This is a genomic window from Burkholderia sp. BE17 (genome assembly GCF_009362305.1).
Lineage (GTDB): Bacteria > Pseudomonadota > Gammaproteobacteria > Burkholderiales > Burkholderiaceae > Burkholderia > Burkholderia pyrrocinia_C.
Genome location: NZ_WHNU01000055.1, coordinates 1 through 56,326, shown reverse-complemented (window position 1 = coordinate 56,326; position 56,326 = coordinate 1). Strand labels below are relative to the sequence as shown.

Below are 56,326 nucleotides of genomic sequence, written 5' to 3'. Positions count from 1 at the left end.
TCGGTGGATCGGTGGATCGGTGGATCGGTGGATCGGCGGATCGGCGGATCGGCGGATCGGCGGATCGGCGGATCGGCGGATCGGCGGATCGGCGGATCGGCGGATCGGCGGATCGGCGGACGGCGGATTGATGAAGCGGGTGACGCCGCAAATCCGGAACGCGGCACCCACGGCTGCCGGGCGATGCACGCCGTCAGGCCGTTTGCGCCGCCCCGTCTTCGCCGCGACCACCAGCGCCGCCATTCCCCGCGCGATGCCACGCGCGCCGCACGATCTCCGCGAACGCGCCCGCAAGCAGCAGCACGGCGCCCCACAGCGCGTCGTCCGGCGCGAGCCGCGTCACGAGGCCGCCGGCCACCGCGCCGGCCAGGAAGCAGAAGCTGATCGTCGCGAGCAGCGCCGAGTCGTGCAGCGCCCCCGCGTCGTAGCGCGGGATCAACCCGACGAACAGCTTCTGCGCGGCGCGCCGCAGGTTGCCGGTCGTCATCACCGACGTGTACGACAGTTCCTCGAGATGGGTGAACGACAGCGTCTGCAGCGTCGCGACGAACGAGATGCCCGGAATCAGCCACGCGCTCGACGCGCCGACGAGGCCGCTCGCGGCGACGCCGAGAAACGCGATCTCGACGATCAGGCTCGCGAACGCGGTATGCCGCATCCAGCCGCGCTGCGCGACGAGACCGAGCAGGTGCGCGACGAATACCGCGATCACGAAGCCGACGAGCGGCGGCACGTGATGCAGCGCGGCGGCCCATTCGCCGGCCGACAGGTTGATACCTAACAGCGCGACGTTGCCGGTCATCGTGTTCGCGAACACGTGGCCGTGGCCGACGTACGTGTACGCGTCGAGGTAGCCGCCGGACAGCGTCAGCAACGCGGCGACAGTGAGATTGCGGCTGGCGCCGTCGAGATCCATCGATCCTCCCGTGAATATTCGCGCCAGTATGCGCGACGGGAGATGGCTTGTCCTTCGCTCACTGCCCGATACCCGTGAGCCCGATCAGCGCGCCGCCCGCGAGCAGCCACAGCGGATGGATGCGCGTGCGCCACGCGAGCAGCGCGCATGCGGCCGTGATGCCCCACTGGATCGCCGTGCGGTTCGACGCGTCGGAGATCAGCACCGCGCTCGCCGCGACGAGCCCGGCCGTGACGGGCATCATCCCCTGCTGCACGTAGCGGCGCCACGGCCGGTCGCGAAAGCGCTCCCATGCATGCAGCGCAAGCACCGTGACGATCGACGACGGCCCGAACTTCGCGAGCGACGCGACGAGCAGCCCGGCCCATCCGGCCACGTGCCAGCCGACCAGCGACACGATCATCATGTTCGGCCCGGGCGCCGCCTGGGCCAGCGCGAACAGCGCGGTGAACTCATGCGCGCTCATCCAGTGATGCACGTCGACGACCTGCCGCTGCATCTCCGGCAGGATCGTGTTGCCGCCGCCAAACGCGAGCAGCGACAGCTGGCTGAAGATCGTCGCGATCGCGACCAGCGTGTCGTTCATGGCCGGCCTCCGGGCTGCGCGTCGCGCGCGGCCGCCTGCGCCGGCTGCGGCGTGCCCGCGTCGCGGCGCCGCGACGCGAGCCAGACGCTGACGGGCGTCAGCACGAGCATCGTGGTCGGCAGCGGAATGCGCAGCACCGCGATCGCGACGAACGCGAGCGCCGCGATGCCGGCCGCCGCGCGTGCGTGCCGCAGCGGCTTCGCGACCTTCACGGCCATCGCGACGAGCAACCCGGCGGCCGCGGCGGCGAGCCCCGCGAACAGGTGCTGCACGTGCGGATCGCTCTGCGTCTTCGCGTACAGCACGCCGAGCGCGACGACGACGAGCGTCGGGCCCGCGATCAGCCCGAGAATGCCCGCGAACGCGCCGGCGATGCCGCGAAAGCGCATGCCGACGGCGACCGACAGGTTGATCACGTTGCCGCCCGGCAGGAACTGGCACAGGCCGAGCAGATCGGTGAATTCGTCGGCGGAGAGCCACTTGCGCTCGTCGACGATCGTGCGCCGCGCGAACGGCAGCGCGCCGCCGAACGACATGAGGCCGAGCGACAGGAAGCCGGTGAACAGCTCGGCGAGACCGACGCTGCGAGGTGACGCGGGCTGCGGGGAAACGGATTGCATGGGGCTCCTCATCAAACGGTCAGGCGAGGTTACCGCCGTTCCCGATCCCGGCAAAACGATTTTATCGGCGCTTCCTTGTGATCTAGAATCACAAGCATGGCACGCGATCTCCCGCCCTTTTCCGCGCTTCGGGCCTTTGAAGCCGCGGCACGACATGAAAGCTTCAGCGCCGCCGGCGACGAGCTGCATGTGACTCACGGTGCCATCAGCCGGCAGATCGCCTCATTCGAGGCGTGGCTCGGCAAGCCGGTGTTCCACCGCTACGGCAAGCGCGTGAAGCTCACCGACGAAGGCCGTCGTTACCTGGACACCGTGCGCGCGGCGTTCGACAGCATCGCGCACGCGACCGAGCAGTTGCGCAACACGGGGGCGGCGCGCGTGCTGCGCATCAATGCGCTGCCGACCTTCGCGATGAAATGGCTGCTGCCGCGCCTGTCGCGGTTCCAGCGCGACGTGCCGAACGTCGAACTGAAACTGTCGACGTCGAACGCGCCGCTCGACGCGCTCGACGGCTTCGATGTCGCGATCCGCCGCGGCCCCGGCCACTGGCCGAACTGGACGAGCGGCCACTTCCTCGACGAAAGCGTGATTCCGGTCTGCAGCCCGGCGCTGCTCAAACGCGCGCCGATCGCGCGCGCGGACGACCTCGCACGGCACGTGCTGCTGCATTCGGATACGCGGCCGGAAGGCTGGCGCGACTGGTTCGCGGCGGCCGGCGTCACGATGAAGGGGCGCAAGCGGCAGTCGTTCGACCACTTCTACCTGGCGCTGCAGGCGGCCGTCGACGGGCTCGGCGTCGCGCTCGGCCCGCTGCCGCTGATCGACGACGAGCTCGCGAGCGGCCGGCTCGTGATGCCGCTGCCCGGGCCGCGCATCGCGACGCGCAGCTACTGGTGGATCACGCCGCGCGCGCCGGCCGGCGATCCGCTCGTCGCGCAGTTCTGCGCGTGGCTGGAAGCGCAGTCGAATGTGAACGCATGACGCGCCGCGCACCCGACGCCTGATCGAAACGGCAGCGATGCGCCGCCGCCCCTCCCCGCACGTGTTGCAAGACTGAAACCGTTCGGCACGCGGCGCGCCGTTTCTCCTGCGGAATCGCCGCCGCGCCGCACATGCGATTCCCCGTCGGTCCAGCCGTTCCGCACCAGGCGCGGCGCTCCGCCGCCGCAGGTTTCACGCCTGAAACATCTCCGCTTCCGACACGTTGCACGGCTGCAAGCGGCGACCGCTCAGCCCCTGTCCGCGCGGCAATCCGCACGCTGGCCCGCTGCTTGCTCATGCAGCCGTGCAGACAAAAGCGACTGCACGGCCGAGCGGCTCGATGCAGTCGACAGACAATCATCAAGCAGGTCGGGGAAATCATGTCGAAAATCATATCGGCCGTCACACGGCTGCTGTCTCGCATCACTGCTCCTTTCACTGCTCCTGTCACGCATCCGCTGATGCCGACGGCGCGACTTCGCACCGTCGAGATCCGATGCGACGACACGGTCCGCACCGTCACCCGACGTCACGACGCCTCGATTCGATAGGCGAACCCCGGGAAGCCCCTGCCGGGCGCATGCGCGCCACGACGACGCTCCGCGCCGTTCGCGCGGGCCTTGCCGCCGGCGGCCGCCCCGCGCGCTGACATGCGCGGGCGGCGACGGCTGCGCGATGTCGTACGCCCCGCGGCGCCGAGGCCCGGCCTCCCGAGCCCCAGGCGCCGCGCCGGTCCAGGCGTATGCGCGGATCAAGGCGACCAGTCCGACCCAGCTCGTGGTCGTGAACAAGGACACGAGCATCGGCAACCTGAGCGTGCCCAACGCCAACAACCCCGCCGGGACGACGCTTGCGGTCCAGACCAACGACCGGGCCGGGTACACGGTGCTGGTGCAGGTTGCCGCCGCCAGCCAGTCGCAGTTCAGCTCGATCGAGATCAGCGGCATCGGCAGCAAGGTCGCGCTGCCGGCGACGGGCGGCAAGATCGCCGTGCCGTATACGGCGCTGAACACGACCTTCACGGTGACTTATCGCTTCGTGTTCGCGCCGAAGGCAAAGGACGGGACCTTCGCATGGCCGATTACGTTTTCGGTGCAGCCCAACCCGTGACGTCCGACGCTCGCCGGGGCGCGCGGCCATGATCCGCGCGGCGGCTCACAGCACCGGGCCCGGCTCCTTTTCCCTGCGCAGGATCGCGTACAGGATGATCGCGCCGAACGTCGCGGTGCCGATCCCGCCGAGCCCGAAACCGCCGATCTTCAGCGAGAAGTCGCCGGCGCCGAGCACGAGCGTGACGGCCGCGACGATCAGGTTGCGGTTATCGGAGAAGTCGACCTTGTTGACGACCCAGATCCGCGCGCCCGTCACCGCGATCAGCCCGAACACGACGATCGACACGCCGCCGAGCACGGGGCCCGGGATCGTCTGGATCACCGCGCCGAATTTCGGCGAGAAGCCGAGCCCGATCGCGATCAGCGCGGCGACCGCGAACACCAGCGTCGAGTAGATCCGCGTGACGGCCATCACGCCGATGTTCTCCGCGTAGGTGGTCACGCCCGTGCCGCCGACGCTGCCCGACACGATCGTCGCGAGCCCGTCGCCGATGAACGCACGGCCGACGTAGCGGTCGAGGTTTTGCCCCGTCATCGCGCTGACGGCCTTGATGTGGCCGAGGTTCTCCGCGACGAGGATCACTGCGACCGGCGCGAGCATCAGCATCGCGTGCGGGTCGAACACCGGCGTGCGGAAGGCCGGCACGCCGAACCACGCGGCATGCCCGACGATCGCGAAGTCGATCGGCTTGCCGAGGCCCATCCCGTTGGTCGCGATCGCATAGATCGCGTACGCGATCGCGAGCCCGACGAGAATCAGCAGGCGCTGCATCATCCCGCGCGCGAACACCGCGACGCCGCCGACGCACAGCACCGTGACAAGCGCCATCACCGAGTCGAAGGTCGACGCCGACACGCCCTTGACCGCGATCGGCGCGAGGTTCAGCCCGATCACCGCGACGACCGCGCCGGTCACGACGGGCGGCATCAGCGCCTCGATCCAGCGCGTGCCGATCGCCTGCACCAGCGCGCCGAGCGCGACATACACGACGCCGCACGCGACGATCCCGCCGAGCGCGACCGGGATGTTCGGGTTCGGGCCGCTGCCGCCGTAGCCCGTCACCGCGATCACGAGGCCGATGAACGCGAAGCTCGAGCCGAGATAGCTCGGCACGCGCCCGCCGACCAGCACGAAGAACAGCAGCGTGCCGATGCCGGACATGAAGATGCACAGGTTCGGGTCGAAGCCCATCAGCAGCGGCGCGAGCACGGTCGAACCGAACATCGCGACGACGTGCTGCACGCCCATCGCGACCATCTGCGGCCACGCGAGGCGCTCGTCGGGGCCGACCACGCGCGAGGCCGCGCCGGTCGGTTGGACCCGCCAGCGCGGGAAGTAGGAATCGGACATGGGGAAAGCGCTCCTGTCGGTCTGTCGCCGGCTGCGGAGGGCGCGCCGGTCTGGAATCTGGCGCGAGTTTACGGAGCGGGAATAAGGCTGGCAAGCGCGGCAAGCGCGAACGGGCCGCCGGCAAGCGCGGGCGCGGCTTGCCGCATGCGCGAACCGGTGCACGGCCGCGCGGCCCGGTGAAGCCGCGGCCCGTGCGTTGCGCGCGGGCCGCGGCGGATGGCGCCGGCGACGATGCAAGCGTGCGCTCGCATCGTCGCCGGTGCACCTTGCATCACGGATTGATGTACTGGAACAGCGACAGGTTCTGCAGCTGCGCGTAAGCCTTCTGCGAGCCCGTCAGCGCGTTCTGCATCTGCAGGAACTGGCTGATCGTCGACACCATGTTGGTGCTCGTCAGGTCGGCCAGGTTGCTGGTGACCTGCAGCGTGTTGGTCTGGTTCACCGTCTGCATCGCCTTGATTTCCTGCTCGCGGCCGCCGACCGACGCCTGCACGGTGAGGACGTTCGTCATCATGTTGTTCAGCTTCGTCGTGCCGGTGGTCATCGCGTTCGCGAGCGCGGCAGCGACAGTCGTGTTGCTGCTGATCGGCACCTTCAGCGCGGCGATCATCGTGTCGAGCGCCGCGAACACGTCGGTGCCGGCCTGCGGCGCGGGCGTGACCGTGAACGTGTCGCCGGGCGCAGGCGTTCCCGACACCGGCACCGACAGGCCGCTGCCGAGCGCGATCCCCGCGCCGGCTGAATACGGTTGCGCGGCGGTCGTGGTCGGCGGGACAACGGAATTGTCGGTGACCGTATAGGTCGGCGCGGCCGCCGTGCCGCCGAACGTGATCGCGAACTGATGTGCGTTGGTCGCGGCCGACGGGCTCGTGATCGACACCGCGCCGATCGTGCCCGTACCCGTGTTGGTCGCGCCGGCGAGCGGCACCGGCTGGCTGCCGAGCATCGGCACCGACAGGAACACGTTCGAGCCGTTGTCGCCCTGCGAGATCGCGCGCGTGTCGGCGATCTGCACCTGCCGCGTGCCCATGTCGCCGCTGTAGGTCACGCCGCCGCCCGACGCGTTCGAGAACGGTGCCGTGGTCGACTGGAAGCCCGAGAACAGGTAGTTGCCCGAGCCGTCCGTCGAGTTCGCGAGCGTCAGCAGCTGGTCGCGATAGCCCTGCAGCTGCGTCGACAGCGCCGAGCGGTCGCTGTCGGACAGCGAGCCGTCGCCTGCCTGGATCACCACCGTATGAATGCTGTTCAGCAGGTTGTTGACGCTGATCAGCGTCTGGTCTTCCTTCTGCAGCGACGACAGCGCGGCGTTCTGGTTCGACGCGTACTGCGACAGCGTCGCCGACGTCATCGACAACTGCACGGCCTGCGCCGCGCCGAGCGGGTTGTCGGCCGGCGTCGCGAGGCTCACGCCGCTCGAGATCTGCTGGTACAGCTGCGAGAGCTGCGCCTGCTGGTCGCTCATCTGAGCGACGTTCTGCTGGTAGAACTGGGTGGTGGAAATCCGCATCGCTTCGATCCCTAGGGTCTGTTCGCGTATGAAACGCGCATGCGTTGCCACGAGAAGGGCCGCTCGCGAGGCGCGCGACGCCGCGAATACTGGACGTATTCGCAAGGAGCGCAACGCGGCGAGCGGCCCTTCTCGTGGCAACCCCAAATTAAAAGATTCATTCCACGGGAATGCCCGAAATCGCCCGCATGGCGGCGTCGCTCGTCGCTTGTTTGGCTCGGCCAAACGGCGCTCCTCACTTCTTGCCCTGCGAGCGATTTCGGGCATTCGCATGTGCGTTTCATACGCGAACAGACCCTAATCAGTTGAACAGGCCGAGCACGGTCTGGAACAGCGTCGACGCCGTCTGGATCACCTTCGCGTTCGCCTGGTAGAGCTGCTGGTACTGCATCAGGTTGGCCGCTTCCTCGTTCTGGTTCACGCCCGACACCGACTGCTGCGCGGACGTGATCTGGCCGACCAGCGCGGTCTGCGCGGCGCTCGACGACTTCAGCTGGCTCGTCGTGTTGCCGATGCCGTTCACATAGTTCGCGTACGCGCCCGTCAGCGTGGTCGAGCCGTTGCCGAACGATTTCGAGTTGACGAGCTTCGACAGCGCGAGCGCGTTGCTGCCGTCGTTCGTGCCGCCCGTGTTCGGCGCAACCTTGAACGTGTCGCCAACCGCCGGCGTGCCCGACACCGTCACCGTGACGCCCGCCGTCAGCGTGATCGGCGTGCCGGACTGGTACGGCTGCGCGGCGGTGGTCGTCGGCGGCACGGCCGTGTTGTCGGTGACCGTATAGGTCGGGCTGGCAGTGGTGCCGCCCATCGTGATCGTGTACTTGTGCGCGGTGGCCGCGGCCGCCGCGCTCGTGACCGACAACCCGCCGATCGTCCCGGTGCCCGTGTTCGTCGTGGTGGCCGACGGCACGTACGGCGCCGCCGCCGCGATCGCCGAGCCGTTCGACGTCGCGAGGCCGAAGCCGTTCAGCGCGCCGCGCGTCGGCTGCACGGTGAACTTGTCGCCGGCGCTCATCGAGCCCGACGTGAACGAGAAGTTCAGCCCGCCGATCGAGGCCGGCATCGACGCCGACGAGCCGACCACCGTGCCGCTCGCGCGGTCGGTCAGCGTGTAGTTCGTGCCATCGTACGACAGCGTGTAGTCGCCCGTGGTCGGCTGCGATGCGTTCGCGAACGACACGGACAGCGCCGCGTTGCCGGTGTTGCCCTGGTTCGCGTAGGTGATCGGCGAGCCGGTCGTAAACAGGTTGCCGCCGACGTTGCCCGACAGGTCGATGCCGAGCGCGTTCTGCGCGTTGACCTGCGCGGCGAAGCTGGTCGCGATCGCGCCGAGCTGGGCTTCGGCCGGGTCGAGCGTCTGGCTGCGGAACGCGAGCAGGCCGCCGAGCGTGCCGCCCGACAGCGACGCGTCGGACAGGAACTGGTTCGGCCCCTGCGGGGTCGCGCCGGCGATCCCCTGCGACACGACGGTCAGCTCGCTCGGATCGGACGGCGACGTGACGGTCGCGAGCTGGTAGCTCTTGTCCGCGACGACGAGCGGCGTACCTCCCGCGAGAAACACGCTGTAGCCGTCGCTGTTGCGCACGACCTGCACGCCCGCGAGGTTCGACAGGTTCGACACCGCGAGGTCGCGCTGGTCCATCAGCTGGTTCGGCGGCTGGCCCTGGCTGCTCGCGGACGCGATCTGCTGGTTCAGCTGCGCGATCTGCGTGGTGTACGCGTTGATCTGCGTGACGGTGCTCGTGAGCTGCGTGTTCACGCTCTGGCGCAGCGCGTCGTACTGCTGGCCGGCCGCCGTGATCTGGTTCGCGAGCGTCTGCGCGTTGCTCATCGCGGTCTGCCGCACCGACGAGTCGGACGCGCTGTTCGCGACGTTCTGCAGCCCCGTGAAGTAACTCGTGATCGCGGTCGAGATGCCGGCCGTCGGGCTGCCGACGTAGTTGTTCAACTGCGTGACCAGCGAATACCACGTCGACAGCGCGCCGCCCTGCGTCTGCGCGCCGTTCAGCTGGTCGCTCAGGTACTGGCTGTACTGCCGCTGCACGGTGACGGTGTTCACGCCCTGCGGCATGTAGCCGCTGCTGGTGTACTGGCCGCTCGCCTCGGCATAGACGGGTCGTTCGACCGAATAGCCCGGCGTCGCGGCGTTGCTGATGTTCTGGCCGGTCGTCGTGAGGCCCCAGAGCGCGGCATTCAGGCCGCTGACGCCGAGGTTCATGAGTGAGTTGGACATGCGCGATCCTGATGAGCCGGCCGCGCTGCGGCCGCCGGGTTGCGTAACTCCCGGTATAACGGCCGCGAATCGAAAAAATTGAGGAAAAAATGCACGCGCGACACGCGCGGCGCTGGTCGAAGCGTGCGGCGGGCGGCCCGTGCGGGCCGGCGGCCGCGTGCGCGTCAGGCCCGCACGAGCGAGCGGCGCTTCATCTCGAGCTGCGTGATCAGCCGCTGCAGCGTGTTCTCGGCGCTGCCCGGCAGCGACATGTAGCGGAAGCCGAGCTGGTAGCGCCGCGACCCGTTCGGCATCTGCGTCGAGCGCTGCGACACGAGCTGCAGGTCGAGCGACAGCTTGCCGTGGCCGGTCAGCTCGAGCTCGACATCGGGCAGCAGCGTGCCGACCTCGAGCGCCTCGACGCGTTCGTCGGCCGTGCGCAGCCCCACGCCGCCGAGCGACAGGTTGTGCACCTCGAACAGGAAGCTCTCGCCGTCCGGCAGCTTGCCGCGGCACAGGAACGGATCGACGATCGGCGCATCCACGCGGAAATATTCGCGGCGCTGGATGCACATCAGGACTTCGGGGAAATCGGCGACGAACGCGGGCAGCCCCTCGTAGCGCGTCTCGCGCGGCGTGCTCGTGGTGAATTCGACGCGCACGCCCTCCGGCGAGGCGGCGAACGTGCAGTGCGACGCGCCGAGGATGCCGGCGTTCTGCTCGGACAGCGCGCCCCAGTCGAACGTGAACGTCCGCGCGCCGACGTCGACCTCGAGCAGGCGCGTGACGAGCTGGCCGCCCGGATACTGGACGGTCAGGAAATCGCCGCGGTTCACGAGGTTGCGCAACTGCACGCCGATTTCCAGCGGATTGCGGCGGGCATAGTCGGGCCCGGAGTGGCCTGCGTCCAGGCTGGGGTCCGTCGACGTTTCGATATTCATGGCTAGCCGGTCTTTCTTGTCATGGGCGCCCGGACAACCGGTGCGCAATAAAACCGGGTCAGAACAAGGCCCGGTCGCAGGTCTCTCACACTTAGCGGCAGTGCTGACCGAAAGTTTAGATCGATTTCCCGATTTTTTTCGCGCAAACGTTGAAACCGCGCGCGGCGGTATGCCGGGCGCGGTCCTGAGAGGGTAATCGACGGTGGGCCGGAGCCTGTTATCGGCGGGCGCAGGCCCTGGCCCGTCAGCCGATCTGCTGCATGATCGAGATCAGCTTCTTCGCGTAGTTCGGGTCGGTCGCGTAACCGGCCTTCTGCATCCCGTGCGCGAAGCCTTCGACGCTGCGGCTCGCGCTCAGCACGCCCGAATAGCGCGGATTGTTCTTCAGCAGGTTCGCGTAATCGGTCATCGCGTGCTCGTAAGAGTCGTACGCGCGGAATTTCGCGACCACGCGGCGCGGCGAACCGTTCACGTACTCGGTCGTCAGCGCCGACACCGTGCGGCCCGTCCAGCCCTTGTTCGCCTTGATGCCGAACACGTTGTAGCTGGTCGAGCCGTCGGCCGCGCGGATCTCGCGCTTGCCCCAGCCCGATTCGAGCGCGGCCTGGCCGACGATGAAGCGCGCCGGGATGCCGGTCGACGCACTGGCCGCCTGCGCGGGAGCCGCGAGCCGGTCGACGAACGCGTCGGCGTCCGGCGCGCCGCTCGCGCCCTTCAGCGGCGGCGTCAGCGCGCTGCCGGCCGAGTAGCCGCGCGCGCCGGCGAGCCCGCCGTTGTTGCCGGCCGCGTTCGCGTACGCGCGCGCCATCGCGTTCATCGCGGCGAGGCTGCCTTCGTTGCCGGCCGTGCCGAGGCCACCCGCGCCCAAGCCGGCCGTACCGACGTCGGCCGCCGTGTCGCTGCCCGCGCCCTGCCCGGCATTGCGCAGCAGTTGCTTCATCAGCGCGTCGGCGACGCCGATCCCGCGCGTCGACATCTGCTGCGCGAGCTGCTGGTCGAGCATCGACGTGTACATCTTCGACGTATGCGAATCGAACAGCCCGCCGTCGGGCGACGCGTCGCGCATGCTCTTGAGCATCATCTGCGTGAACATCGCGTCGAACTGGCCCGCGACGGCCTTCGCGCCGGCCTGCGGCGACTGTTTCGCCTGCGCGCGCAGCGCGTCGAAACCCTGCACGTCGAGCGCGAAGCGCTGCGTGAGGTCGTTCGCGTTAGGAAGATTCGCTGCCATTCAGATGACCTCCAGGTCGGCGCGCAACGCGCCGGCCGCCTTCATCGCCTGCAGGATCGACATCAGGTCCGCCGGCGTCGCGCCGAGCGTGTTCAGCGCCTTCACGACGTCGGCGAGGTTCGCGCCGGCCGTCACCATCTTCAGCGCGCCGTTGTCCTGCTTGAGCTGGATCTGCGACTGCTGCGCCACCACCGTCTGCCCGTTCGAGAACGGCCCCGGCTGCGACACGACCGGCTGCGTGTTGACGACGACCGACAGGTTGCCGTGTGCGACCGCGCAGCTCTGCAGCGTGACCATCTGGTTCATCACGATCGAGCCCGTGCGCGCGTTCAGGATCACCTTCGCGGCGGCCTTGTCCGGGCTCACGTCGAGGTTCTGCAGCCGCGCCATGAACGCGACCTGCTGCGCCGAGTCGGCCGGCGCGGCGAGCTGGATCGTGCGGCCGTCGAGCGCCGTCGCGGTGCCCGGGCCGAAGCTCGAGTTGACCGCGGACACGATCCGCTGCGCGGTACCGTAGTCCATGTCGTTCAGCTGCAGTTGCAGCACGCCGTTCATCTGCGCGATCGCGTTCGGCACCGAACGCTCGACGATCGCGCCGCCGACGATCCGGCCGGCCGCGAGCTGGTTCACCTGCACGCGGCTGCCGTTCGCGCTGGCGCCCGCGCCGCCGACCGCCATGTTGCCCTGCGCGAGCGCGTACACCTGCCCGTCCGCGCCCTTCAGCGGCGTGAGCAGCAGCGTGCCGCCGCGCAGGCTTTTCGCGTTGCCGAGCGACGACACGGTCACGTCGAGCGCCTCGCCGGGCCGCGCGAACGGCGGCAGCGTGGCGGTCACCATCACGGCCGCGACGTTCTTCAGCTGCATGTTGTTCAGCGACGACGAACCGCCGTTGGCCGAGCCGTTGTTGATCGAGATGCCGAGGTTCGCGAGCATGTTCGCGAGCGTCTGCGTCGTGAACGGCGTCTGCATCGTCTGGTCGCCCGTGCCGTCGAGACCGACGACGAGGCCATAGCCGATCAGCGGGTTGTCGCGCACGCCCTGGATCTGCGCGAGATCCTTCAGCCGTTCCGCGTGCGCGGGCGCCGTGCCGAACACGCAGGCCGCGGCCGCGAACGCGACGGCGAGCCGCGCGAACGCTCGTGCGCGGGACGACAGGCGGTTGAACAGGGGCTTCTGCATCGTCATCACCACGGCGCGATGTTGAGGAAGAAGCGCTGCAGCCAGCCCATCGTCTCGGCTTCGTTGATGTAGCCCTTCGCCGAGTATTCGATCCGCGCGTCGGCGACCTGCGTCGAGTAGACGGAGTTCGCGCCCGAGATCGTGTTCGGGTTGACGATGCCCGAGAAGCGCACGAATTCGTTGCCCTGGTTGATCAGCATCTGCTTCTCGCCGCTGACGACGAGGTTGCCGTTCGGCAGCACGTTGGTGACGGTCACCGTGATCGTGCCGTTGAACGTGTTCGCCGCGCTCGCGCCGCCCGTCGCCGCGAACTTGTTGTTGCCGGCCGCCGACAGGTTCGCCTTCGCGAACAGCCCGCCGAGGAAGCCGGCCGTCGGTACGTCGAAGCCGGTGTTGCCCTGCCGGTTCGTGTTGGCGCCGGACGATTTCGTCGCGTTGATGTTTTCCGCGATCACGATCGTCAGGATGTCGCCGGTGTTGCGCGGCCGCTGATCCTCGAAAAGCGGCCGCCCCGCGTAGCCGGGGTTGTAGATCGAGCCGGGCGCCTGCATCGACATCGGCGCTGGCGGCTGCGCCGTCATCGGCTGCTGGATGATCGGATCGCGCGGGATCTGCGCGCAACCGGCGAGCGCCGCCACCGCGACCGCGCACGCGGCGCGGACGGTGGCTGACGGGAGGAGGCGAACCTGCTTCATGGCGACGACGGGTGTTCCGGTTAGGTCTTCATCTGCGTGACGGTCTGCAGCATCTGGTCGGACGTCGTCACGGCCTTGCTGTTGATCTCGTAGGCACGCTGCGTCTGGATCATGTTGACGAGCTCCTGCACGACGTTCACGTTCGACGCCTCGACATAACCCTGGTTGAGCACGCCCGCGCCGTTCAGCCCCGGCTGCGACACGTTGGGCGCGCCCGACGATGTCGTTTCCGCGAACAGGTTCTCGCCCTTCGCCTCGAGGCCGGTCGGGTTGATGAAGGTCGCGATCTGCAGCGAGCCGATCTGCACCGCGTTGCCCGAGCCCGGCTGCGTGACCGACACGACGCCGTCCTTGCCGATCGTCAGCGACTGCGCGTTCTGCGGCACGGTGATCGCCGGCAGCACCTGGTAGCCGCTCGACGTGACGAGCTGGCCCTGCGCGTTGGTCTGGAACGAGCCGTCGCGCGTGTACGCGTTCGTGCCGTCCGGCATCAGCACCTGGAAGAAGCCCGCGCCGTTGATCGCGACGTCCTTCGAGTTGCCGGTCTGCGTGAGGCCGCCCTGCGTGTACAGGCGCTCGGTCGCGACCTGCTGCACGCCGGTGCCGAGCTGCAGGCCCGACGGCAGCTCGGTCTGCTGCGTCGAGTTCGCGCCGGGCTGGCGGATCGTCTGGTAAAGCAGATCCTCGAACACCGCGCGCGACGCCTTGAAGCCGTTCGTGCTGGTGTTCGCGAGGTTGTTCGAAATCACGTCCATCTGCGCCTGCTGCGCATTCATGCCGGTGGCGGCGATGTAGAGCGAACGGTTCACTTGTAAGGTCTCCTGCGTGGGCTGGCATAGGGTCTGTTTACATATGGAACGCGCATGCGTTGCCACGAGAACGGCCGCTCGCGAGGCGCGCGACACTGCGAATACTGGACGTATTCGCAAGGAGCGCAACGCGGCGAGCGGCCGTTCTCGTGGCAACCCCAAATTAAAAAATTCATGTCACGGGAATGCCCGAAATCGCTCGTATGGCGGCGTCGTTCGTCGCTTGTTTGGCGCGGCCAAACGGCGCTCCTCACTTCTTGCCCTACGAGCGATTTCGGGCATTCGCATGTGCGTTCCATATGTAAACAGACCCTAGGCTCAGCTGAAGTTGAGCAGCTGGTTCGCCGTCTGCTCGTTCTGGTCGGCCGTCTGGATCAGCTTCGACTGAAGCTGGAACGCGCGCGCGTTGTCGATCATCGCGACCATCGCGGTCACCGGGTTGACGTTGCTGCCTTCGAGCGAATTCGGCGTGACGACCACGTTCGGGGCGGCGTCGGCCGGATTGCCGTCGGCGGTGCGGAACAATCCGTCGTTGCCGCGCGTGAGCGTGGCCGGATCGGGATTGACGAGCTTCATCTGGTCGACGATCGCGACCGCCGTCGGCGGGTCGCCCGGCATCAGCGCGGAAACGGTGCCGTCCTTGCCGATCGTCACTTCCGCATTCGGCGGCACCGAGATCGGGCCGCCGTTGCCGATCACCGGCAGGTTGCTCGCGTTGACGAGCTGGCCGTTCTCGTCGACGTGCAGGTTGCCGGCGCGCGTGTACGCCTCGCTGCCGTCGGCCGTTTGCACCGACAGCCAGCCGGCGCCCTGCACGGCGACGTCGAGCGGATTGCCGGTGCGCGTGATCGGACCCGGTGCGTAATCCGCGCCGGGCGTCGACGCGAGCACGTAGGTGCGCGTCGTCGTCGGGTCGATCGTGCTGCCGTCGCCGAAATTCATCGGCACCGCGCGATACGTCGCGAGCTGCGCGCGAAAGCCCGTCGTCGATGCGTTCGCGAGGTTGTTCGCGACGATCGCCTGCTGGTCGAGCGACTGCGACGCGCCCGTCATCGCCGTGTAGATCAGTCGGTCCATGGCTGCCGGTTATCCGCGCTTACAGGTTGATGAGCGTCTGGTCGACGGTCTGCTGCGTCTTGATCGTCTGCGCGTTCGCCTGGTAGTTGCGCTGCGCGGTGATCAGGTTGACGAGCTGCGACGTGAGGTCGACGTTCGAGTTCTCGAGCGCGCTGCCCTGCAGCGTGCCGTGGTTCGTGCTGCCCGGCGCCGAGATCTGCGGCACGCCCGATGCGGAGGACTCCGCATACTGGTTGCCGCCGAGGTTGACCAGCCCGTTCGGGTTGTTGAAGTTCGCGAGCGCGATCAGGCCGAGCACGGCGGTCTGGCCGTTCGAGTAGTTGCCGGTCAGCTTGCCGTCGGCGCCGATCGAGTAGGTCGTCAGCGTGCCGCTCGCGTAGCCGTCCTGCGCGAGGTTGTTCACGCCGTCCTTGCCGCCGTACTGCGTCGTGCCGGTCAGGTCGAGCGTGAGGCTCTGCGGCGTCACCGAGCCGTCGGTGTTCGGCACCGTGAACTGGAACTGGCCGAGCGACGCGGTCGGCCCGCCCGCGGCCGGCAGCGTCGTGCTCTGGATCGCACCCGACGAATTGAACGTGACCGTGCCGAGATCGGTCGTGGCGCCGCCCTGGACGCCCGCGTACGCTTCCCACGTGCCGGCCGCCGACTTTACGAAGTACATGTTGACCGCCTGCGAACCGCCGAGCGAGTCGTACACCTGGATCGACGTCGAGTAGTTGTAGGTCGTGGTGTCGGTCGCGCTGAACGGCGTCTTGACCGGCACCGTGTCCTGCGAGTTCAGGTTGAACTGGCCGGTGATCTTGGTCGTCGCGGTCGGCGCGATGTTGGTCGTCGGCGCCTGCATCGGCACGGTCTGCGCGGTGTTGATCACGCCGCCCGAGCCGGCCGCGTAGCCCATCAGGTTGCGGCCTTGCGAGTCGACGATGAAGCCGTTCTTGTCGCGCTGGAACGTGCCGTCGCGCGAATACGTCGTCACGCCGTTGTTCGACATCTGGAAGAAGCCGTTGCCGTTGATCGCGACGTCGAGCGACGAGTTCGTCGTATTGATCGTGCCCTGGCCGAATTGCTGCTGCACCGACGCGAGCGTCGTGCCGATGCCGATCTGCGTGTTGACCGACGTCGCGACCGAGTTCGCGTACATGTCGGCGAACTGCGCGGTGCTCGACTTGAAGCCGACCGTGTTCGCGTTCGCGATGTTGTTGCCGATCACGTCGAGCGCGTTCGATGCGCCGGCGAGGCCGCTCAGACCCTGTTGATAACCCATTTCGGTCTCCGTTTCGGGGAAGCTGAATCAGTTGGACGTAGTGCCGCCGGACGACGACGTGTTCGGGAAAATCGACGCGACCTGGGTGAGCCCCACCGTCGTGCCGTTCGACAGCACGAGCCCCGCCGTGCCGTCAGCCTGCTTGATCACGCTCTGCACCTGCGCGGCCGCGAGCGTCGTGGCCGCCTGCGGCGTGCCGGCGCTGTTGGTATACGACGCGCTGATCGTGTACTTGCCGTCCGGCAGCGCATTGCCCGCCGCGTCGGTCGGCGTCCAGTTGAACGGCACGGTGCCGGCCGACTGCGCGCCTGCGTTGATCGTGTTCACGACGGCGCCCGCCGAGTTCTTCACGGTGATCGTCAGGTTCGACACCGAGCTCGCCAGCGACACGCCGAACGGCGACGCCGCACCGCTCTTCACCGCGACGGCGTTGCCCGGCGCGAGCACGTTCGTGCCGATCAGCAGCGCGGCCTGCGTCTGCTGGCCGGCCGTGAGCTGCGTCGACAGCGACGTGAGCGACGTGTTCAGCTGCGCGATGCCGCTCACCGTGTTGATCTGCGCGAGCTGCGACGTCATCTGCGAGCTGTCGACCGGGCTCGTCGGATCCTGGTTCTGCAACTGCGTGACGAGCAGCTTCAGGAACGTCGCCTGCAGGTCGCTCGCCGACGTGCCGTTGGTCGACGACAGGCTGTTGGTGTTCATCGTGTCGGTCGGCAGGGTCGACACGTTCGTGCCGTTGCCGCCGATCGTCGTGCTGGAGGATGTCATCCTGGGTGGCCTTCTATCGGAACTGTCGGATCTGTAAGGTTGGTCGACGCGCGGCTCACGAGCCGATCGTCAGCGTCTTGAGCATCAGCGTCTTCGCGGTGTTCAGCGTCTCGACGTTGGCCTGGTACGAGCGCGACGCCGAGATCATGTTCACCATCTCCTGCACCGGGTCGACGTTCGGCATCTGCACGTAGCCGTTCGCGTCGGCGGCCGGGTTCGCCGGGTCGTAGGTCGACTTCATCGGCGACGGGTCGTCCATCACCTTGGTCACGCGCACGCCGCCCACGCCCTGGCCGGACGCGGTGCGCGCGCCGCCCATCGGGTCGGTCGCGAACACGACCTGCTTGGCCTTGTACGGCTTGCCGTCGGGGCCGGTGGCGCTGTCGGCGTTCGCGAGGTTCGACGCGGTCACGTTCAGGCGCTGCGATTGCGCGGACAGCGCCGAACCGGCGACGCCGAAGATGTTCATCAACGAAGGCATGGAGGCTCCTTGTGCTTGTGCGCGGGTTCGGAAGCGGCGCGCTTACGAGTTCGTCGAGATCGCGGCGATCATGGCCTTGATCTGCTGGGTCATCACGGTCATCCCGGTTTCGTAGTGCAGCGCGTTGTTCGCGAACTGCACGCGCTCGACGTCGAGATCGACCGTGTTGCCGTCGAGCGACGGCTGCAGCGGCATCCGGTACTGCGCGCGACCGTAGTCGTCGGCCGGGCCGCCCGTCGGGATCAGCTTCGCCGTGCCGGCCATGTGGCCCTGCGCCGTCGACACCATCGACATGCCGCTCGTCACGCCGGCCGGCTGCGCCATCGGCAGTTGCGCGGCGTTGCTCGGCGCGAGGCCGCCGTTCGTCTGCTTCAGCGAGCGCGCGAGCGTCGACGCGAAATCGACGTCGCGGGCCTGGTAGCCGGGCGTGTCGGCGTTCGCGATGTTCGACGACAGCAGTTCCTGCCGGTAGGCGCGCACGTCGAGCGCCTGTCGGCCGAACGCGAATTCCGCATCGAGTTTGTCCAGCATGTGTGCGTCTCTCCGTATGAAGCGCTGCACGCCCCTCGCGCCGGATGGCGACCCGAGAGGCTTTTTTCCATGACAGCGATGGTAGGCGTCGCACGCAACCGGCAATCGGGCGAATAACGCGGCAAAGCCCCCCTCTATTCATCGTTTGCGCGGCGGCCCGGCTCCCTAGAATGCAAATCGGATCAACGGATCGAGGACACGGCTATGACCGGCAGCGCACTTCGCGGCAGGAACGAGCGGCTCACGCACGTCCGGCGTGCGTTCGCGCTCGCCGCGGCGCTGTGGATCGCCGCCCCGGCCGTGCACGCGGACGACGGGATGATCGTGATTCCCGGACGCGGCGAGACGGCCGAAACCGCGCTCGCGCACGCCAATGCGGCGAGCGGCGGGCAGTTCGGCGGGAATGCGGGGATGGGCTCGGGCGCCGGCATGGCGCCGGACGCGGGGCGCGCGGCGGCAGGTGCTGCCGGTGCTGTCGGTGCTGTCGGTGCTGTCGGTGCTGTCGGTGCTGTCGGTGCTGTCGGTGCTGTCGGTGCTGTCGGTGCGGGTGGTGCGGGTGGCGCGGCCGGTGCGACCGCCGCCGGCTACGCGGCGCAGCCGGCCGGCACGATGGTCGTGACGAACGTTCCGCCGCCGGCCCCCGCACCGGCCCCCACGCCGATCCCCGTCTACGCAGCCGCTCGCGCGAACACCACCTACGGCGCGCCGCGCGCCGCCGATCCCAACGCCATCGCGACGGTCGTCGCCGGTACGGCCGAGCCTGCGTCGAATCCCGCACGGCCGGCGCCGCGGGCAATCGCCTCGCGCATGGCGGCGGCCGGCGCCGCGTCAGCCGCGCCGACGCCGCGTGCGCCGATGGCTTCCGCCAACCCGGCCCAAGCGGCCCAGGCGGCCCCCGCGGCCCAGCCCGCGACGCCGCCCGGCCAGCAGGACCCCGACTCGATCCGGCGCGCGGCCCTCGCATTCCTGCAGCAGCAGATCGCGGGCCTGCCCGGCAAGACCACCGCGACGGTCACGACCGCGTTTCCGCGCGGGCTCGCCGCGTGCACGACGCTCGAGCCGTTCCTGCCGACCGGCGCGCGCCTGTGGGGCCGCACGACGGTCGGCGTGCGCTGCGCGGGCGAGCGGCCGTGGACCGTCTACCTGCAGGCGAAGGTCGCCGTGCAGGCCACCTATTACGTCGCCGCGCGCCAGATCGCGCCCGGCGAGCCGCTGGGCGCGGCCGACCTGATCGCGCGCGACGGCGACCTGACGGTGCTGCCGCTCGCGGTGATCACCGATCCGGCGCAGGCGGTCGGCTCGACCGCGCTCGCGCGCATCTCGGCCGGGCTGCCGCTGCGGCAGGACATGCTGAAGAGCGCGGCGTCGGTGTCGGCCGGCCAGACGGTGCGGGTGGTCGCGGCCGGCCCCGGTTTCACGATTTCGGCCGAGGGCAGCGTGCTCGCGAATGCGGCGCCCGGCCAGTCGGTGCGGGTGCGGATGGCGGCGGGCCAGATCGTCACGGCGATCGTCAAGGACGCCGGCACCGTGGAAATTCCGCTGTAGGGACGGATCCCGCCGCAAGATTGCAAAGAATTGTTTATTCGGAGAATTTCGGGCTCACGATGCTAAAGTTCGGGCCGACCCGGCCGTTATCTGGGTCAAACCGTACAGGAAACCCATCGTGAAGATCGATTCCACTCCGAAACCGAGCCCCCTTGCGCCGACCGGCAACGGCGCGAGCCGTGCGCAATCCGGCACGGCCTCGTCGTCCGCGCAGGCGGCCGACGCCGGATCGACCGGCGGCGACGCGACCGTGAACCTGTCGGGTCTGTCCGGCCAGTTGCGCTCGGTATCCGCGTCCGGCGACGCCGATATCGACACGGGCCTTGTCCAGTCGATCAAGGAAGCGCTGAACAACGGCACGCTGACGATCGACGCGAACAAGATTGCCGACGGCGTATTGAACACCGCCCGCGAGCTGCTGCAGCAGCAGCGCCCGCAGGGCAGCTGAGCCGGCCGCCTCGCGGCCGGTCCCCCGGTTTGCCGGCGCGCCGCACCTCGCGCACCGGCGCGACGAGCATGACGCGATGAGAGAAGAGCTGCTGGCCACGGTCAACGACGAACACGCGACGGTCGAGGCGTTCGCGTCCCTGCTCGCCTACGAGGAAAAAGCGCTGACGACGGCGGAGCCGCTCGAGATGCTGCCCGGGATCGTCGAGAAGAAAAGCGAGCTGATCGACCGGCTCGCGCAGCTCGAACGCACGCGCGACACGCAGCTTTCCGCGCTCGGCTTTGCGTCGGGCAAGAAAGGGATGGACCAGGCCGCCGAGCGCGATGCACGCCTCGCCGGCCGCTGGCAGTTGCTGCAGCAGGCCGCCGAACGCGCGCGCCGGGCCAATGCGAACAACGGGATGCTGATCCGGATCCGGATGGACTACAACGAACGCGCGCTCGCGGTGCTGCGCTCGGCCCCCGCGCCGGCCGGCGTCTACGGCCCCGACGGGCGCGTGTCGGCGCTGATGCGCTGACGCCGCGCGGCGGCCTGCGTCCCGGTCCGCCGCTTCATCCGCCTCACCTCGAATTCCGCTTCACCCGCTTCACCCCGAATTCCGCTTCGACAGACCGGGCTCCAGTCCGGCGCACACGTCCTCCCGATACGCGGCAGCGCAGCCGCGCTGCCTGATCCAACAACAACAGATCGGAGGGCATCGATGCATCATTCCCGTTTTGAATCCACGCGCCGTCTGGCCGCCATCGCCACGCTCGGCGCAGCACTGACGTTCACCGCGTCGCTCGCGCCAGCCGCAGCGGCCCCGGCCCCGGCCCCGCTGCCGACGCCGACCGGCGACATGACGCTGTCGCCGGCCGGCCCGCTCGCGGCGCCGGCTTCCGCATCGCCCGGCGCATCGCCGCGCGCCGCGTCGCGCGGCAGCGACACCTACACCTACCTGCGCTGCTGGTACCGGATCAGCGACGATCCGCTCAAGCCCGAGGCGACCTACGAATGGGCGCGCGATCCTTCGGGCGGCGACTGGTATCGCGTTCCCGGCTACTGGTGGGCGGACGGTATCACGCAGTGGAAGAACATGTTCTACAGCGCGACGGCGCAGGACACGCTCGCCGGCGTCTGCCGCAAGACGCTCGCCGCGCGCGGCATCCGCGCCAACCTGACGCAGGCGGTCGCGGCGAACAACGCGTTGTCGTTCAACTACACGGTCTGGACGATCGACGCCGCGCAGCAGGACGCGCGGGTCAACAAGCTGATCGTGTTCGGCGACAGCCTGTCCGACACCCAGAACATGTTCAACGCGAGCCAGTGGAAGCTGCCGAACGGCACGAGCTGGCACGCCGGACGCTTCAGCAACGGGCCGGTGTGGGCCGAGTACGTCGCGAACGCGCTGCGGCTGCCGTTCTACAACTGGGCGATCGGCGGTGCGGCGACCGACCAGCACCTCGTCGTGCCGGGCCTCGTGCAGCAGATCGACTCCTGGCGCGAATACATGGATCGCGCGCCGGACTACCGGCCCGCCAATACGCTGTTCGCGGTGTTCGCGGGCGGCAACGATCTCGTGAACTACGGCCGCACGCCCGAGCAGGCGGCGAACGCGGTGCGGGACAGCCTCGAGCGGCTCGCCGCGGCCGGCGCGACGCGCATCCTGCTCGTCACGCTGCCGGACGTGTCGCGCGCGCCGGTGTTCGCGACGCGCACCGACACCGCCAGCGTCGCCGCGCAGGTAAAGGACTACAACCGGCGGCTCGCCGACGCGGCCGCCGCCGTGCGCGCCCGCTACGGCGCGACGCTGCGGCTCGAAGTGTTCGACGCGTACGCGCCGTTCGACGATCTGCTGAGCCACCCCGCGCAATACGGCTTCGACGATGCGAAGCGGTCGTGCCTCGACATCCCGAAGCCGTCGTCGTTCACCTACCTGGCCGCGCAGACGCCGCGCGCGGACTGCCGCGACCCGGCGCGCTTCGTGTTCTGGGACACGCTGCACCCGACGACGCGCACGCACGCGTGGCTCGCCGAGCGGATCACGCCGTTCGTGCGCGCGCGGCTGCTGGATTGAAACGGAGCCGGATCCGGCTCCGGTGATCCGTCATCGATGATCGACGGGCGGCGGGCGGCCGACGCCGCCCGCGCCGGCGCCGCTTACAGCAACGGACACGCCGTCACCTGCGTGCCGCGCTCCACGCACAGCCGCTCGTAGTCGCGCAGGTACGCGCGCTCGTCGTCGTCCAGCAGGTCGAGATCGATCAGGTCCCAGTCGTAGCCGACCGTCACGATGTTCTCGAACGTCACGGTATCCGGCTGCGCGTCGTCCGGCCGGATGATCACGATGTTCTCGATCCGCACGCCGCCCTTGCCCGGCACGTAGATGCCCGGCTCGACCGAAATCACCGCATTCGGCACCAGCCCGTATTTCGCGCCCGGCGCGAAACGCACGCCGCTCTCGTGCACGTGGATCCCGACGCCGTGCCCGGTGCCGTGGCCGAAGTCGTGGCCGTGATCGCGACACACCTGCCGCACGAGCGCATCGACGTCGCCGCCCGTCGCCGACGCCGGGAAGCGCGTGACGAGCCCCTTGATGCAGGCCTTCAGCGCGACCGTGTAGATCTCGCGCTGCCACGGCTGCGCGACCGTATCCGCACGCGTGCGGCGCAGCACGACGCGCGTGCAGTCCGTCGCGAAACCGGCTTCGTAGTACGCGCCGCTGTCGAGCAGCACCAGTTCGCCTTCCGTCAGCTCGACATCGGCGCTCGCCGCCGTGTAATGCGCGAACGCGCTGTTCGCGCCGTTCGCCGCGATCGACGGAAACGTCAGCGCAACCGCCGAGCGCGCGCCGTACGCGTCGTTGATCGTGCGCGCCAGGTCGTATTCGGTGTGGCGTGCCCCCGGTTCGCCCGTCTTCGCCCAGCGCATCGTCTCGGCGATCGCCGCGGAGCTGCGCGCGAACGCGTCGCGGAACCGGTCGAGCACCGCCGGCGTCTTGGCGGCCCGCATTGCCTCGACCGGATTGAAGTCGGCATGGCGCGCGTGCGGCCACACCCGGCTCACCGCGTCGACGAGCGCGCAGTTCACCGATTCGAAGCCGTAGCACACGTGATCGACCTCGAACTGCGCGAGAAAGCGCTCGAGCGCCGCGACGTCGCGCCGGATCACGTGCAGCGCCGGATACGACTCGAGCGAGACTTCGCAGCGGTCGCAGCCTTCCGGCAGGAACAGCGCGACCTGTCCGTCGACCGCGAACAGGAAGCCGAGATGCGACGACGCATTCGGGATGTGATAGCCGCGGCTGTTCAGCAGATACGCGAGATCGTCCGACGCGCAGGTGAAAAACGCGGTCCTGCCGTCGGCCGCGCCGGTATGCGCGGCGAGCTTGCGGCTCAGCGCGTCGAGGTTCTGCGCAACGCTCAGGCCGGTCATCGATTCCGGCAGCTCGAAGATCGGCCGCTCGACGACCCAGCCCGGCAGCGCGATCGCGCGGTCGATCTCGCGATCGGCGAGGCTCGTCCAGTCGAGCACCGCGGCCTGCGTCTGCTCGACCAGCCGGTCGCGCTGCGCGACGCTGATCCGCAACTCGTCGTAGCCGACCCGCGCGAGCCGGCTCGCATGCGCGACCAGCCAGTCGGCCATCGCCTGCCAGATCGTCAGGTTCATCCCGAGCTTCTCGATGCGCACGCGCGCCGGATCGCACTGCTGCTCGGCCTGCAGGTGATAACGGCCGTCGACGAACAGCACGAACGGCGGCACGCCGAGCGCCCGCGCGGTCTCCGCGCTCAGGAAGATCCCGCAGCCGGCCGAGCCGTCGAAACCCGACAGCGCGTAGCGCGGGTTATTGCTGCGCGGCAGGTACTCGGTGACGTATTCGTCCTGCGACGTGACCACCACCGCGTCGAGCCGCGCGGCGTCGAGCAGGCACGACAGGCCGGCCTGCGTGTCGGCGACGGACGCGTCGTACGGGGGAAGGCCGGAGAAGCTGTATTTCAGTCGATCGATCATCGGATGCCCATGTTATTCATTGTTGTCGATGGCCGGCGGCGTGACGCGGCAGTGCGCTGCCTGAAGCAGGCTTGACGCAGGCCTGACGCAACTCGGCGCCGCTGCGCGGACGACGCGCAACCCGGCACGTGGCCGGGCCGCTGCGCCGTTCCAGCGGCAGACCTCGGAAATTTTTGTCTCACTTAACTTTGTTTGATACGTGCGACAGAATCTAGAGCACGTGGAAATTGAGGTCAAGCCAAAATTTTCGTAGGACTAAAATCGGCGGCACGGTGCCGCGTGCATGCGCAACGTGGCTTCGCCCGGCGACACTGCGCGGTACAATGCGCCGGCGTCGTCGTCCCGACGGCCGTGCTTCGTGCGATGCGCGGAAGGCAACGCCCCGGCGACTGCACCGCCCCTCCGCTCGCGTCCCGACTCGTTGCCACGAAAGAGATTCATGGATTCAGACATCATGCGTATCGGCCAGCGCATTCGCCGCCTGCGCCGGGAAGCGAAGAAGACGCTGCTGGAAGTCGCGACCGAAGCGAAGCTGTCGGTCGGGTTCCTGTCGCAGGTCGAGCGCCATCTCACGGGCATCTCGCTGTCGTCGCTCGTCAACGTCGCGAAGGCGCTGGGCGTGCCGCTCGGCACGCTGATCGACCAGCCGCGCCAGGCGCAGCCCGATTCGCACGAAGGCAGCCGCAAGCCGTACGCGGTCGACAGCGCGTCGCAGTGGTACGAACGGCTGTCCACCACGTTCGACGGCAGCCAGATCAACGCGGTCAAGGTGCAGATGATGGAAGGCTACCGCTCGGAATGGGTGTCGCACGGCGGCGACGAATTCGTCTACGTGCTGGCCGGCCGCATCTGCTACACGGTCGGCAAGAAGGATTACCCGCTGGCGCCCGGCGACTCGCTGCACTTCGACGCGCGCAAGCGGCATCGCGTCGCCAACGTGGGCGACGGGCCCGCCGAGCTGATCGTGGTCGGCACGCTGCCGCTGTTCGACGACAGTTGCGCCGAATTCGTGTCCGCGACGATGGAAATCAGGCAGCCCGCGCCCGTCGTGCGCACGGCGCCGGGCGAGCCGCGCGCGAGCCGCCGCGAACCGGCGCCGAAACGCGGCCGCGACACCGATCCGGCCCGGCCGGCCGGCGCGGCGGAAAAGAAGGCTACGGCCAAGCCGCCCGCATCCGCCGGCAAACGCCCGGCGGCCGCGACCCCGGCGCGCAAGGCAGCCGCGCGCAAGAAACCGTAACGGCTGGCGGCCGCGCGCCGCCCGACGCCGTCATACCTGCCGCCCTATTCGCCGATCGCGAGCGCCTGCGCGACGGCCTGGATCCGCGCGCGATGCACGGCATCCTTGATCTTCTCCGCCTCGTTGCCGATGCCGCGCGCGATCGCGCCGGCATCGACGCTGCGCGCGGCCGCGAGCGCCACCCGCAGCCGCTCGGCCTGCGGATACGGCTGCGCGTCGAGCCCGAGCCGCCCGCGCGCATCCGATTCGCAGGCCTGCAGCATCTCGGCGAAACGCGCCGGCTTGCGCAGCGCGTCGCTGCGCTCGAACAGCCGCACCAGCGCGGCCGCGCCCATCTCCATCACGCGATGCAGGTTGCCGTGCTCGCGCGCGACCACGAGCGCCAGATCGCGGCAATCGTTCGGTACGCGCAGCCGCTCGCACAGCGGCTTGAGCAGGTCGACGCTGCGGCCCTCGTGGCCGACGTGGCGCGGCAGCACGTCCGCGGGCGTCGTCGCCTTGCCGAGATCGTGCGTGAGCGCCGCGAAGCGCACCGGCAGCGAATAGCCCTGCTTCGCCGCGTAATCGACGACCATCATCACGTGCACGCCCGTATCGACTTCCGGGTGGTAGTCGGCGCGCTGCGGCACGCCCCACAGCGCATCGACCTCGGGCAGGACGCGCGCGAGCGCGCCGCAGTCGCGCAGCACCGCGAACATCCGCGACGGCTTCGCCTCCATCAGCCCGCGCGCGATTTCCTGCCACACGCGTTCAGGCACCAGCGCGTCGGCCTCGCCCGCGTCGACCATCCGCCGCATCAGCGCGAGCGTTTCGTCGGCAACCGTGAAATCCGCGAACCGCGCGGCGAAGCGCGCAATGCGCAGGATCCGCACCGGATCCTCGACGAACGCATCGCTCACGTGCCGGAACACGCGCGCGCGCAGGTCGGCCTGCCCGTCGAACGGGTCGATCACGGGCCCGACCAGCGCGCCCTCCGGGCTCACCTCGCGCGCCATCGCGTTGATCGTCAGGTCGCGCCGCGCGAGATCCTCGTCGAGCGTCACGTCCGGCGCGTAATGGAACTGGAAGCCGTGATAGCCGGCCGCCGTCTTGCGCTCGGTGCGCGCCAGCGCGTATTCCTCCTGCGTGTGCGGATGCAGGAACACCGGGAAATCCTTGCCGACCGGCCGGAAGCCCTGCGCGGCCATCTGCTCGGGCGTCGCGCCCACCACCACGTAATCGCGGTCCTGCACGGGCACGCCGAGCAATTCGTCGCGGATCGCACCGCCTACTGCGTAGATGTTCATGGCTGCGGTTCGTATTCGGCGATCACGTTGGTCTCGCTGCGCGCGGCGTCGATCCACCGCTGCACCGCCGGCAGCGCCGTCACGCGCGCCGCGTAGCCGGCCGCGTCCGGCGACAGGCCCGGCTCGTACGTGTTGAAGCGCATCACGACGGGCGCGTACATCGCATCGGCGATCCCGAACTCGCCGAACAGGAACGGCCCGCCCGACGCCTCGAGGCACGCGCTCCACAGCGCGTCGACGCGCGCGATATCGGCGAGCGCGTCGGGCGTCGCGCCGCGGCCCGGCATCGACGCGCGCACGTTCATGCCCATCTGCGTGCGCAGCGCCGCGAAGCCCGAATGCATCTCGGCCGCGATGCAGCGCGCATGCGCGCGTTCGAGCGGATCGGCCGGCCACATCGGGAACTGCGGATAACGCTCGGCGAGCGTCTCGGCGATCGCGAGCGAATCCCAGATCGCGACGCCGTGGTCGTCGATCAGGCACGGCACCTTGCCGGACGGCGAATATTCGAGGATGCGCGCGGCCGTGTCGTCGCGGCGCAGCTCGACCGCGATCTCGTCGAACGGGATGCCGAAATGCGCGAGCAGCAGCCACGGACGCATCGACCACGACGAGTAATTCTTGTCTCCAATGACGAGTTTCATGACGGTGTTCCGGAAAACGCGAAGGTGGAAAGGAAGAGGCTGAACAACGGTGCCGGGGCCGGGCCTAGCGCCGCCGCGAGCGGAACCAGTCGAACCGCGACCGCTCCGCGGCCTTGCCGAGATACGCGGGCGCAATGCTTTCGAGACTCGCGGGCGTGATCCCGAGTTCCGGCGCGAGCGGCCCCGACAGCACGTTCGGCACCGACATCGACGCGAGATTGTCGCGCGTGAGCACCGGTTCGCCGGGCAGGCATTCGAACACGCTTGCCTGCAGCCGCGCGAGCGCGTCGGGCAGCCGCACGATGCGCGCCTGCCGGCCGACCAGCGTGCCGCAATAGCGCACCAGTTGCTCGAGCGTGTAGACGGTCGGGCCGCCGAGCTCGTAGGTCTTGCCGTGCGCGGCCGCGAGATCGAGCGTGTTGACGAACGCACGCACGACATCGCCGACGAACACCGGCTGGAAGCGCGCATCGGGCATCGCGAGCGGCAGCACGGGCACCGTGCGCTGCAGGTTCGCGAACGTGTTGAGGAATGAATCGCCGGGGCCGAACACGACCGACGGGCGGAAGATCGTCAGCGCGAGCGAATCGGTCGCCGCGACCGCATGCAGCGCCGCTTCGCCGTCGCCCTTCGAGCGCTGGTACATGCTCGCGCCGTGCGAATCGGCGCCGAGCGCGCTCATGTGCAGCAGGCGCCGCACGCCGACCTCGACGCACGCGCTCGCGAGCGCGGCCGGCAGCGCGACGTGCGCGCGCTCGAAACCGGGCCCGTACGGCGTGCCGCGGCCGCCGTGCAGCACGCCGACCAGATTGATCGCCGCGTGTGCGCCGGCGACGAAGCGCGCGAGCGTGCGCGTGTCGAGCGCTTCGAGCTCGACGATCTCGACCGGCAGCATCTGCAGGTGGCGCGCGTGGTCGCGGCGCCGCGTGCCGATCCGTACCTGCTTGCCGGCGTCGATCAGCGCATTGACGAGCCGGCTGCCGATGAAGCCGGTGCCGCCCAGCAGCGCGACGGTCTGGCGATCCATGTTCGGCTCCTCAAAAGAACACTGCCGCGTCTCGCGCGGCAGTGTGAAGATTGCGGATCAGGGCGAGATCATGCCTAGACGTTTCTTCAACGACTGCGGTTTGCCCTCGAAGAGCGCCGCATAATAAACGGTATTCGACAGCACGTTCTTCACGTAGTCGCGCGTCTCGTTGAACGGAATCGTCTCTGCGAAGATCGCGCCTTCGACCGGCTGCGTCAACACCTGGCGCCACTGGCGCGGCCGGCCCGGGCCCGCGTTGTAGCCGGCGGTGGCCAGCACCGGCGAGCTGTCGAAGTTGTTGTAGATGTCCGCCAGATACCAGGTGCCGAGCTGGATGTTGGTATCGATGTCGTGCATCTGCGCGCGCGTGATCGTGCCCATGCCGAGCTTCTTCGCGACGAGCTGGGCGGTGGCCGGCATCAGCTGCATCAGGCCGCCCGCGCCCACCGACGAACGCGCGCTCGTGATGAAGCGCGACTCCTGGCGGATCAGCCCGTACGCCCATTCGATGTCGAGGCCCGTCGACTGCGCATAGCGCTCGACGATGTTGCGGTACGGCGACGGGTAGCGCAGCGTGAAGTCGTGCTCGGCCTTCGTGCGGTCGGCCGTGTTGACCGTGCGGTCGAGCAGCTCGACGCGCTTGCCGTACTCGGCGGCCGCGAGCAGCTGGCGATCGGTCATCCCGCGCAGCGGCCAGTTCCATTCGCGGTTGCCTTCGAGGCGCAGGTTCAGCGCATAGAAGCGCTGCGCGAGCGCGAAGCCCGGAATCTTGCTCATCGCGTCGATCTCGGCGTCGCCCACCTTCGTGCGCGGCGGGATCGTCGTGCGCTGGCCGAGCTCTTCGCCGGCGAGCTGCCCGTAGAAGTTGAACTGGCCCGCGACCTGCTCGAATTCCTGGTTTGCCTGCAGCGTGTCGCCGCTCTGCTTGAGCGCTCGCGCATGCCAGTAGATCCACGCCGGATCGCTGCGCAGCGACGGCGGCATCTGCTCGATCGACCAGCGCACCATCGGCCAGTTGCCGGCGAGCAGCGCGGCGCGCGTGCGCCATTCGTAGCCCGAGTTCGACAGCGGCGCATTCGCGGATTTCGCGTACCAGACCGACGCGAGCGCCGAGCGCTTGATCGCGCCCTGGTAACCGATCGCGCCCCATGCGATCGCCTGCTCCTGCTTCGTGAGCGAGCCGGCAACCGACGTCAGCATCCCGGCGGCCGCGTCCGGATCGTTGCGCGCCATGCGGCCGAGCGCGATCAGCGCGAGCTGGTGCGACGTCGCGTCGGGGCCGACGCCGCGCGCGAGGAACAGCGGCGGCGCGCTCGTCGCCTGGTCGAAGCCGGCCGGGCGCGGGCCCAGCGCGTCGACGATCTTGCCGCCGAGCGTCGTGTAGTTCTGCTCGTACGCAAGGCGCGCCTGCTGCCACACATCGTCGCTCGTGAACTGCTGGTTGACCGTGAGCGCGGTGATCAGGTCGACGCAAGCGTCGCCGTAGTTCTTCGGCTCGACGAGCAGCGCGCGCGCCGCATCGGCGACGTTCTCGCCGCGCGCCGCGTGCGATTCGAGCGCATAGCACCTGACCTGCGTGTCGTCGTCGAGCACGAAGCGCTTGTATTGATCGTCGAAGCTGCGCCAGTCGTGGCGCGCGCCGAGCACGAGCAGGTAGTCGTTGCGTAGGCGGTCGGCGATCGCCTGGCCGTCGTAGCGCTGCAGGAACGACTGCACGGGTGCGTCCGGCGCATCGACGCGCGCGCGGCCCGTCGAATCGAACAACTGCGGCTTGATCTGGAAATACTCGACGTAGGACGGGACCGGATAGTTCGGGATCATCGACGCGAGCTGCGCGGCTTTCGCGGCGTCGTTGCGGCGTGCGGCTTCGCGAAGCTGCACGAAGATCTGGTCATCCCCGGCGACCGTGTCGTCGCCCGGCGCGGCGCACGCGGCCGTACCCGCGACGAGCGCGGCGGCCGAAAGTGTCAGCGCGACCGCGCGATATACTCGGAAAAGGCTGTTCGACATCGTTTTGAATGGAGCACGAATTGAGCGAAAGCATAGCACGCCACCCTGTGCCGAACCCGAAGGTTGCACTGCGCAAAACGCTGTCCGGCGCGCGTCGCGACGCCGCGTCGCAGCCCGCCGCGAACGCCGCGCTCGACGCGCGGCTGCGCACGCTGCTCGACCGGCTAGCACCGCGCACGGTCGGGTTCTACTGGCCGCTGCCGGGCGAATTCGATGCGCGCGACGCAGTGCTCGCGTGGTGCGCGGCAGGCGCCGGCCGGCGCGCCGCACTGCCCGTGATCGGCGAGCGGCACACGCCGCTCGCGTTCCATGCGTGGGACGCGCACACGCCGATGCGCGAAGGTCATCACCGGATTCCGGAACCGGCGGCGGGAATCGTCGTCGTGCCCGACCTGCTGCTGATTCCCTGCGTGGGATTCGATCCGCAGCGCTACCGGCTCGGCTACGGCGGCGGCTACTACGACCGCACGCTCGCCGCCTGGCCGGGCGACACGCTGCCGGTGACGGTCGGCATCGCGTACGAAGCGTGCCGCGTCGACGCGCTGCCGGCCGAAGCGCACGATCTCGCGCTGCGCTGGATCGTGACCGACGGCGCGCTCTACCCGGCCGCCGGATGACGCGGCGCGGCGCGCCACGGCCGTCGTCGCACGCCCGTCAGCGCAATGCCGCGCGCAACACTTTCCGCAATCGTTTACAGCGACGCCGCCGCGCGCGCGGCCGTGTCGTAGAGGCCCGATGCGTGACGCAACAGCTGCGCCGCGTCGCCGATCTGCTCGTTGGTGAGCCCGCTTTCCTTCAGCGTCTCGATCAGGCAGTGCTCGCGCACCTCGCGATACTTCAGGCACAGGTCGCGGCCCGCGTCGGTCGCGAAGAAGAACACTTCCTTGCCGCTCTTCTCGCTCTTCACATAACCGCGCGTGATCAGTTTTTTCAGCGCATAGGTCGCGACGTGCGTATCCTCGATATTGAGCACGAAGCAGATGTCGGCGAGTTTCTTCTTGCGTTCGCGATGGCTGACGTGATGCAGCAGCGACACCTCGACCGCCGTCATGTCCTTCGCGCCGGCCGCCGACATGCAGCGCACCATCCAGCGGTTGAACGCGTTGCCGGCCATGATGAGCCCGTATTCGAGCTCCGACAGCTCCGCGCTGGAATCGGAAACGAGGTGTTCGGATGACACGATCTTGGTCGGAGGACGCTTCATGGAAAGGCGGCGCAAGCAGGATGTCAGGGTGTGCCGAGTGTACGTCAGAAGCCCCGGTATACGGGCTAGGCGAAAACGCTTATTGGTAAGTTATCGATATCTTGTTGACAATGTGCGCTAACATTGCCGTCCGAACCGTGCCAGTCCGATGACGCAACCCCGCTTTTATCCGCTCGGCGATGCCGCCCTCGTCTGCGAGGTGCCGCCGCCCGCCACGCTCGATTGCCAGCGCCGCGTCTGGGCCGTCGCCGAGGCCGCGCGCGCGTGGCCCGACGTGATCGACGTCGTGCCGGGCATGAACAACCTGACCATCGTGTTCGACCCGCTCGCCGCGACGGCCGAGTCGCTCACGCCGGCGCTGCGCGACGCGTGGGAGACCGCCGACGTCGAGCACGCGGACGGCCGCGAGGTCGAGATCCCGGTCGAATACGGCGGTGCCGCCGGCCCCGATCTGGCGGCCGTCGCCGCGCACACCGGCCTGTCGGCCGACGAGGTCGTCGCGCGCCACGCGGCAGGCGAATACGTCGTGTTCTTCATTGGCTTCCAGCCGGGCTTCGCATATCTCGGCGGCCTCGACGCGTCGCTGCACACGCCGCGCCGCGCGGCGCCGCGCCTCGAGGTGCCGGCCGGCTCGGTCGGCATCGGCGGCGCGCAGACGGGCATCTACCCGGCCACGTCACCCGGCGGCTGGCAGTTGATCGGCCGCACGTCGCACCTGCTGTTCGATCCGGCGCGGCCGCAGCCGACGCTGCTGCTGCCCGGCGACCGCGTGCGCTTCACCATTGCGGGAGTCGACGCACGATGACCCAGAGCAACGCACCGGGCACCATCGAGGTGGTGCGGGCCGGCCCGCTGTCGACCGTGCAGGATCTCGGGCGCCGCGGCGCGCGCCATCTCGGCGTCGCGCAGGGCGGCGCGCTCGACGGCCTCGCGCTCGAGGTCGGCAACCGGCTCGTCGGAAACCGCCCCGACGCGGCAGCCGTCGAGATCACGATCGGCCCGGCCGCATTCCGCTTCACGCGCGCCACCCGCATCGCGATCACCGGCACGGAATTCGGCGCGACGCTCGACGGCCGGCACGTGTATTCGTGGTGGAGCCTGCCCGTCGAAGCCGGTCAGACGCTCGTGCTGCCGGCCGCGAAACGCGGGATGCGCGGCTATCTGTGCATCGCGGGCGGCATCGACGTGCTGCCGATGCTCGGCTCGCGCAGCACCGATCTCGCGTCGCGCTTCGGCGGCCTCGGCGGCCGCACGCTGCGCGACGGCGATCGGCTCCCGGTCGGTGTGCCGCCGGCCGGCGCGGGCTGCCTCGCGGCCGATGCGCCCGAATTCGGCGTGAAGGCGCCCGCGTGGTGCGCGTTCGCGCGCGTCGACGAGCCGCCGCGCCGCCACCGCCCCGCGCATGCGCCGTGGGCGATGCCCGTGCGCGTGCTGCCGGGCCCCGACTACGCGTCGTTCGCGGCCGATTCGCAGCAGGCGTTCTGGGACGACGAATGGCTCGTCACTGCGAACAGCAACCGGATGGGCTATCGCCTCGCCGGCGCCGAGCTCGTGCGCGAGCGGCCGGCCGAGCTGCTGTCGCACGCGGTGCTGCCCGGCACGATCCAGGTGCCGCCGAACGGCCAGCCGATCGTGCTGATGCACGACGCGCAGACCACCGGCGGCTACCCGAAGATCGGCACGGTGATTCGCGCCGACCTGTGGAAGCTCGCGCAGGCGCGGCTCAACCTGCCGATCCGCTTCGTGCGCACGACCCCCGACGTCGCGCGGGCCGCCCTCGCCGCGGAGCGTGCGTATCTGCGGCAGATCGACATCGCGATCGACATGCGCGAGGAAGCGCGCCGCCGCGCCCAATCGCGCGCGGCGTGACAATGGCGGAAGCAGTATGGAAGACGCGCCACGCAATTTGTGGACGAGGAACATCAATGGAAATCGATCTGAATGCCGATCTCGGCGAAGGATGCGGATCGGACGAGGCGCTGCTCGACCTCGTCACGTCGGCGAACATCGCATGCGGGTGGCATGCGGGCGGCGCCAATGCGATGCGCGACTGCGTGCGCTGGGCCGTGCAGAAAGGCGTGTCGATCGGCGCGCACCCGAGCTTTCACGATCCGGAGAATTTCGGCCGCAAGGAAATGCAGCTGCCGGCCGGCGACATCTACGCCGGCGTGCTGTACCAGCTCGGTGCGCTGTCGGCGATCGCGCAGGCCGAAGGCGGGCGCATCGCGCACGTGAAGCCGCACGGCGCGCTGTACAACCAGGCCGCGCGCGACCCGATGATCGCCGATGCGGTGGTGTCCGCGATCCACGATTTCGACCCGTCGCTCGCGGTGTTCGGGCTCGCGAACAGCGTGTTCGTCGCGGCCGCGCGGCACGCGGGGCTCGCCGCGGTGGAGGAAGTGTTCGCCGATCGCGGCTACCGCGCGGACGGCTCGCTCGTGCCGCGCAGCCAGCCCGGCGCGCTGATCGACGATGAAGAGGCGGTGCTCGCGCGCACGCTCGACATGGTGCGCAACCGGCAGGTGCGTGCATTGAGCGGCGAATGGGTGCCGCTGAACGCGCAGACCGTCTGCCTGCACGGCGACGGGCCGCATGCACTGGCGTTCGCGAAGCGGATCCGCGCGGCGCTCGAGGCGGCGGGTGTCGACGTCGTGGCGCCCGGCGCGCTACAGGCCGACGAAGGCGCGTAGGCCATGCGACGCGCGCGATGCGCGTGCACCGCATGGCGCGCGCCAGGTACGAAACCCGGCGCACAAAAGAACGCACAAAAGAAAAAAGCGCCCTCGTGGCGCTTTTACGTTGGCGCAATCGCCGCGGACTTCGCCGTCTGTCGATTCGCCCCCCGAAACCGTCTTTCGACGGTGACCGGAAAAACATTCCGGATTAAAAAACGTCCGCCGCCGCCCGATCACTGCATTCCCCGGTCAGACGACGGAACGTTGCTTATCTGCAAGTCGGCCCGCATGCATTTGTGTGTCCGACGATGATTGGCCCCGCCGTGCATGCAGACACTCCGCGGCCGGCACGCGCTTCACGTGCCGGCAACGCTAACCCCGCGCTTTATTTCTGCTACCCCGTAGAACTTATCTATTCTTTTCATTTTTTCAACTTGTGGGATGAAGAATAGATATTGGCGGAACGGGATGTCAATCGTTTTAAACGCTATTTCCCGACGATTCGAGGGTTTTCCTTATCGATTTCCGCGGCCGTGCAGCCGCCTCCCGGCGTGCGCGTGACGTCGATCAAACAGGGGAACATCGGTGCGTGCCGCCGGGCGCGATCAGTTCGCGTCGACCCGGTATCCTTGCTGGCGCAACAATTCGAGCACGCCGCGCGGGCCGCCCAGATGCAGCGCGCCGATCGCGACGAACAGCGGCCGGTTCGGCGCGGCGATTGCCGTCATCCGTGCAACGAAACGCCGGTTGCGCTCGTACAGGATCTTGTTGTCGATCGACGCCGACAACGCCGGCGAACGCGCGAGCCGCTCGCTCTTCGCGACGGCCCATGCCGAGATCGCGTCGGCGTCGCCAATTCGCCACAGCCGGTGCAGCGACTTGATGTCGTCCGCGTTCTGCGCGGGTGTCTGCACCATGTCCTGCGCGAGCATCTCGCGCTGCTCGGCCAGCGTCAGCCCGGTGAATGCGCGCATCTGTTCGGCGAGCGTCTCGAGCCCGATCACGCGGCCGCCCTTCTTCTTCAGGAACACGTTCTGCAGTTGCGCCTCGGTGCCGTATTCGGTCTGCAGGCCGGCCGACAGCGAATCGTAGGTCTCGACGACGAGCGCCGCGAGCCACGGCCGCATCTTGCGGATCTCGGCGAGCGCGGCCGGGTTGCCGCGCAGGCGCGCCGCGAGCCGCTGCCACAGCGGCTCGGGCAGCAGGCGCTGCAGGCACGGGTAGCGGCACACGCCGTACTTCGACACGTCGTCCTGCGATTCGAGCAGGTCGTCGGGCGACAGTTCGAGCGCGAGCGTCGGCGACGCGGCGAGCGCCGCGAGGATGCGCGGCCGGAACGGCTGCGCGCTCGGGTAGTCGGACGGGTCGCCCGTGTGCAGCGTGCCGAGCACGTAGAGCGTGACCTTGCCCCTGGTTGCGACATAGAACGGCATGCGCGCGGGCTGCACGCGCACCGCGCCGCTCGCGACCGTGCCGTTCGACACGGCCGGCGCGTGGAAGCCCGGCAGGCTCATGCCGGGCGGCGGGACTTGCGACGGATGGATCGGTGAAGTGGCCGGCGCGCGCCCTTCGGCGCGCGCGGCCTCGACGGGAACCGCGAGGCTGGCCGCCACGCACGCGCCGGCCAGCGCCGCGCCCGTGACGGTGCGCACGCTCCAGCGCCGCGCGTAGCGGTACGCGCGCATCACGCGCGCGCTGCTTGCCCCCGAACGGCGCGCGCCGGACACGCGCGCCGCCAACGCTTCAGGCATTCGCCTCCCCTACCTCCTCGGCGCGATGGCAGGCCACGCGCCGTCCGTCGACCTCGCGCAGCTGCGGCTCCTCGATGCGGCAACGCTCGACCGCATACGGGCAGCGCTGGTGGAACGCGCAGCCCGACGGCGGATTGAGCGGCGACGGCAGCTCGCCCTGCAGCTTGATCTGTACACGGCGGTCTTCCTCGAAGATCGCCGGCGTCGCCGACATCAGCGCACGCGTGTACGGATGGCGCGGCCGCGCGTAGATCGTCGCCTTGTCGCCGAGCTCGGCGACGCTGCCGAAGTACATCACCATCACGTCGTCCGCGACATGCTCGACCACCGACAGGTTGTGCGAGATGAACACGTAGCTCGTCTTGAACTGCTCCTGCAGATCCATGAACAGGTTCAGGATCTGCGCCTGGATCGACACGTCGAGCGCGGACACAGGCTCGTCGGCGACGACGATCCGCGGATCGAGGATCATCGCGCGCGCGATCGCGACACGCTGGCGCTGGCCGCCCGAGAACATGTGCGGATAACGCTTCGCGTGCTCGGGCCGCAGGCCGACCGTGCGCATGATCTGCGCGACGCGCTGCGCGCGCTCGTCGGCCGTCAGGTTCGCGTTGATCTCGAGCGGCTCGGAGAGCGTCTGCTCGACGGTCTTGCGCGGGTTGAGCGACGCGAACGGGTTCTGGAACACCATCTGCACGCGGCGGCGCAGGTCGGCGACCCGGTGGCGGTCCGCGCCCGCGACGTCCTTGCCGTCGATCGACAGGTGGCCGGACGTCGGCGTCTCGATCATCGTCAGCTGCCGCGCGAGCGTCGACTTCCCGCAACCGGATTCGCCGACGACGGCGAGCGTCTTGCCGCGCTTCAGCGAAAACGACACGCCGTTGAGCGCCTTCACCGTGCCCTGGCCGAACATGCCGCGCTTCACCGTGTAGTGTTTCGCGAGCTGGTCGGCGACCAGTACGACATCGTCGTCGTGCGGCGTGGCGCGCGTATCTTGGACTGCGTTCATCGTGCGCCTCCCGTCAGGTCGAGGTTGGAAACATTGAGCGGCTTGATGCAGCGCGCGCGCATCGCCTCGTTGCCGGATACCAGCGTGTCGAGCGCCGGCCGCGCCTTGCGGCAATCGTCGACCACGTACTTGCAGCGCGGCGCGAACAGGCACCCGGACGGGCGATCATCGCGGCCCGGCACCATGCCGGGCAATGCGGCAAGGCGACGCGCCCCCTTATTGTGCTCGGGAATCGCCGCGAGCAGCGCTTCGGTGTACGGATGATGCGGCGCGCGGAAGATCTCGGGCACGCTGTTGGTCTCGATGATCTCGCCCGCGTACATCACCGCGACGCGCTGCGCGACCTCCGACACCACGGCCAGGTCGTGCGAGATCAGCACGAGCGCCATCCCGCGCTCCTTCTGCAGCTTCACCAGCAGATCCATGATCTGCGCCTGGATCGTCACGTCGAGCGCGGTGGTCGGCTCGTCGGCGATCAGCAGCTTCGGGTTGCACGCGACGGCCATCGCGATCATCACGCGCTGGTTCATCCCGCCCGACATCTGGTGCGGGAACGACGTAATGCGGTTCTTCGCATCGGGAATGCCGACTTGGTCGAGCAGTTCGAGCGCGCGCCGGTGCAGCGCGTCGCCGCGCAGCCCCTCGTGCAGCTTCAGCACCTCCTTGATCTGATAGCCGACCGTATAGCTCGGGTTCAGGCTCGTCAGCGCGTCCTGGAACACCATCGCGATGTCCTTGCCGACGATCTTGCGGCGCGCCTTCGGCGACGCCTTCAGCAGGTCGACGCCGTTGAACGTGACCTCGTCGGCCGTCACCTTGCCCGGCGCGTCGATCAGGCCCATCAGCGCCATCATCGTCACGCTCTTGCCCGAGCCCGATTCGCCGACGACGCCCACCACCTCGCCCGGCGCGATCGACATGTTGATCCGGTCGACGGCGGGCAGGCCGTTGAAGTTCACCGCCAGATTGCGGATGGTCAGAAGATCTTGGCTCATGTCATCCTCCGCCGGGCCGTCAGGTGCTTCAAAGAATGTGCCCGATGAAGACGGGGGGGCTTCGCCCCCCCGAGCGAACAAAGTGAGCGTGGGGGTTGTTTCATCTCAGGCCATCCGTTTCAGTTTGGGATCGAGCGCGTCGCGCAGCCCGTCGCCGAGCAGGTTGATCGCGAGCACCGAAATCAGGATCGACAGGCCGGGCATCGTCACGATCCACCACGCGTTGTCGATGTAGTCGCGCGCGGATGCGAGCATCGCGCCCCACTCGGCGGTCGGCGGTTGCACGCCGAGGCCGAGGAAGCCGAGCGCGGCCGCGTCGAGGATCGCCGACGAGAAGCCGAGCGTCGCCTGCACGATCAGCGGCGCCGTGCAGTTGGGCAGCACCTGCGAGAACATCAGGCGCAGCGTGCCGGCACCGGCCACGCGCGACGCCGTCACGTATTCCTTCTGCAGCTCGCCGAGCGCCGACGCGCGCGTGAGGCGCACGTAGGCCGGCAGCGCGACGATCGCGATCGCGAACATCGTGTTGGTGAGGCCCGGGCCGATGATCGCGACGACCGCGACCGCGAGCAGCAGCGACGGCAGCGCGAGCAGCACGTCCATGATGCGCATCACGGGCGTGTCGGCCCACTTCTGGAAGAACGCGGCGACAAGCCCGAGCACGATGCCGGGGATCAGCGCGAGCACGACCGACACGAAGCCGATCCAGAACGACATCCGCGCGCCGAACATCAGGCGCGAAAGAATGTCGCGGCCCGCTTCGTCGGTGCCGAGGATGAATTTCCAGTTGCCGCCGTCGAGCCACGCGGGCGGGATCTTCACGTAGTCGCGGTATTGCTCGACCGGGCTGTGCGGCGCGATCAGCGGCGCGAGCAGCGCGACCAGGATCAGCGTGATCACGACGATGCCGGCGCCGACGGCGCCGCGGTTACGCGAGAAGTTGGCCCAGAACTCGCGCAGCGCGAGCGCACGGCCGCCGGCCGGCGCGGATTCGCTCGGCAGGGTGTTTTGCAGATTGCTCATGGAATTACCTCGTGTGGCGGATGCGCGGATTCAGCACGCCGTACAGCAGGTCGACGACCAGGTTCACGACGATCACGAGCGTCGCGATCAGCAGGATGCCGCCCTGGACGACCGGATAGTCGCGGCGGCCGATCGCATCGATCAGCCACTTGCCGACACCGGGCCACGAAAAGAGCGTCTCGGTCAGCACGGCGCCCGCGAGCAGCGTGCCGATCTGCAGGCCGATCACGGTGACGACCGGGATCAGCGCGTTGCGCAGCGCGTGCACGACGACCACGCGCGCGGGCGACAGCCCCTTCGCGCGTGCGGTGCGGATGTAGTCCTCGCGCAGCACTTCGAGCATCGACGAGCGCGTCATCCGTGCGATCACCGCGAGCGGGATCGTGCCGAGCACGATCGCGGGCAGGATCAGGTGGCTGACCGCCGACTTGAACGAGCCTTCGTCCGGCGCGAGCAGCGCGTCGATCAGCATGAAGCCCGTCGGGTGCGGGAAGTCGTATTCGACGGCGATGCGCCCCGACACGGGCGTCCAGCCGAGATACGACGAAAACACCATGATGAGGATCAGCCCCCACCAGAAGATCGGCATCGAATAGCCGGTGAGCGCGGTGCCCATCACGCCATGGTCGACGACCGAACCGCGCCGCAGCGCGGCGATCACGCCGGCCGGCAGCCCGACCGCGAGCGCAAACACGAGCGCGCACAGCGACAGTTCGACGGTCGCCGGGAAGCGCGCGAAAAACTCACCCGCGACGCTCGTGTTGGTGATGATCGACGTGCCGAGGTCGCCATGCAGCGCACGGCCGATGTAGTGGATGTACTGCATGGGCAGCGGCTGGTCGAGCCCGAGGCGTTTCATCGCCTCCGCATGCATGGCGGGATCGACGCCGCGCTCGCCCATCATCACTTCGATGGGGTCGCCCGGTATCAGGTGAATCAGCGCAAACGCCAGGATGGTGATGCCGATGAAAGTCGGGATCACCATGCCCACGCGGCGCAACACGAATGTGAACATGATGCGTCTCGTATTTTCTTGTGGGAAATGTGCGACCGGCGACGAGGGGCTTTTGGCCCCTCGCCGCCGGATGATTTCAAGCCGGTCTTCTCAATGACGACAGCTTAGGTCAGGCCGGTTACTTCACGCTGACACCGTCGAAACGCGCATAGCCCAGCGGCTCGATGCGCATGTCGACCACGTTCTTGCGCACCGGCTGGTAGACCGTCGAATTCGCGATCGGCGAGAACGGCAGCTGTTGCGCGAAGATCTGCTGAGCCTGCGTGTAGAGCTTCGTACGCGCGTCCTGGCCCGTCGTCGTGCGGCCCTTCTGGACCAGTTCGTCGAACGGCTTGTAGCACCAGTGCGAGAAGTTGTTGCCCTTGATCGCCTCGCAGCCGAGCAGCGTGCCGAGCCAGTTGTCCGGATCGCCGTTGTCGCCCGTCCAGCCGATCAGCATCGTGTCCTGCTCACCCGTGTGCGCACGCTTGATGTACTCGCCCCACTCGTACGTGACGATCTTCGCCTTCACGCCGATCTTCGCCCAGTCGGCCTGGATCATCTCGGCCATCAGGCGGGCGTTCGGGTTGTACGCGCGCTGCACGGGCATCGCCCACAGCGTGATCTCGAAACCGTTCGCATAACCGGCCTTCGCGAGCAGCGCCTTCGCCTTCGCGGTGTCGTACCCGGCCATCTTCAGGTTCTTGTCGTACGACCATTGGGTCGGCGGCATCGGCGCGCCGGCCGCCTGGCCCGCACCCTGGTAGACGGATTCGAGAATCGCCTTCTTGTTGATCGCCATGTCGAGCGCCTGACGCACTTCGAGCTTGTCGACCGGCTTGTGCTCGACGTTGTACGCGAGGTAGCCGAGGTTGAAGCCCGCCTGCGACGGCATGTCGACGTTCGAATCGGCCTTCAGCGTCGCGATGTCGGCCGGGCGCGGATAGCTCATCACCTGGCATTCGTTGCGCTTGATCTTCTGCACGCGCACGCCCGGATCCGGCGTGATCGAGAAGATCAGCTTCGACAGCTTCACTTCGCCCTTCTTCCAGTAATCAGGATTGCCGTCGAAGCGGATCGTCGCATCCTTCGTATAGCTGCGGAAGATGAACGGGCCCGTGCCGACCGGCTTCTGGTTGATGTCGGCGGCCTTGCCGGCCTTCATCAGCTGGTCGCCGTATTCGGCCGACAGGATCGACGCGAATTCCATCGCCATGTTCTGGATGAACGGCGCGTTCGGCTCGGCCAGCGTGAACTTCACGGTGTACGGATCGACCTTCTCGACCTTCGTGATCAGCTTGTCGAGGCCCATGTCGGTGAAGTACGGGAACGACACCGGGTAGGCCTTGCGGAACGCCTGGTTCGGATCGAGCATGCGCTCGAACGAGAACACGACGTCGTCCGCGTTGAATTCGCGCGTCGGCTTGAAGAAGTCGGTCGTGTGGAACTTCACGCCGTGGCGCAGGTGGAACGTGTACACCTTGCCGTCGGACGACACGTCCCACTTCTCGGCGAGGCCCGGTTCGACCTTCGTGCCACCGCGCTCGAATTCGACGAGACGGTTGTAAACGGTAAACGTGGCAGCGGTGAAATCGACGCCGGTCGTAAATTGCGCGGAATCGAAACCCGCCGGGCTGCCTTCTGAGCAGTAGACGAGCGTTTTGTTCGGGATCTGTGCGAATGCAGAACCCGCGACGCCGAGCGATGCCGCTGCCACGCCTGCAATGGCGGTAACACGCAGGGTGTGCAACAGACGGTTGTATTCCATGTTTCCTCCAGGTCTCCAGATCGGAACCGGCCCCGCCAGGGTCCGGCGTACGCGGATATTACTTGAGCTAACGATGTGGCAACAAGCTGGAGAAAAAACTCTTCTATATGCCCCGCCGGGTTTGTGCCAATGTTTAGTGTGGGTAAAAAATGCGAAAACGCGCGCGAACGACAGTTCCGTGCATCCCGCGCATGTTTCGTTCGACAACTAAACAATTCGGGTGCGAACGCGAAGGGCCGGCGCGCCGTTTCCCGCGATTGGCCGCACATCATTGCGTTTTGCGAAACGATTCGATGACAGTCTTCGCACTGTCATGCTGTCATGCCGGCGCGTCGAGATCGGCGCTGCGCGCGGGCACGAACGCGACCGCGACGATCGACAGCGCGAGCCCGGCCATCACATAGTAGGTCGGCGCCAGCGGCGAACCCGTGACCTTGATCAGCCACGTGACGATGAACTGCCCGAAGCCGCCGAACAGCATCACCGCGACGTTGTACGCGATCGACAGCCCGGTCGAGCGCACGTTGGCCGGGAACAGCTCGGCGATCATCGCGCCGAACGGCCCGTAATAGCCGGCGAGCGTCACCGACAGCACGGCCTGCACCGCGATCAGCCGCCCGATGCTCGGCGCCGCGTCGAGCCACGCGAACAGCGGATACATCAGCACGAGCGTCAGCACGAGCGACCACAGCGACAGCCCCTTGCGGCCGATGCGGTCCGACCACGCGCCCGCGACCGGCGACAGCACCATCAGCAGCAGGTTGCCGACGATCACCGCGTAGAACGATTCCGAGTACGGCAGCTTCAGCTGCTTCACCGCGAAGGTCGGCAGATAGCTGATCAGCACGTAGATCGTCACCGTCAGCGCGATCACCGAGCCGAGCCCGCACAGCACCTCGCGCGGGTGGCGCGTGAACACTTCGCCGAGCGTCGCGCGGCGCGCGCTCTGCTGCGCATGCAGGAACGCTTCGGAATCGGCGAGATGGCGGCGGATATAGAAGCCGATCGGGCCGATCACGAGCCCGAGGATGAACGGCACGCGCCAGCCCCAGCTGCGCAGCGCGTCGTGCGACAGCCCGCGCGTGATGGCCGCGCCGACGAGCGCGCCGATCAGCAGCGCGGCCGCCTGGCTCGCCATCTGCCAGCTGCCGTAGAAACCGCGTTTCGAGAACGGCGCGGCCTCGATCAGCAGCGCCGTCGCGCTGCCGAATTCGCCGCCGGCGGAGAAGCCCTGCAGCAGGCGGCCGAGCACGATCAGGAGCGGGCCGCCGATGCCGATCGCCGCATAGGGCGGCGCGATCGCGAGCAGGAAGATGCCGGCCGTCATCAGCAGGATCACGAGCGACAGCGCGGCCTTGCGGCCGGCTCGGTCCGCGTACAGCCCGAACACGATGCCGCCGATCGGGCGCATGAAGAACGCGACGCCGAACGTCGCGGTGGTCAGGAGCAGCGACGAGTATTCGCTGGAGGTCGGGAAGAACAGCTCGGCGATCACGACCGTCATGAAGCCGAACACCGTGAAGTCGTACCACTCGAGCGCATTGCCGATCACGGCGGCCACGACCGCGCGCCGGTTCAGCGCACGCTCGGGCCTGATCGTCTTCGTTGAATTCGCAATCGTCGCCATGCGTGCCTCATCCTCGTGAATTCGCCATGTCGGGCGGCGCGGCGCGTGGTGTGCCGCGCCGCGCTGGTTTGCAGCGAGTGTAGAAAGCGACGGAACCGTTTTCAAGCAATAAAAACGCCCGCCGTCTTTCGACGGCGGGCGTTTTGCGGTTTTCGCCACATTGCGGCATCGCACGATGCCGCACGGGCCTCAACCCATCTTCGAGAATGCGCTGCACCAGCCCTTCGCCGACACCTGCTTGCCGGGGAAGGCGCCGCACGGGCCCGAAGCGGAACCCTTCTTGCCCTGGTACAGCATGCAGGCCGCGCAATCCTGGCCCGCTGCGTATTTCGGGTACTTCGTCTTGTCGACCTTCGTGGCATCGGCCTTGTAGCCGAGCGCCACCGCGGTCGGATCGGTTTCCGACAGCATCGGCGCATCGGCCAGCGCTTCACGCGACAGCGCCAGCGCGGACACGACGCCAACGCTCGAAATCAGGAAACTCCGACGGGATGTTTTCATGGGGGACTCGCTCCAACGTTATCGGTTTGAAAGCTGTTCTGGCGACAGCCGTTCGACAGAATAACTGCCAAGCGAATAAATGTGCGCGCCGAAATGCCGGAGATAAGGGATTTCACACGGCCCGCGCGTGCGCGCTCGCGTCAACCGTAAGCGGCCATGTCGCCGACACGCTGCGCGAGTGCGAGCGACGCGGTGAGCCCCGGCGACTCGATGCCGAACAGGTTCACGAGCCCGCGCACGCCATGCTGCGCGGCGCCCTGCACGATGAAATCGGCCGGCGGCTCGCCGGGCCCCGAGACCTTCGGCCGGATGCCCGCGTACGCAGGCTGCAGCGCGCCGTCGGGAAGATCCGGCCAGTACGCGCGGATCGACGCGTAGAACGCGCCCGCGCGCGCCGGATCGACTTCGTAGCGCAGCGAATCGCACCATTCGACGTCCGGGCCGAAGCGCGCCTGCCCGGCGAGGTCGAGCGTCAGGTGCACGCCGAGCCCCGCGCGGTCGGGCATCGGGTAGACGAGATGCGAGAACGGCGCGCGGCCCGACAGGCTGAAATAATTGCCGCGCGCGAGATAGAGCTGCGGCACCCAGCGCGGGTCGAGGCCGCGCGTGCGGCGCGCCAGCGCCTGCGCACCGAGGCCCGCGCTGTTGATCACGCAGGCGGCCTCGATTTCGGTCGGCGCATCGCCGCCCGTGCGCACGACGAAGCGCCCGCCGCGCAGCACGTCGATCGACTCGACCGGGGAATTCAACGCGCACACGGCGCCGTCGCGCTCCGCATCGCCGAGCAGCGCGAGCATCAACTGGTGGCTGTCGACGATGCCGGTGGATGGCGAGAACAGCGCCGCGGCGCATTCGAGCGCGGGCTCGAGCGTCTGCGCCTCGACGCGCGTGAGCGGCAGCAGGTCGAGCACGCCGTTTTCGGCCGCGCGCGCGGCGATCGCCTTCAACTGCTTCACCTGCGTGGCGCTCGTCGCAACCAGTAGCTTGCCCGTGCGCCGGTGCGGCACGTGATGCGTGTCGCAGAATTCGTACAACAGATCGCGACCGCGCACGCACGACATCGCCTTCAGCGAACCGCGCGGATAGTAGAGCCCCGCGTGGATCACTTCGCTGTTGCGCGAGCTCGTGCCCGTGCCGATCGCATCGGCCGCCTCGAGCACGAGCGTTTCCCGCCCGCGCGCGGCCAGTTCGCGTGCAATCGCAAGGCCGATGACGCCCGCGCCGATCACAACACAATCCATCTGCTCCATGACGTTTCGCGCCGCTAACGCGTCGAGGGGAGAGAAGAGAATTGTACGTCCCGGTTCGCAAGCCTGCCGAAAGCATGTGTGCCGCGTCGCGACGACACTGCGCACGACGCGGCGCGCACCCCTCGGCCGTGCGCGCGCCGCCGGTTCAGAAGCCGATCGGCCTGCGCTTCGCGGCACCCTCGTCCGCGCGGATGTCGTGCGGCGCGATCGCGTCGCGACCGTCGAGCCGCGCGGCGCCGAATGCATGCAGCAGCGCGCGGCGCATCGTGCGCGGCGGCGTCGCGGCCAGCACGTCGAGCGCGTCGTCGCCGAGCGTGTCGGGGAAGCGCCGCCCCCACGCGTGCGACGTGCGGATCTCGTCGTAGATCGTCTGCGCGATCCGGCGCGCACCGGCCGCATCGGGCGGCGCGATCTCGTACACGTTCATCCGGTTGAGCAGCGGCTCCGGGATCGCCTGCGCTTCGTTCGCGGTCGCGACCCAGATCACGTTGCCCGCATCGATCGGCACTTCCGCGAATTCGTCGACGAACGCGCGCGCCGTGTCGTGCTCGAGCAACGCATACAGCGCGCCGAGCGGATCGTATTGCGCATCGCTGCCGGCCTTGTCGATCTCGTCGACCGCGATCACCGGGTTCGCATAGCTGCCGTTCACGAGCGCGTCGAACACCTTGCCGGGTTTCGCGTTCTTCCATTGCGACGACGCACCCGACAGGATCCAGCCGGCCGTCAGCGAACTCATCGGCACGTAGTGGTATGCGGTGCCGAGCAGTTGCGCGAGCGCCTTCGCGAAATGCGTCTTGCCGATGCCGGGCGGCCCGAGCAGCAGGATCGGCATCAGTTCGAGCCGGTCGTCCGTTTCGAGACACAGCGCGACCTGCTTGCGCACGTCGTCGAGCGGTTCGACGAAATTGGGCAGTGCATCGCCGAGCGCGTCGAACGACGGCATCCGGTTCGGCTTCACGCAAAAGCGCAGATTCCCCGTCTTGAGCATCCTTTCGTAGGTGGCGCGCAATGCATCGCTCGCGCTCTCGTTCAGGTCGCTCAGCGCCGTCTCGACCTGCTCGAGGTCGTACACCGTGCTGAAGGACGCCACCGCCAGTTCCTGTTTCACCATCGCCGTCGTCATACCAACCTCGCTGCCGCTTGCTGTCACACCACCATCAGACCCTTACGATTTCAGTGTAGCGGGCCCGTATCCGCGCGCAAGCAAGCAGCCGTGCGAGTCTGCTGCTAACACCCGGCGTGCGCTGCACGGCTGCGCGGCGCGGCGTATGATCGTCGGTTCACCCACCCGCCCCAAGGCTTCGCCGACGGCGCCTACGCGGCGCGTCGCGCCCCGTCCCGAAGGTATGCCGATGTCCGTCCCCACTGCTTCCCCGCGCGTCGATGCCGATGCGATCGGCGCCGTCGACGCGGCGCTCACGTCGCGCCGCGCGATCCGCGCGTTCCTGCCGACGCCCGTGCCGCGCGACACGCTCGAGGCGATCCTCGAAGCAGCGAGCCGCGCGCCGTCGGGCACCAACATCCAGCCGTGGCGCGTGTACGTCGCGACGGGCGCCACGCGCGATGCGCTCGCCGCCGCGCTGACCGCGGCCCACGACGATCCCGCGCGCGACGAGAAATATGTGGCCGAGTACGACTACTACCCGCGCGAATGGGTATCGCCGTATCTCGACCGGCGCCGCAAGGTCGGCTGGGACCTGTACGGGCTGTTGAACATCGGCCGCGACGAGAAGGCGCGCATGCACGCGCAGCACGCGCGCAATTTCCGTTTCTTCGATGCGCCCGTTGCGCTGTTCTTCACGCTCGATCGCGTGATGACGCACGGTGCGTGGCTCGATTGCGGGATGTTCCTGCAGGGCGTGATGACGGCCGCGCGCGCACGCGGGCTCGATACCTGTCCGCAGGCCGCGTTCGTGCCGTTTCACCGGATCGTCGCCGAACACCTCGGCATTCCCGCCAACGAACAATTCGTCTGCGGCATGTCGCTCGGCCACGCGGACCCCGACGCGATCGAGAACCGCCTCGTCACCGAACGCGCGCCCGTCGCCGAATTCGCGCGCTTTTTCGCTTGAAAACGCGTGACGCGCACCTACCTTTCGGACAGGACGGTATCGCGCAGCGAACCTGCCGCGGCGCGTCCTGTCACATCACGATCGAAATCGATCGGGCGTAAGATGTGCGTCCATTCCCCGCTATTCCGCGTTTCCGGAGACGTTTCATGCTGAAACACGGCCTGGCCGTCCTGCTCGCGAGCATCGCGCTCGCCGCCCATGCGCAGAGCCCCGCACCGGCCTCCGTCGCGTGGGAGATCCAGGTGGTGCGCGACGGTCAGACGATCGACACGTTCCAGCAGCGCACCACCGTGGGTCAGACCCGCACCGATACCCATCGTTATCCGTCCGCCGTGCCGGTCGGCTGCGGCAATGCCGCGCGCGTCGTGCCGACCGAGCGCTCGCGCTCGGTGACGGTCGCGCCGCTCACCGTCGACGCCAGCGCGAATACGGTGTCGCTCGCGCTCGACGTGCAGGAAACGCTCGACGACGAAAACGCGACGCGCGGCGATCCGTGCGTGCCCGCGTCGCCGCGGCAGATCGTCGCGAGCCACCCCGGCCTGTCGGTCGGCAGCGACGCGTGGACCGACTGGACGCTCGTCGAGCAGCACCCGCACCTCGTGTACCGCGTGCGCGCGCACGTCGCGAAGGACTGAGCGTCATGTCCGCAGACGCCCTGTCCCTGCCGTTCGCCGAACCGCACGCCGCCCCCGACGAAATCACCGCGGTCAGCTGGAACCTGCACAAGGGCCGCTCGCCGCTCGGCTTCACCGCATGGAACGCGATGCGCAACTGGATGCAGTCGACGCACGCCGACGTGTATTTCCTGCAGGAAGCGATGGCGCGCCGCATGCCGCGCCCCGTGCTCGCGCCCGGCTTCGGCGCGCCGATGGACGACGCGGTCGACGACGTATGGCACTGCCAGGCCACCGAGATCGCGCATGCGCTCGACTGGCAGATCGCGCTCGGGCCGAACGTGTTCAAGCCGTCGTGGCGGCACGGCAACGCGATCCTGTCGCCGCATCCGCTCGATCTCGGCGGCCGCTGGGACATCTCCGCGCACCGCTTCGAACGGCGCGGGCTGCTCGTCGCGCGCGCGACGCTCGCGGGCGCGCGCCCGGTCACGCTGCTGTGCGCGCACCTCGCGCTCACGCGCGCCGCGCGGCTGCGCCAGATGCACTGGATCGCGCACTGGATCGTGCGCAACGCGGGCGACGGCCCGCTGATGCTCGCCGGCGACTTCAACGACTGGCGCAACGATTCGGTCGCGCTGTTCGGCGAGATCGGCATGTCCGAGGTCGCGACGCTGCTCGGCGAATCGGGGCGCACGTTCCCCGCGTTCTCGCCGGCGCTCGCGCTCGACAAGATGTTCGTGCGCGGCCTGACGCCGCTCGAATGGCGCGCGCCGTCCGGCGAGGCCGCGTGGCTGTCGGACCACCTGCCGTACATCGCGCGCCTGCGCCTCGATCCGCAATAACGACGCAATCACGATCCGCGGCAAGCGCGGCTACCGGCGCGTGCGGCGCCCGCTCGACGCGCCGTGCGGCGTCGCGCCCGTCGGCCTCGGCGCGAAACTCGCGGCCGATCGATGAAAGTTTATCGAAAGCATTCGTTGCGCCAAATCCGCGCGGCCACGCGGGTCAAGCCCGCGATCAGCGCCAACAGGGTAAAATAACCAGTTCGTCAATCGTCTGTCATCGAGAGGGCGCGTGTCCGACGCGCCGGCCGGCCGATCCGCGATCGGGCCGTCGCACTCGGTTTTTTTTGCCCGTTTTTGGGCCCGTTACACGCGTTCGCCACGCGCGTCCGTTTTCAAAGCCATGAGCAAATACGACACCGCCACCGTCCAATCCGTCCACCACTGGACCGACACGCTTTTCAGCTTCACCTGCACCCGTGAGGCGAGCCTGCGCTTCAACAACGGCGAATTCACGATGGTCGGCCTCGAGGTCGACGGCAAGCCGCTCGCGCGCGCCTACTCGATCGTCAGCCCGAACTACGAAGAGCACCTCGAATTCTTCAGCATCAAGGTGCAGAACGGCCCGCTGACGTCGCGCCTGCAGCACCTGAAGGTGGGCGATACCGTGCTGATCGGCAAGAAGCCGACGGGCACGCTGGTCGCCGACAACCTGCTGCCGGGCAAGACGCTGTGGATGCTGTCGACGGGCACGGGCCTCGCGCCGTTCATGTCGATCATCCGCGATCCGGACATCTACGACCGCTTCGACAAGGTGATCCTCACGCACACGTGCCGCCTGAAGGGCGAGCTCGCGTACATGGACTACATCAAGCACGACCTGCCGGGCCACGAGTACCTGGGCGACATCATCAAGGAAAAGCTCGTCTACTACCCGACGGTCACGCGCGAAGCGTTCGACAACGAAGGCCGGATCACCGACCTGATCGCGACGGGCAAGCTGTTCACCGATCTCGACGTCCCGCCGTTCTCGCCGGAAAACGACCGCGTGATGCTGTGCGGCAGCACCGCGATGCTGAAGGACACGACCGACCTGCTGAAGCAGGCCGGCCTCGTCGAAGGCAAGAACAGCGCGCCGGGCCACTACGTGATCGAGCGCGCATTCGTCGACTGATCCGCCCCCGAAATTTGCGCGCTATCAAGAACCGGAGTGAAAGCTCCGGTTTTTTTTCGTCCGCACTTGGCGAATTCGTAACAAACTGGGACCATCTCATCTCAAATAGTTACATTTCGATACGTCATCGTCCGGTGCTTGGGTGTCAGTGTTTTTCCTACAACAGCTTCATCCGGATTGTTCACATTTACCCTTAAATGTCCGCCCGACATGACCTTTTCGGAATTTTTGAGATATTATTCGGCGCGCGTGGATGCCATTCGGATACGTGTTGAAGGGTCGGATGCAAGTGTTACAAAACGTAACTTTTGTTACCTCGGCATGGGACGATTCCCTGGCGGCGACCGTCATCGAAACGGCAGCCCTTCCACGCAGCCAGCCGGTGCCTGAACCGCTTTCTGACAGCAGGGAGAGTCATGGATACGTTGCTTAACGCGCCCTCGGGCGCCCACGCCCCGTTCCCGTCGCGGCAGCTCGTGCATGGCTGCGCCGCTACTCCGCCCATTGCCGAAGCCGCGTCGACACGCGACGCCTGCGCTGCGCGCATCGCCGCGCTGTCCGCCCAACTGCTTGCCGCCGACGAAGCCGCGCGCCGCCACCTGGCCGGCGAGCTGCACGACGGGCTCGGCGCCGAACTCACCGCCGCGCGTTTCGCGCTCGCAAACGTTCAAACGTGGCTGCCGGCCGATGCGCCGGACGGCTGCCTGCGCGCGCTGGAGCTGGCCCAGCAGGCGCTCGACGCCGCGACCGACGCGAATCGCCGGCTGATCGACGAGCGCGATACGCCGGCGCTCGACGCGGGCATGGTCGGCGCGCTGTCGTCGTGGGTCGACAGCCATGCGACGCGCACGGGCCTGCGCACCAGCTTCGTGTGCGCGGCCGACGCGCGCCTGACGCAGATCGCCGGCGCCAGCGCGCTCGCGGTGTTCCGCGTCGCGCAGGAAGCGCTGTCGAACGTCGCGAAACATGCCCGCGCGTCGTCGATCGACGTGCGGATCGTCACCGACGGCACGCATCTGTCACTGATTGTCGCCGACGATGGGAGAGGTTTTGCCCGTAGCCGCCGCACCGGCTACGGCCTCGCCGGCATGCGCGCACGCTGCGAAGCATTCGGCGGCAGCTTCGAGACGGCCACGCCGGAAACCGGCCACGGCACGCGCGTCACCGCGCGCTTCGCGTGGCATTCGCTGCTCGCGATGCCCGCCGCGGCACGCCGCGCGTCGCTTTCGTGAGGTCGGCATGAGCCTGAACATCCTGCTCGTGGACGATCACGCGATCGTCCGGCAAGGGATCCGCCAATTGCTGATCGACCGCGGCATCGCGCGCGACGTCACCGAGGCCGAGACCGGCGGCGACGCGATGGCTGCCGTCGACCGGCAGGAATTCGACGTGATCCTGCTCGACATCTCGCTGCCGGACACGAACGGCATCGAGGTGCTCAAGCGCCTCAAGCGCAAGCTGTCGCGCACGCCCGTGCTGATGTTCTCGATGTACCGCGAGGACCAGTACGCGGTGCGCGCGCTGAAGGCCGGCGCCGCCGGCTACCTGTCGAAGACGGTCAACGCCGCGCAGATGATCGGCGCGATCCAGCAGGTCGCGGCCGGCCGCAAATACGTGAGCCCCGCGATGGCCGAGGCGCTCGCCGAATACGTGTCGTTCGAGAACGAGCCGCTGCCGCACGAGAAGCTGTCCGACCGCGAATACCAGACGCTCTGCATGCTCGCGTCGGGCAAGCGGCTCACCGACATCGCAAACACGCTGTCGCTGTCCGTGAAGACGGTGAGCGTGTACCGGTCGCGGCTGCTCGAGAAGATGCGGCTGTCGAACAACGCCGAGCTCACGTTCTACGTGATGAGCAACCGGCTCGTCGACATGTCGCCCACGGCCGGCGCCTGATCCGCCTGACTCGCCCCGATCCGCCCGATACATCAGATTTGTACGATTCAACGGCGCGGCGCACGCCGCGGCGCGCTCGACCGCCGCCCATTTTCGCGCGCAAGCGCTTGTTTTATCGGACGATTCCGCAAAGCGCCGCTGCGCCGCAGCAGGTCTTGTTCGCCAAATCGGCTAAAATTGCGGGTTTTCACTCAGTCAGCGCCGCCGCGCTCGCGCGCACTGGCAATTCATCCGCAATGTCCCTCTTCCGCAAGAAAAACGTCGATCGCATGATCGCCGGCGCGCACGCCGCCGGGCTCAAGAAAGCGCTCGGCGCGATCGACCTCACCTTCCTCGGCATCGGCGCGATCATCGGCACCGGCATCTTCGTGCTGACCGGCACCGGCGCCGTGCAGGCCGGCCCCGCACTGATGCTGTCGTTCGTGATCGCCGCGATCGCATGCGGCCTCGCGGCGCTGTCGTACGCGGAATTCGCGTCGACGATCCCCGTCGCCGGCTCGATCTACACGTATTCGTACGCGACGCTCGGCGAGCTCGCCGCATGGATCATCGGCTGGGACCTGATGCTCGAGTACGGCCTCGCGGCATCGGCCGTGTCGGTCGGCTGGTCGGGCTACCTGCAGTCGCTGCTGCAGGGCTTCGGGCTGTCGCTGCCGGCCGTGCTGACGGCGGCACCCGGCGCGGTGCCGGGCGTCGTCACGTGGTTCAACCTGCCCGCGTTCCTCGTGATGCTCGTGATCACGACGCTGCTGTCGATCGGCATCCGCGAGTCGACCCGCATCAACAACATCATGGTGTTCATCAAGGTGTCGGTCGTGCTGCTCGTGATCGCGGTCGGCGTGTTCCACGTGACACCCGCGAACTGGAAGCCGTTCATGCCGCACGGCTGGAACGGCGTGTTCGGTGCGGCGGCCGTGATGTTCTTCGCGTTCATCGGCTTCGACGCGGTGTCGTCGGCGGCCGAGGAAGTGAAGAATCCGAAACGCGACCTGCCGATCGGCATCATCGCGTCGCTCGCGGTGTGCGCGGTGCTGTACGTGACGGTCGCCGCGGTCGCGACCGGCATCGTGCCGTCGGCCCAATACGCGAACATCTCGCATCCGATCTCGTACGCGCTGCAGGCCGCCGGCGAGAACTGGGTCGCGGGCTTCATCGATCTCGGCGCCGTGCTCGGCATGCTGACCGTGATCCTCGTGATGAGCTACGGCCAGACCCGCGTGATCTTCGCGATGTCGCGCGACGGGCTGCTGCCGGCCACGCTGTCGCGCGTGCATCCGCGCTACGCGACGCCGTTCCTGACGACCTGGCTCGTCGGCCTGTTCTTCGGGCTGATCGCCGCGCTCGTGCCGCTCAACGTGCTCGCCGAGCTGATCAACATCGGCACGCTCGCGGCGTTCTCGATGGTGTCGATCGCGGTGCTCGTGCTGCGCCGCACGCACCCCGACCTGCCGCGCGCATTCCGCTGCCCGGGCGTGCCCGTGGTGCCGATCCTCGCGGTCGCGTCGTGCCTGTTCCTGATGCTGAACCTGCAGCCCGTCACGTGGGCCGCGTTCGGCATCTGGCTCGTGATCGGCCTCGTGATCTACTTCCTGTACTCGCGCCACCACTCGAAGCTCGCGCACGGTCACCACGACACGCACTGACCTCCGCCGCCGCCGCGCACGCCGCGCGCAGCGCCGCGACACCGCACCGGGCCGTAACCGGCCCCGTGCGGCAACCGCCTCCCCACCCGAATCGGCCACCAGCGCACCTGCCCCGCAGCAGGACACGCGCCGCCGCACCGTTCCCGCGCTCGATCGCTGTCCGATCGTCGCGATCTCTTGCCCGATCCTCCGGATTTGCGCGCACGAATTGCACGCTGCCTGCACGCGTGCGCCGGGCGGTTCATAATCCCGCCATCGAACGACGGCCCGGACCGGCGGGCCGCCCAGCAACAGGAAACAGATGATGGAAAGCGTCGATCTCGATGTGCTGAAATCCAGCGCGCGCTGGCTCGAAGAAGGGCGCCGCGTACTGCTCGTGACGGTCGTGAAGACGTGGGGCTCGTCGCCGCGCCCCGAAGGCGCGATGCTCGCGGTGCGCGAGGACGGGCTCGTGGTCGGCTCCGTGTCCGGCGGCTGCATCGAGGACGACCTGATCGCCCGTGTGCACGCAAGCGGGATCGCGGCCGACGCGCGCCCGGAAGCGCTCAAGTACGGCGTGACGGCCGAGGAAGCGCACCGCTTCGGGCTGCCGTGCGGCGGCACGATCCAGCTCGTGCTGGAGCCGCTCACGCGCGACAGCGGGATTTCCGCGCTGTGCGCGGAAGTCGAGGCCGGCCGCCTCGTCACGCGCACGATGACGCTCGCGACCGGCCGCGCGTCGCTGTCGCCCGCGCAGGCGACCGACGGGCTCGCGTTCGACGGCGAGCGGCTCGTGACGATCCACGGGCCGCGCTACCGGATGCTCGTGATCGGCGCCGGCCAGTTGTCGCGCTATCTATGCCAGATCGCGGTCGGGCTCGACTACCAGGTGACGGTGTGCGATCCGCGCGAGGAATACACGGACGCGTGGGACGTGCCGGGCACGCGTGTCGTGCGCACGATGCCCGACGATACGGTGCTCGACATGAAGCTCGATGCGCGTTCGGCCGTGATCGCGCTCACGCACGATCCGAAGCTCGACGATCTCGCGCTGATGGAGGCGCTGAAGACCCCCGCGTTCTACGTCGGCGCGCTCGGCTCGCGGCGCAACAACGCGGCGCGGCGCGAGCGGCTGCGCGAGTTCGACCTGAACGAAGCGGAACTGGGCCGGCTGCACGGGCCGGCCGGCATCTACATCGGCAGCCGGACGCCGCCGGAGATCGCGATCTCGATCCTCGCCGAGATCACCGCCGCGAAGAACAACGTGTCGCTGCCGACGATCCTGCAGGTCGAGGGCGCAAAGGCCGCGCGAGAAATCGCGGCGAACAGCGGCGCGGCCTGCGGCTTCTGAGCCAGGCCGGCCAATCGCTTCGGCCGTGCCGGATGCGCGGACGAAGCGGACGAAGCGGACGAAGCGGCTCGCGGCGGCAGGCCGGCGCGAGCGCCGATCAGGTCAGGCCGGCGGCGAGCGCCGCGGCGACCGAACCGACCACCAGCACGACGCCGACCGTGCGGCGCTTGTTCAGCTCGGTCCACAGCAGCACACCCGTCAACGACAGCAGGATCAGCGAGCCCGCGATCGTGTCCATCAGCAGCACCCAGCCGAGGTTCATCCCGACGCCGCGATGCAGGTTGTTCAGCGTCGTCAGGAACGTGTTGTCCGTGCGCTTCACCGACACATAGCCGTTGCCGACCCAGTATTCGGCCTGCAGGTTCCGGTGCGGGCCGAACAGGCCGAACTGCCAGTGCTCGGGCTGCATCACACGCTGATCGCCCCATGCGACGGCCTGCGCGGGCTCCTTGCGGATGCGGCCGGGCCGGCCGTCGAAGTGCAGTTCCTGCTGCAGCCATGTCGTCATCGCGGCGGGCGTCTTCGGCACCGGATCGGGCAGCGCGATCTGCATCTGCTCGACCTGCGGCTCGCCGGTCGAAATCTTCAGCGGCGGCGCGCGGTGGTTCAGCACCACGCCCGTCACGCCGAACAGCAGCCCGAGCACCGCACCCCACAGCCCGACCCAGCCGTGCACCTTGCGCAGCCACTTGATGAAGGTCGCGCGGCGCGAGCGCTGGCGGCGCGCGGCCAGTTCGTCGTCGGTCAGCGGGCGGGCCGCCGGGTGCAGCACGGTGACGCCCGCGCGCGGCATCCCCGCCTTGGGAGAGTCGATCGTTTCGGGCGCGTTCACGCGAAAGTATCCATTCGTTCAAAACAACGGGCGGTGCGCAGAGAATGCGCGCCGCCCGGTCAACATGAAAATGAGAATGGATATCATTACATAAATCGAATTCCGGCTCAATCCGTCCGGCTCGTCCGGATACGCAGCAGCGGGCTCGATGCGCGAGGGAATGCGGACGAAGCGCGCACGTTGGATCACAATGGCGATCGATAAACGACAAATGCCGGCCGAATGAGCTTGCCAGGCCGAGACAGCGTTTCGCCAGAAGCCGCGCGCCGCCGCGCCGTTCAGCGCAGCGGTGGCAACGGAAAGCGCGGCGCGGCGTCGTCCGGCGCGGGCTCGGTGCTGTCGAGCGCGTACAGCCACGCGAGCAGATCCGCGACGGCCTGGTAGAGCTGCGGTGGAATCCGGTCGTCGAGGTCGACCTGCATCAGCAGCGACACCATCTCCGGCGCGGTATGCACGTACAGCCCCGCATCGTGCGCGCGCGCGACGATCATCTCGGCGAGCACGCCGTAGCCCTTCGCGACCACGCGCGGCGCCGCATCGCCGCCTTTCGCGTCGTAGACGAGCGCGGCCGCGCGCTTGCGGGACGTCATGCTCACTGCGGCACCTCGTCGTCGGCGCCGGGCACGCGCGTGCCCGGCCCGCCGGCCGCACCGTGCGCATACGCAGCGGCGGCAGCCTGCGCGGCAAACAGGTCGAAACCGTCCGGCCCGTCGTCGACCGCGCGGATCGACAGCC

At 68.4% G+C, this 56,326-nt stretch carries 52 protein-coding genes and 3 pseudogenes; 20 read left to right on the top strand and 35 right to left on the bottom strand.

What is annotated here, in order from left to right:
- Window positions 1-193: 193 nt before the first annotated feature.
- The 3 genes from GD429_RS35130 to GD429_RS35120 are packed head-to-tail and all read right to left on the bottom strand — an operon-like array spanning window position 194 to window position 2,122.
- Window positions 194-916 (bottom strand): YoaK family protein, encoded by a 723-nt coding sequence (locus tag GD429_RS35130; RefSeq protein ID WP_152864147.1) that lies wholly within the window; start codon window positions 914-916, stop codon window positions 194-196.
- Between the two features lie 58 nt (window positions 917-974).
- A complete protein-coding gene (locus tag GD429_RS35125) occupies window positions 975-1,502 on the bottom strand; it encodes a chromate transporter (protein WP_152864145.1) in 528 nt (175 codons plus the stop codon).
- On the bottom strand, window positions 1,499-2,122 hold the full coding sequence (locus tag GD429_RS35120; protein WP_152864143.1) for a chromate transporter: 624 nt from the start codon (window positions 2,120-2,122) through the stop codon (window positions 1,499-1,501). The genes GD429_RS35125 and GD429_RS35120 overlap by 4 nt, the downstream gene beginning before the upstream one ends.
- A 96-nt stretch (window positions 2,123-2,218) precedes the next feature.
- On the opposite strand from GD429_RS35120, the gene GD429_RS35115 reads away from it, so the two are divergent.
- A complete protein-coding gene (locus GD429_RS35115) occupies window positions 2,219-3,103 on the top strand; it encodes a transcriptional regulator GcvA (RefSeq protein WP_152864141.1) in 885 nt (294 codons plus the stop codon).
- A 675-nt stretch (window positions 3,104-3,778) separates the two neighbouring features.
- Window positions 3,779-4,213, top strand: a complete 435-nt coding sequence (locus tag GD429_RS35110; protein WP_193727285.1) for a hypothetical protein — start codon at window positions 3,779-3,781, stop codon at window positions 4,211-4,213.
- 45 nt (window positions 4,214-4,258) lie between these two features.
- On the opposite strand, the gene GD429_RS35105 is transcribed toward GD429_RS35110, so the two are convergent.
- The 14 genes and pseudogenes from GD429_RS35105 to flgB all read right to left on the bottom strand — a co-directional run bounded on the left by GD429_RS35105 (window position 4,259) and on the right by flgB (window position 18,258).
- Entirely contained in the window at window positions 4,259-5,566 is a 1,308-nt protein-coding gene (locus GD429_RS35105) for a solute carrier family 23 protein (RefSeq protein WP_152864139.1), read from the bottom strand.
- Between the two features lie 271 nt (window positions 5,567-5,837).
- A complete protein-coding gene (gene flgL / locus GD429_RS35100) occupies window positions 5,838-7,073 on the bottom strand; it encodes a flagellar hook-associated protein FlgL (RefSeq protein WP_152864137.1) in 1,236 nt (411 codons plus the stop codon).
- 301 nt (window positions 7,074-7,374) lie between these two features.
- Window positions 7,375-7,767, bottom strand: a pseudogene (locus GD429_RS42185) (flagellar basal body rod C-terminal domain-containing protein); the annotation flags it as partial.
- 174 nt (window positions 7,768-7,941) lie between these two features.
- A pseudogene (gene flgK, locus GD429_RS35090) lies at window positions 7,942-9,306 on the bottom strand (flagellar hook-associated protein FlgK); the annotation flags it as partial.
- 164 nt (window positions 9,307-9,470) lie between these two features.
- On the bottom strand, window positions 9,471-10,226 hold the full coding sequence (locus GD429_RS35085) for a flagellar brake protein (protein WP_152864133.1): 756 nt from the start codon (window positions 10,224-10,226) through the stop codon (window positions 9,471-9,473).
- A 244-nt stretch (window positions 10,227-10,470) separates the two neighbouring features.
- Window positions 10,471-11,457, bottom strand: a complete 987-nt coding sequence (flgJ, locus tag GD429_RS35080; protein WP_152864130.1) for a flagellar assembly peptidoglycan hydrolase FlgJ — start codon at window positions 11,455-11,457, stop codon at window positions 10,471-10,473.
- Window positions 11,458-12,636: a flagellar basal body P-ring protein FlgI gene (locus GD429_RS35075; protein ID WP_152864128.1), complete on the bottom strand. Its 1,179-nt coding sequence runs from the start codon at window positions 12,634-12,636 to the stop codon at window positions 11,458-11,460. It abuts the gene before it with no gap.
- A 5-nt stretch (window positions 12,637-12,641) separates the two neighbouring features.
- Window positions 12,642-13,331: a flagellar basal body L-ring protein FlgH gene (gene flgH, locus GD429_RS35070; protein ID WP_072437537.1), complete on the bottom strand. Its 690-nt coding sequence runs from the start codon at window positions 13,329-13,331 to the stop codon at window positions 12,642-12,644.
- Window positions 13,332-13,351: 20 nt separating this feature from the next.
- On the bottom strand, window positions 13,352-14,140 hold the full coding sequence (gene flgG / locus GD429_RS35065) for a flagellar basal-body rod protein FlgG (protein WP_027785669.1): 789 nt from the start codon (window positions 14,138-14,140) through the stop codon (window positions 13,352-13,354).
- 318 nt (window positions 14,141-14,458) lie between these two features.
- Window positions 14,459-15,217 (bottom strand): flagellar basal-body rod protein FlgF, encoded by a 759-nt coding sequence (gene flgF, locus GD429_RS35060; protein WP_152864126.1) that lies wholly within the window; start codon window positions 15,215-15,217, stop codon window positions 14,459-14,461.
- Between the two features lie 19 nt (window positions 15,218-15,236).
- Window positions 15,237-16,478, bottom strand: a complete 1,242-nt coding sequence (flgE, locus tag GD429_RS35055) for a flagellar hook protein FlgE (protein ID WP_152864124.1) — start codon at window positions 16,476-16,478, stop codon at window positions 15,237-15,239.
- 27 nt (window positions 16,479-16,505) lie between these two features.
- The gene (gene flgD, locus GD429_RS35050; protein WP_152864122.1) at window positions 16,506-17,246 is read right to left on the bottom strand and encodes a flagellar hook assembly protein FlgD; all 741 of its coding nucleotides are present in this window, start codon (window positions 17,244-17,246) and stop codon (window positions 16,506-16,508) included.
- Between the two features lie 55 nt (window positions 17,247-17,301).
- Window positions 17,302-17,727 carry a flagellar basal body rod protein FlgC gene (gene flgC / locus GD429_RS35045; RefSeq protein WP_006485701.1) on the bottom strand — a complete coding sequence of 142 codons (426 nt, stop codon included), beginning with the start codon at window positions 17,725-17,727 and terminating at the stop codon, window positions 17,302-17,304.
- A 42-nt stretch (window positions 17,728-17,769) separates the two neighbouring features.
- Window positions 17,770-18,258: a flagellar basal body rod protein FlgB gene (gene flgB, locus GD429_RS35040; protein ID WP_152864120.1), complete on the bottom strand. Its 489-nt coding sequence runs from the start codon at window positions 18,256-18,258 to the stop codon at window positions 17,770-17,772.
- A 204-nt stretch (window positions 18,259-18,462) separates the two neighbouring features.
- On the opposite strand from flgB, the gene flgA reads away from it, so the two are divergent.
- The 4 genes from flgA to GD429_RS35020 all read left to right on the top strand — a co-directional run bounded on the left by flgA (window position 18,463) and on the right by GD429_RS35020 (window position 22,307).
- The gene (gene flgA, locus GD429_RS35035) at window positions 18,463-19,803 is read left to right on the top strand and encodes a flagellar basal body P-ring formation chaperone FlgA (RefSeq protein ID WP_152864118.1); all 1,341 of its coding nucleotides are present in this window, start codon (window positions 18,463-18,465) and stop codon (window positions 19,801-19,803) included.
- Window positions 19,804-19,921: 118 nt separating this feature from the next.
- Window positions 19,922-20,251, top strand: coding sequence for a flagellar biosynthesis anti-sigma factor FlgM (flgM, locus tag GD429_RS35030; protein ID WP_321575096.1), 330 nt, complete (start codon window positions 19,922-19,924; stop codon window positions 20,249-20,251).
- A gap of 76 nt (window positions 20,252-20,327) precedes the next feature.
- On the top strand, window positions 20,328-20,768 hold the full coding sequence (locus GD429_RS35025) for a flagella synthesis protein FlgN (protein WP_152864116.1): 441 nt from the start codon (window positions 20,328-20,330) through the stop codon (window positions 20,766-20,768).
- Window positions 20,769-20,951: 183 nt separating this feature from the next.
- The gene (locus tag GD429_RS35020) at window positions 20,952-22,307 is read left to right on the top strand and encodes an SGNH/GDSL hydrolase family protein (protein WP_152864114.1); all 1,356 of its coding nucleotides are present in this window, start codon (window positions 20,952-20,954) and stop codon (window positions 22,305-22,307) included.
- Between the two features lie 83 nt (window positions 22,308-22,390).
- Here GD429_RS35020 and GD429_RS35015 read toward each other — a convergent pair whose 3' ends face one another.
- A complete protein-coding gene (locus GD429_RS35015) occupies window positions 22,391-24,241 on the bottom strand; it encodes a M24 family metallopeptidase (protein ID WP_152864111.1) in 1,851 nt (616 codons plus the stop codon).
- Between the two features lie 439 nt (window positions 24,242-24,680).
- On the opposite strand from GD429_RS35015, the gene GD429_RS35005 reads away from it, so the two are divergent.
- A complete protein-coding gene (locus GD429_RS35005) occupies window positions 24,681-25,481 on the top strand; it encodes a helix-turn-helix domain-containing protein (RefSeq protein WP_152864107.1) in 801 nt (266 codons plus the stop codon).
- A 44-nt stretch (window positions 25,482-25,525) separates the two neighbouring features.
- Here the strand turns inward: GD429_RS35005 and GD429_RS35000 are convergent, their stop codons facing one another.
- From GD429_RS35000 to GD429_RS34985, 4 genes are all read right to left on the bottom strand, one after another.
- On the bottom strand, window positions 25,526-26,767 hold the full coding sequence (locus tag GD429_RS35000; RefSeq protein ID WP_034179275.1) for a multifunctional CCA addition/repair protein: 1,242 nt from the start codon (window positions 26,765-26,767) through the stop codon (window positions 25,526-25,528).
- Window positions 26,764-27,411, bottom strand: a complete 648-nt coding sequence (locus GD429_RS34995) for a glutathione S-transferase family protein (RefSeq protein ID WP_152864105.1) — start codon at window positions 27,409-27,411, stop codon at window positions 26,764-26,766. Before GD429_RS34995 ends, GD429_RS35000 begins: the two co-directional genes overlap by 4 nt.
- 64 nt (window positions 27,412-27,475) lie before the next feature.
- Window positions 27,476-28,438 carry a complex I NDUFA9 subunit family protein gene (locus GD429_RS34990; protein ID WP_152864103.1) on the bottom strand — a complete coding sequence of 321 codons (963 nt, stop codon included), beginning with the start codon at window positions 28,436-28,438 and terminating at the stop codon, window positions 27,476-27,478.
- A gap of 57 nt (window positions 28,439-28,495) precedes the next feature.
- Entirely contained in the window at window positions 28,496-30,448 is a 1,953-nt protein-coding gene (locus GD429_RS34985) for a lytic transglycosylase domain-containing protein (RefSeq protein WP_152864101.1), read from the bottom strand.
- A gap of 8 nt (window positions 30,449-30,456) precedes the next feature.
- Between GD429_RS34985 and GD429_RS34980 the strand changes: the two genes are divergently transcribed.
- A complete protein-coding gene (locus tag GD429_RS34980; protein ID WP_111015905.1) occupies window positions 30,457-31,065 on the top strand; it encodes a 5-formyltetrahydrofolate cyclo-ligase in 609 nt (202 codons plus the stop codon).
- 74 nt (window positions 31,066-31,139) lie between these two features.
- On the opposite strand, the gene GD429_RS34975 is transcribed toward GD429_RS34980, so the two are convergent.
- Window positions 31,140-31,652, bottom strand: a complete 513-nt coding sequence (locus GD429_RS34975) for a winged helix DNA-binding protein (RefSeq protein WP_152864099.1) — start codon at window positions 31,650-31,652, stop codon at window positions 31,140-31,142.
- A gap of 148 nt (window positions 31,653-31,800) precedes the next feature.
- On the opposite strand from GD429_RS34975, the gene pxpB reads away from it, so the two are divergent.
- The 3 genes from pxpB to pxpA are packed head-to-tail and all read left to right on the top strand — an operon-like array spanning window position 31,801 to window position 34,342.
- Window positions 31,801-32,457 carry a 5-oxoprolinase subunit PxpB gene (gene pxpB, locus GD429_RS34970; RefSeq protein ID WP_152864096.1) on the top strand — a complete coding sequence of 219 codons (657 nt, stop codon included), beginning with the start codon at window positions 31,801-31,803 and terminating at the stop codon, window positions 32,455-32,457.
- On the top strand, window positions 32,454-33,521 hold the full coding sequence (locus GD429_RS34965; protein ID WP_152864095.1) for a biotin-dependent carboxyltransferase family protein: 1,068 nt from the start codon (window positions 32,454-32,456) through the stop codon (window positions 33,519-33,521). Before pxpB ends, GD429_RS34965 begins: the two co-directional genes overlap by 4 nt.
- Before the next feature lie 56 nt (window positions 33,522-33,577).
- Window positions 33,578-34,342, top strand: a complete 765-nt coding sequence (gene pxpA / locus GD429_RS34960) for a 5-oxoprolinase subunit PxpA (protein ID WP_047899257.1) — start codon at window positions 33,578-33,580, stop codon at window positions 34,340-34,342.
- Window positions 34,343-34,932: 590 nt separating this feature from the next.
- On the opposite strand, the gene GD429_RS34955 is transcribed toward pxpA, so the two are convergent.
- The 10 genes from GD429_RS34955 to GD429_RS34910 all read right to left on the bottom strand — a co-directional run bounded on the left by GD429_RS34955 (window position 34,933) and on the right by GD429_RS34910 (window position 46,371).
- Entirely contained in the window at window positions 34,933-36,078 is a 1,146-nt protein-coding gene (locus GD429_RS34955) for a TraB/GumN family protein (protein ID WP_152864093.1), read from the bottom strand.
- On the bottom strand, window positions 36,071-37,087 hold the full coding sequence (locus tag GD429_RS34950) for a peptide ABC transporter ATP-binding protein (RefSeq protein WP_152864091.1): 1,017 nt from the start codon (window positions 37,085-37,087) through the stop codon (window positions 36,071-36,073). The genes GD429_RS34955 and GD429_RS34950 overlap by 8 nt, the downstream gene beginning before the upstream one ends.
- Window positions 37,084-38,082: an ABC transporter ATP-binding protein gene (locus tag GD429_RS34945; RefSeq protein ID WP_152864089.1), complete on the bottom strand. Its 999-nt coding sequence runs from the start codon at window positions 38,080-38,082 to the stop codon at window positions 37,084-37,086. The genes GD429_RS34950 and GD429_RS34945 overlap by 4 nt, the downstream gene beginning before the upstream one ends.
- Before the next feature lie 105 nt (window positions 38,083-38,187).
- Window positions 38,188-39,105, bottom strand: coding sequence for an ABC transporter permease subunit (locus GD429_RS34940; RefSeq protein WP_152864087.1), 918 nt, complete (start codon window positions 39,103-39,105; stop codon window positions 38,188-38,190).
- A gap of 4 nt (window positions 39,106-39,109) precedes the next feature.
- Window positions 39,110-40,120, bottom strand: a complete 1,011-nt coding sequence (locus tag GD429_RS34935) for an ABC transporter permease subunit (protein ID WP_014895775.1) — start codon at window positions 40,118-40,120, stop codon at window positions 39,110-39,112.
- A gap of 118 nt (window positions 40,121-40,238) precedes the next feature.
- The gene (locus GD429_RS34930) at window positions 40,239-41,867 is read right to left on the bottom strand and encodes an ABC transporter substrate-binding protein (RefSeq protein ID WP_152864085.1); all 1,629 of its coding nucleotides are present in this window, start codon (window positions 41,865-41,867) and stop codon (window positions 40,239-40,241) included.
- Window positions 41,868-42,186: 319 nt separating this feature from the next.
- A complete protein-coding gene (locus GD429_RS34925) occupies window positions 42,187-43,494 on the bottom strand; it encodes an MFS transporter (protein WP_152864083.1) in 1,308 nt (435 codons plus the stop codon).
- Between the two features lie 189 nt (window positions 43,495-43,683).
- Complete coding sequence (locus tag GD429_RS34920; protein ID WP_014895772.1) at window positions 43,684-43,995, bottom strand: high-potential iron-sulfur protein; 312 nt, start codon at window positions 43,993-43,995, stop codon at window positions 43,684-43,686.
- 140 nt (window positions 43,996-44,135) lie between these two features.
- Window positions 44,136-45,245, bottom strand: a complete 1,110-nt coding sequence (locus GD429_RS34915) for an NAD(P)/FAD-dependent oxidoreductase (RefSeq protein ID WP_152864081.1) — start codon at window positions 45,243-45,245, stop codon at window positions 44,136-44,138.
- Window positions 45,246-45,390: 145 nt separating this feature from the next.
- On the bottom strand, window positions 45,391-46,371 hold the full coding sequence (locus GD429_RS34910) for an AAA family ATPase (protein ID WP_152864079.1): 981 nt from the start codon (window positions 46,369-46,371) through the stop codon (window positions 45,391-45,393).
- 229 nt (window positions 46,372-46,600) lie between these two features.
- Between GD429_RS34910 and GD429_RS34905 the strand changes: the two genes are divergently transcribed.
- The 9 genes and pseudogenes from GD429_RS34905 to GD429_RS34865 all read left to right on the top strand — a co-directional run bounded on the left by GD429_RS34905 (window position 46,601) and on the right by GD429_RS34865 (window position 54,759).
- On the top strand, window positions 46,601-47,320 hold the full coding sequence (locus GD429_RS34905) for a nitroreductase (RefSeq protein ID WP_152864077.1): 720 nt from the start codon (window positions 46,601-46,603) through the stop codon (window positions 47,318-47,320).
- Window positions 47,321-47,466: 146 nt separating this feature from the next.
- Window positions 47,467-47,955 (top strand): hypothetical protein, encoded by a 489-nt coding sequence (locus GD429_RS34900; protein ID WP_152864075.1) that lies wholly within the window; start codon window positions 47,467-47,469, stop codon window positions 47,953-47,955.
- 5 nt (window positions 47,956-47,960) lie between these two features.
- Window positions 47,961-48,776, top strand: a complete 816-nt coding sequence (locus GD429_RS34895; RefSeq protein ID WP_152864073.1) for an endonuclease/exonuclease/phosphatase family protein — start codon at window positions 47,961-47,963, stop codon at window positions 48,774-48,776.
- A 16-nt stretch (window positions 48,777-48,792) separates the two neighbouring features.
- A pseudogene (locus tag GD429_RS42180) lies at window positions 48,793-48,891 on the top strand (LysE family translocator); the annotation flags it as partial.
- 228 nt (window positions 48,892-49,119) lie between these two features.
- Window positions 49,120-49,890 (top strand): ferredoxin--NADP reductase, encoded by a 771-nt coding sequence (locus tag GD429_RS34885; protein WP_034179295.1) that lies wholly within the window; start codon window positions 49,120-49,122, stop codon window positions 49,888-49,890.
- Between the two features lie 416 nt (window positions 49,891-50,306).
- A complete protein-coding gene (gene rqpS / locus GD429_RS34880; RefSeq protein ID WP_152864071.1) occupies window positions 50,307-51,122 on the top strand; it encodes a quorum system sensor histidine kinase RqpS in 816 nt (271 codons plus the stop codon).
- 7 nt (window positions 51,123-51,129) lie between these two features.
- Entirely contained in the window at window positions 51,130-51,786 is a 657-nt protein-coding gene (rqpR, locus tag GD429_RS34875) for a response regulator transcription factor RqpR (protein ID WP_152864069.1), read from the top strand.
- A gap of 236 nt (window positions 51,787-52,022) precedes the next feature.
- The gene (locus GD429_RS34870; RefSeq protein ID WP_152864067.1) at window positions 52,023-53,429 is read left to right on the top strand and encodes an amino acid permease; all 1,407 of its coding nucleotides are present in this window, start codon (window positions 52,023-52,025) and stop codon (window positions 53,427-53,429) included.
- 304 nt (window positions 53,430-53,733) lie between these two features.
- Window positions 53,734-54,759, top strand: a complete 1,026-nt coding sequence (locus tag GD429_RS34865) for an XdhC family protein (protein WP_152864165.1) — start codon at window positions 53,734-53,736, stop codon at window positions 54,757-54,759.
- A gap of 97 nt (window positions 54,760-54,856) precedes the next feature.
- On the opposite strand, the gene GD429_RS34860 is transcribed toward GD429_RS34865, so the two are convergent.
- Window positions 54,857-55,591, bottom strand: a complete 735-nt coding sequence (locus tag GD429_RS34860; RefSeq protein ID WP_258280888.1) for a PepSY-associated TM helix domain-containing protein — start codon at window positions 55,589-55,591, stop codon at window positions 54,857-54,859.
- A gap of 278 nt (window positions 55,592-55,869) precedes the next feature.
- On the bottom strand, window positions 55,870-56,187 hold the full coding sequence (locus GD429_RS34855; RefSeq protein ID WP_321575095.1) for an EscU/YscU/HrcU family type III secretion system export apparatus switch protein: 318 nt from the start codon (window positions 56,185-56,187) through the stop codon (window positions 55,870-55,872).
- Between the last annotated feature and the right edge of the window lie 139 nt (window positions 56,188-56,326).

Bases quoted from the DNA above. Each gene is read 5' to 3' on its own strand.
- GD429_RS34865 (WP_152864165.1), top strand. From the start codon at position 53,734: ATGGAAAGCGTCGATCTCGATGTGCTGAAATCCAGCGCGCGCTGGCTC.
- GD429_RS34955 (WP_152864093.1), bottom strand. From the start codon at position 36,078: ATGCCTGAAGCGTTGGCGGCGCGCGTGTCCGGCGCGCGCCGTTCGGGG.
- rqpS (WP_152864071.1), top strand. From the start codon at position 50,307: ATGGATACGTTGCTTAACGCGCCCTCGGGCGCCCACGCCCCGTTCCCG.
- GD429_RS34950 (WP_152864091.1), bottom strand. From the start codon at position 37,087: ATGAACGCAGTCCAAGATACGCGCGCCACGCCGCACGACGACGATGTC.
- GD429_RS34945 (WP_152864089.1), bottom strand. From the start codon at position 38,082: ATGAGCCAAGATCTTCTGACCATCCGCAATCTGGCGGTGAACTTCAAC.
- GD429_RS35110 (WP_193727285.1), top strand. From the start codon at position 3,779: ATGTCGTACGCCCCGCGGCGCCGAGGCCCGGCCTCCCGAGCCCCAGGC.
- flgA (WP_152864118.1), top strand. From the start codon at position 18,463: ATGACCGGCAGCGCACTTCGCGGCAGGAACGAGCGGCTCACGCACGTC.
- flgF (WP_152864126.1), bottom strand. From the start codon at position 15,217: ATGGACCGACTGATCTACACGGCGATGACGGGCGCGTCGCAGTCGCTC.
- flgJ (WP_152864130.1), bottom strand. From the start codon at position 11,457: ATGGCAGCGAATCTTCCTAACGCGAACGACCTCACGCAGCGCTTCGCG.
- rqpR (WP_152864069.1), top strand. From the start codon at position 51,130: ATGAGCCTGAACATCCTGCTCGTGGACGATCACGCGATCGTCCGGCAA.
- GD429_RS35005 (WP_152864107.1), top strand. From the start codon at position 24,681: ATGGATTCAGACATCATGCGTATCGGCCAGCGCATTCGCCGCCTGCGC.
- GD429_RS34895 (WP_152864073.1), top strand. From the start codon at position 47,961: ATGTCCGCAGACGCCCTGTCCCTGCCGTTCGCCGAACCGCACGCCGCC.
- GD429_RS35115 (WP_152864141.1), top strand. From the start codon at position 2,219: ATGGCACGCGATCTCCCGCCCTTTTCCGCGCTTCGGGCCTTTGAAGCC.
- GD429_RS34990 (WP_152864103.1), bottom strand. From the start codon at position 28,438: ATGGATCGCCAGACCGTCGCGCTGCTGGGCGGCACCGGCTTCATCGGC.
- GD429_RS35015 (WP_152864111.1), bottom strand. From the start codon at position 24,241: ATGATCGATCGACTGAAATACAGCTTCTCCGGCCTTCCCCCGTACGAC.
- flgE (WP_152864124.1), bottom strand. From the start codon at position 16,478: ATGGGTTATCAACAGGGTCTGAGCGGCCTCGCCGGCGCATCGAACGCG.
- flgB (WP_152864120.1), bottom strand. From the start codon at position 18,258: ATGCTGGACAAACTCGATGCGGAATTCGCGTTCGGCCGACAGGCGCTC.
- GD429_RS35000 (WP_034179275.1), bottom strand. From the start codon at position 26,767: ATGAACATCTACGCAGTAGGCGGTGCGATCCGCGACGAATTGCTCGGC.
- GD429_RS35020 (WP_152864114.1), top strand. From the start codon at position 20,952: ATGCATCATTCCCGTTTTGAATCCACGCGCCGTCTGGCCGCCATCGCC.
- GD429_RS34905 (WP_152864077.1), top strand. From the start codon at position 46,601: ATGTCCGTCCCCACTGCTTCCCCGCGCGTCGATGCCGATGCGATCGGC.
- GD429_RS35125 (WP_152864145.1), bottom strand. From the start codon at position 1,502: ATGAACGACACGCTGGTCGCGATCGCGACGATCTTCAGCCAGCTGTCG.
- GD429_RS35025 (WP_152864116.1), top strand. From the start codon at position 20,328: ATGAGAGAAGAGCTGCTGGCCACGGTCAACGACGAACACGCGACGGTC.
- GD429_RS34910 (WP_152864079.1), bottom strand. From the start codon at position 46,371: ATGACGACGGCGATGGTGAAACAGGAACTGGCGGTGGCGTCCTTCAGC.
- flgD (WP_152864122.1), bottom strand. From the start codon at position 17,246: ATGACATCCTCCAGCACGACGATCGGCGGCAACGGCACGAACGTGTCG.
- GD429_RS35130 (WP_152864147.1), bottom strand. From the start codon at position 916: ATGGATCTCGACGGCGCCAGCCGCAATCTCACTGTCGCCGCGTTGCTG.
- GD429_RS34930 (WP_152864085.1), bottom strand. From the start codon at position 41,867: ATGGAATACAACCGTCTGTTGCACACCCTGCGTGTTACCGCCATTGCA.
- GD429_RS34885 (WP_034179295.1), top strand. From the start codon at position 49,120: ATGAGCAAATACGACACCGCCACCGTCCAATCCGTCCACCACTGGACC.
- flgC (WP_006485701.1), bottom strand. From the start codon at position 17,727: ATGCCTTCGTTGATGAACATCTTCGGCGTCGCCGGTTCGGCGCTGTCC.
- GD429_RS34975 (WP_152864099.1), bottom strand. From the start codon at position 31,652: ATGAAGCGTCCTCCGACCAAGATCGTGTCATCCGAACACCTCGTTTCC.
- GD429_RS34965 (WP_152864095.1), top strand. From the start codon at position 32,454: ATGACCCAGAGCAACGCACCGGGCACCATCGAGGTGGTGCGGGCCGGC.
- GD429_RS34925 (WP_152864083.1), bottom strand. From the start codon at position 43,494: ATGGCGACGATTGCGAATTCAACGAAGACGATCAGGCCCGAGCGTGCG.
- GD429_RS34995 (WP_152864105.1), bottom strand. From the start codon at position 27,411: ATGAAACTCGTCATTGGAGACAAGAATTACTCGTCGTGGTCGATGCGT.
- flgL (WP_152864137.1), bottom strand. From the start codon at position 7,073: ATGCGGATTTCCACCACCCAGTTCTACCAGCAGAACGTCGCTCAGATG.
- GD429_RS35075 (WP_152864128.1), bottom strand. From the start codon at position 12,636: ATGCAGAAGCCCCTGTTCAACCGCCTGTCGTCCCGCGCACGAGCGTTC.
- pxpB (WP_152864096.1), top strand. From the start codon at position 31,801: ATGACGCAACCCCGCTTTTATCCGCTCGGCGATGCCGCCCTCGTCTGC.
- GD429_RS35105 (WP_152864139.1), bottom strand. From the start codon at position 5,566: ATGTCCGATTCCTACTTCCCGCGCTGGCGGGTCCAACCGACCGGCGCG.
- GD429_RS34920 (WP_014895772.1), bottom strand. From the start codon at position 43,995: ATGAAAACATCCCGTCGGAGTTTCCTGATTTCGAGCGTTGGCGTCGTG.
- GD429_RS34985 (WP_152864101.1), bottom strand. From the start codon at position 30,448: ATGTCGAACAGCCTTTTCCGAGTATATCGCGCGGTCGCGCTGACACTT.
- GD429_RS35085 (WP_152864133.1), bottom strand. From the start codon at position 10,226: ATGAATATCGAAACGTCGACGGACCCCAGCCTGGACGCAGGCCACTCC.
- pxpA (WP_047899257.1), top strand. From the start codon at position 33,578: ATGGAAATCGATCTGAATGCCGATCTCGGCGAAGGATGCGGATCGGAC.
- GD429_RS34980 (WP_111015905.1), top strand. From the start codon at position 30,457: ATGGAGCACGAATTGAGCGAAAGCATAGCACGCCACCCTGTGCCGAAC.
- GD429_RS35120 (WP_152864143.1), bottom strand. From the start codon at position 2,122: ATGCAATCCGTTTCCCCGCAGCCCGCGTCACCTCGCAGCGTCGGTCTC.
- flgH (WP_072437537.1), bottom strand. From the start codon at position 13,331: ATGAAGCAGGTTCGCCTCCTCCCGTCAGCCACCGTCCGCGCCGCGTGC.
- GD429_RS34870 (WP_152864067.1), top strand. From the start codon at position 52,023: ATGTCCCTCTTCCGCAAGAAAAACGTCGATCGCATGATCGCCGGCGCG.
- GD429_RS34900 (WP_152864075.1), top strand. From the start codon at position 47,467: ATGCTGAAACACGGCCTGGCCGTCCTGCTCGCGAGCATCGCGCTCGCC.
- GD429_RS34915 (WP_152864081.1), bottom strand. From the start codon at position 45,245: ATGGAGCAGATGGATTGTGTTGTGATCGGCGCGGGCGTCATCGGCCTT.
- GD429_RS34935 (WP_014895775.1), bottom strand. From the start codon at position 40,120: ATGTTCACATTCGTGTTGCGCCGCGTGGGCATGGTGATCCCGACTTTC.
- GD429_RS34940 (WP_152864087.1), bottom strand. From the start codon at position 39,105: ATGAGCAATCTGCAAAACACCCTGCCGAGCGAATCCGCGCCGGCCGGC.